The 57,671-nt window shown below is 36.6% G+C and carries 47 protein-coding genes and 1 pseudogene (1 of these 48 running past the window's edge); 25 read left to right on the forward strand and 23 right to left on the reverse strand.

All coding sequences use genetic code 11. The features are described 5' to 3' along the window. From KO509_RS18055 to KO509_RS10265, 15 genes and pseudogenes are all read left to right on the forward strand, one after another. Positions 1-1,341: pseudogene (locus KO509_RS18055) on the forward strand (hypothetical protein); the annotation flags it as partial. A gap of 138 nt (positions 1,342-1,479) precedes the next feature. Continuing rightward, positions 1,480-2,592: a hypothetical protein gene (locus KO509_RS10200; protein WP_215973174.1), complete on the forward strand. Its 1,113-nt coding sequence runs from the start codon at positions 1,480-1,482 to the stop codon at positions 2,590-2,592. A 3-nt stretch (positions 2,593-2,595) separates the two neighbouring features. Beyond that, the gene (locus KO509_RS10205) at positions 2,596-4,683 is read left to right on the forward strand and encodes a hypothetical protein (RefSeq protein ID WP_215973175.1); all 2,088 of its coding nucleotides are present in this window, start codon (positions 2,596-2,598) and stop codon (positions 4,681-4,683) included. 19 nt (positions 4,684-4,702) lie between these two features. Further along, entirely contained in the window at positions 4,703-5,716 is a 1,014-nt protein-coding gene (locus KO509_RS10210) for a KpsF/GutQ family sugar-phosphate isomerase (RefSeq protein WP_252727492.1), read from the forward strand. Next, entirely contained in the window at positions 5,713-6,498 is a 786-nt protein-coding gene (locus KO509_RS10215) for an ABC transporter permease (protein ID WP_215973176.1), read from the forward strand. The genes KO509_RS10210 and KO509_RS10215 overlap by 4 nt, the downstream gene beginning before the upstream one ends. Before the next feature lie 48 nt (positions 6,499-6,546). Beyond that, entirely contained in the window at positions 6,547-7,218 is a 672-nt protein-coding gene (locus tag KO509_RS10220; protein WP_215973177.1) for an ABC transporter ATP-binding protein, read from the forward strand. Next, the gene (locus tag KO509_RS10225) at positions 7,193-8,440 is read left to right on the forward strand and encodes a lipopolysaccharide biosynthesis protein (protein ID WP_252727494.1); all 1,248 of its coding nucleotides are present in this window, start codon (positions 7,193-7,195) and stop codon (positions 8,438-8,440) included. The genes KO509_RS10220 and KO509_RS10225 overlap by 26 nt, the downstream gene beginning before the upstream one ends. Next, the gene (locus KO509_RS10230) at positions 8,437-10,152 is read left to right on the forward strand and encodes a polysaccharide biosynthesis/export family protein (RefSeq protein WP_303495615.1); all 1,716 of its coding nucleotides are present in this window, start codon (positions 8,437-8,439) and stop codon (positions 10,150-10,152) included. The genes KO509_RS10225 and KO509_RS10230 overlap by 4 nt, the downstream gene beginning before the upstream one ends. A gap of 132 nt (positions 10,153-10,284) precedes the next feature. After that, on the forward strand, positions 10,285-11,583 hold the full coding sequence (locus tag KO509_RS10235; protein ID WP_215973178.1) for an FAD-dependent oxidoreductase: 1,299 nt from the start codon (positions 10,285-10,287) through the stop codon (positions 11,581-11,583). A gap of 9 nt (positions 11,584-11,592) precedes the next feature. Further along, positions 11,593-13,638 carry a glycosyltransferase family 29 protein gene (locus KO509_RS10240; RefSeq protein WP_215973179.1) on the forward strand — a complete coding sequence of 682 codons (2,046 nt, stop codon included), beginning with the start codon at positions 11,593-11,595 and terminating at the stop codon, positions 13,636-13,638. A 4-nt stretch (positions 13,639-13,642) separates the two neighbouring features. Continuing rightward, a complete protein-coding gene (locus KO509_RS10245) occupies positions 13,643-15,319 on the forward strand; it encodes a glycosyltransferase (protein ID WP_215973180.1) in 1,677 nt (558 codons plus the stop codon). Positions 15,320-15,340: 21 nt separating this feature from the next. After that, positions 15,341-17,431: a glycosyltransferase gene (locus tag KO509_RS10250; protein WP_215973181.1), complete on the forward strand. Its 2,091-nt coding sequence runs from the start codon at positions 15,341-15,343 to the stop codon at positions 17,429-17,431. 18 nt (positions 17,432-17,449) lie between these two features. Beyond that, a complete protein-coding gene (locus tag KO509_RS10255; RefSeq protein WP_215973182.1) occupies positions 17,450-18,079 on the forward strand; it encodes a hypothetical protein in 630 nt (209 codons plus the stop codon). Between the two features lie 81 nt (positions 18,080-18,160). Next, positions 18,161-18,928, forward strand: coding sequence for a 3-deoxy-manno-octulosonate cytidylyltransferase (gene kdsB / locus KO509_RS10260; RefSeq protein WP_215973183.1), 768 nt, complete (start codon positions 18,161-18,163; stop codon positions 18,926-18,928). Between the two features lie 15 nt (positions 18,929-18,943). Then, positions 18,944-20,962, forward strand: coding sequence for a capsular polysaccharide biosynthesis protein (locus tag KO509_RS10265; protein ID WP_215973184.1), 2,019 nt, complete (start codon positions 18,944-18,946; stop codon positions 20,960-20,962). A gap of 53 nt (positions 20,963-21,015) precedes the next feature. Here the strand turns inward: KO509_RS10265 and KO509_RS10270 are convergent, their stop codons facing one another. After that, positions 21,016-21,906: a LysR family transcriptional regulator gene (locus KO509_RS10270; RefSeq protein WP_215973185.1), complete on the reverse strand. Its 891-nt coding sequence runs from the start codon at positions 21,904-21,906 to the stop codon at positions 21,016-21,018. Positions 21,907-22,028: 122 nt separating this feature from the next. Here KO509_RS10270 and KO509_RS10275 point away from each other — a divergent pair, with 122 nt between their 5' ends. Continuing rightward, entirely contained in the window at positions 22,029-22,967 is a 939-nt protein-coding gene (locus KO509_RS10275; protein WP_215973186.1) for an MBL fold metallo-hydrolase, read from the forward strand. A 201-nt stretch (positions 22,968-23,168) separates the two neighbouring features. Here KO509_RS10275 and KO509_RS10280 read toward each other — a convergent pair whose 3' ends face one another. Both KO509_RS10280 and KO509_RS10285 read right to left on the reverse strand, forming a co-directional pair. Then, a complete protein-coding gene (locus KO509_RS10280; RefSeq protein ID WP_215973187.1) occupies positions 23,169-23,573 on the reverse strand; it encodes an MmcQ/YjbR family DNA-binding protein in 405 nt (134 codons plus the stop codon). A 160-nt stretch (positions 23,574-23,733) separates the two neighbouring features. After that, positions 23,734-25,941, reverse strand: a complete 2,208-nt coding sequence (locus tag KO509_RS10285) for a TonB-dependent receptor (protein ID WP_215973188.1) — start codon at positions 25,939-25,941, stop codon at positions 23,734-23,736. 398 nt (positions 25,942-26,339) lie between these two features. On the opposite strand from KO509_RS10285, the gene KO509_RS10290 reads away from it, so the two are divergent. Further along, positions 26,340-27,608, forward strand: a complete 1,269-nt coding sequence (locus KO509_RS10290; protein ID WP_215973189.1) for a serine protease — start codon at positions 26,340-26,342, stop codon at positions 27,606-27,608. Continuing rightward, positions 27,599-28,657 (forward strand): FHA domain-containing protein, encoded by a 1,059-nt coding sequence (locus KO509_RS10295; protein ID WP_215973190.1) that lies wholly within the window; start codon positions 27,599-27,601, stop codon positions 28,655-28,657. Before KO509_RS10290 ends, KO509_RS10295 begins: the two co-directional genes overlap by 10 nt. 172 nt (positions 28,658-28,829) lie before the next feature. On the opposite strand, the gene trpS is transcribed toward KO509_RS10295, so the two are convergent. Together trpS and rpe are read right to left on the reverse strand one after the other, a co-directional pair. After that, positions 28,830-29,834: a tryptophan--tRNA ligase gene (trpS, locus tag KO509_RS10300; protein WP_215973191.1), complete on the reverse strand. Its 1,005-nt coding sequence runs from the start codon at positions 29,832-29,834 to the stop codon at positions 28,830-28,832. A 69-nt stretch (positions 29,835-29,903) separates the two neighbouring features. Beyond that, positions 29,904-30,572: a ribulose-phosphate 3-epimerase gene (rpe, locus tag KO509_RS10305; protein ID WP_215973192.1), complete on the reverse strand. Its 669-nt coding sequence runs from the start codon at positions 30,570-30,572 to the stop codon at positions 29,904-29,906. A 302-nt stretch (positions 30,573-30,874) separates the two neighbouring features. On the opposite strand from rpe, the gene KO509_RS10310 reads away from it, so the two are divergent. Together KO509_RS10310 and KO509_RS10315 are read left to right on the forward strand one after the other, a co-directional pair. After that, on the forward strand, positions 30,875-31,546 hold the full coding sequence (locus KO509_RS10310; RefSeq protein ID WP_215973193.1) for a TorF family putative porin: 672 nt from the start codon (positions 30,875-30,877) through the stop codon (positions 31,544-31,546). Positions 31,547-31,751: 205 nt separating this feature from the next. Then, complete coding sequence (locus KO509_RS10315) at positions 31,752-31,952, forward strand: DUF2970 domain-containing protein (protein WP_252727495.1); 201 nt, start codon at positions 31,752-31,754, stop codon at positions 31,950-31,952. A gap of 83 nt (positions 31,953-32,035) precedes the next feature. Here the strand turns inward: KO509_RS10315 and KO509_RS10320 are convergent, their stop codons facing one another. The 9 genes from KO509_RS10320 to KO509_RS10360 all read right to left on the reverse strand — a co-directional run bounded on the left by KO509_RS10320 (position 32,036) and on the right by KO509_RS10360 (position 41,333). Further along, complete coding sequence (locus tag KO509_RS10320; RefSeq protein ID WP_215973226.1) at positions 32,036-32,845, reverse strand: Dam family site-specific DNA-(adenine-N6)-methyltransferase; 810 nt, start codon at positions 32,843-32,845, stop codon at positions 32,036-32,038. Between the two features lie 283 nt (positions 32,846-33,128). After that, entirely contained in the window at positions 33,129-34,526 is a 1,398-nt protein-coding gene (locus KO509_RS10325; protein WP_215973194.1) for a hypothetical protein, read from the reverse strand. 59 nt (positions 34,527-34,585) lie between these two features. Beyond that, entirely contained in the window at positions 34,586-35,650 is a 1,065-nt protein-coding gene (gene aroB / locus KO509_RS10330; protein ID WP_215973195.1) for a 3-dehydroquinate synthase, read from the reverse strand. A 76-nt stretch (positions 35,651-35,726) separates the two neighbouring features. Further along, on the reverse strand, positions 35,727-36,245 hold the full coding sequence (gene aroK, locus KO509_RS10335; RefSeq protein ID WP_215973196.1) for a shikimate kinase AroK: 519 nt from the start codon (positions 36,243-36,245) through the stop codon (positions 35,727-35,729). Positions 36,246-36,437: 192 nt separating this feature from the next. Further along, positions 36,438-38,546, reverse strand: a complete 2,109-nt coding sequence (locus tag KO509_RS10340; RefSeq protein WP_215973197.1) for a type IV pilus secretin PilQ family protein — start codon at positions 38,544-38,546, stop codon at positions 36,438-36,440. Positions 38,547-38,558: 12 nt separating this feature from the next. After that, positions 38,559-39,080 carry a pilus assembly protein PilP gene (locus KO509_RS10345; RefSeq protein WP_215973198.1) on the reverse strand — a complete coding sequence of 174 codons (522 nt, stop codon included), beginning with the start codon at positions 39,078-39,080 and terminating at the stop codon, positions 38,559-38,561. Next, positions 39,077-39,685 carry a type 4a pilus biogenesis protein PilO gene (locus tag KO509_RS10350; RefSeq protein WP_215973199.1) on the reverse strand — a complete coding sequence of 203 codons (609 nt, stop codon included), beginning with the start codon at positions 39,683-39,685 and terminating at the stop codon, positions 39,077-39,079. Before KO509_RS10350 ends, KO509_RS10345 begins: the two co-directional genes overlap by 4 nt. Next, positions 39,682-40,266, reverse strand: a complete 585-nt coding sequence (locus KO509_RS10355; protein WP_215973200.1) for a PilN domain-containing protein — start codon at positions 40,264-40,266, stop codon at positions 39,682-39,684. The genes KO509_RS10350 and KO509_RS10355 overlap by 4 nt, the downstream gene beginning before the upstream one ends. Continuing rightward, complete coding sequence (locus tag KO509_RS10360) at positions 40,254-41,333, reverse strand: pilus assembly protein PilM (protein WP_215973201.1); 1,080 nt, start codon at positions 41,331-41,333, stop codon at positions 40,254-40,256. Before KO509_RS10360 ends, KO509_RS10355 begins: the two co-directional genes overlap by 13 nt. A gap of 126 nt (positions 41,334-41,459) precedes the next feature. Between KO509_RS10360 and KO509_RS10365 the strand changes: the two genes are divergently transcribed. Continuing rightward, positions 41,460-44,096 (forward strand): penicillin-binding protein 1A, encoded by a 2,637-nt coding sequence (locus KO509_RS10365; RefSeq protein WP_215973202.1) that lies wholly within the window; start codon positions 41,460-41,462, stop codon positions 44,094-44,096. A 97-nt stretch (positions 44,097-44,193) separates the two neighbouring features. Here the strand turns inward: KO509_RS10365 and KO509_RS10370 are convergent, their stop codons facing one another. The 7 genes from KO509_RS10370 to argC all read right to left on the reverse strand — a co-directional run bounded on the left by KO509_RS10370 (position 44,194) and on the right by argC (position 52,337). After that, positions 44,194-44,514, reverse strand: a complete 321-nt coding sequence (locus KO509_RS10370) for a hypothetical protein (RefSeq protein ID WP_215973203.1) — start codon at positions 44,512-44,514, stop codon at positions 44,194-44,196. A gap of 123 nt (positions 44,515-44,637) precedes the next feature. Continuing rightward, positions 44,638-45,948 carry an amino-acid N-acetyltransferase gene (gene argA, locus KO509_RS10375; protein WP_215973204.1) on the reverse strand — a complete coding sequence of 437 codons (1,311 nt, stop codon included), beginning with the start codon at positions 45,946-45,948 and terminating at the stop codon, positions 44,638-44,640. Positions 45,949-46,102: 154 nt separating this feature from the next. Continuing rightward, positions 46,103-48,031 carry an argininosuccinate lyase gene (argH, locus tag KO509_RS10380; RefSeq protein ID WP_215973205.1) on the reverse strand — a complete coding sequence of 643 codons (1,929 nt, stop codon included), beginning with the start codon at positions 48,029-48,031 and terminating at the stop codon, positions 46,103-46,105. A gap of 2 nt (positions 48,032-48,033) precedes the next feature. Beyond that, positions 48,034-49,278: an argininosuccinate synthase gene (locus KO509_RS10385; RefSeq protein WP_215973206.1), complete on the reverse strand. Its 1,245-nt coding sequence runs from the start codon at positions 49,276-49,278 to the stop codon at positions 48,034-48,036. Positions 49,279-49,382: 104 nt separating this feature from the next. Continuing rightward, the gene (locus KO509_RS10390; RefSeq protein WP_215973227.1) at positions 49,383-50,312 is read right to left on the reverse strand and encodes an ornithine carbamoyltransferase; all 930 of its coding nucleotides are present in this window, start codon (positions 50,310-50,312) and stop codon (positions 49,383-49,385) included. 87 nt (positions 50,313-50,399) lie between these two features. Next, positions 50,400-51,179 carry an acetylglutamate kinase gene (argB, locus tag KO509_RS10395; RefSeq protein ID WP_215973207.1) on the reverse strand — a complete coding sequence of 260 codons (780 nt, stop codon included), beginning with the start codon at positions 51,177-51,179 and terminating at the stop codon, positions 50,400-50,402. A gap of 111 nt (positions 51,180-51,290) precedes the next feature. Continuing rightward, positions 51,291-52,337: an N-acetyl-gamma-glutamyl-phosphate reductase gene (gene argC / locus KO509_RS10400; protein WP_215973208.1), complete on the reverse strand. Its 1,047-nt coding sequence runs from the start codon at positions 52,335-52,337 to the stop codon at positions 51,291-51,293. Positions 52,338-52,606: 269 nt separating this feature from the next. Between argC and argE the strand changes: the two genes are divergently transcribed. The 4 genes from argE to sodX all read left to right on the forward strand — a co-directional run bounded on the left by argE (position 52,607) and on the right by sodX (position 55,432). Next, positions 52,607-53,770, forward strand: coding sequence for an acetylornithine deacetylase (gene argE / locus KO509_RS10405; RefSeq protein WP_215973209.1), 1,164 nt, complete (start codon positions 52,607-52,609; stop codon positions 53,768-53,770). Between the two features lie 469 nt (positions 53,771-54,239). Continuing rightward, positions 54,240-54,668 (forward strand): hypothetical protein, encoded by a 429-nt coding sequence (locus tag KO509_RS10410; protein WP_215973210.1) that lies wholly within the window; start codon positions 54,240-54,242, stop codon positions 54,666-54,668. A 46-nt stretch (positions 54,669-54,714) separates the two neighbouring features. Further along, positions 54,715-54,930, forward strand: a complete 216-nt coding sequence (locus tag KO509_RS10415; protein ID WP_215973211.1) for a hypothetical protein — start codon at positions 54,715-54,717, stop codon at positions 54,928-54,930. A 184-nt stretch (positions 54,931-55,114) separates the two neighbouring features. Further along, positions 55,115-55,432: a nickel-type superoxide dismutase maturation protease gene (sodX, locus tag KO509_RS10420; RefSeq protein WP_289847542.1), complete on the forward strand. Its 318-nt coding sequence runs from the start codon at positions 55,115-55,117 to the stop codon at positions 55,430-55,432. 39 nt (positions 55,433-55,471) lie between these two features. On the opposite strand, the gene KO509_RS10425 is transcribed toward sodX, so the two are convergent. Continuing rightward, positions 55,472-56,860 carry a hypothetical protein gene (locus tag KO509_RS10425; protein ID WP_215973213.1) on the reverse strand — a complete coding sequence of 463 codons (1,389 nt, stop codon included), beginning with the start codon at positions 56,858-56,860 and terminating at the stop codon, positions 55,472-55,474. A 236-nt stretch (positions 56,861-57,096) separates the two neighbouring features. Next, positions 57,097-57,671 carry the end of a bifunctional aspartate kinase/homoserine dehydrogenase II gene (metL, locus tag KO509_RS10430; RefSeq protein WP_215973214.1) on the reverse strand. The gene runs 1,900 nt beyond the window's last position, so the window shows 575 of its 2,475 coding nt (coding positions 1,901-2,475); its start codon lies beyond the right edge, outside the window; its stop codon occupies positions 57,097-57,099.

A 57,671-nucleotide genomic window follows, 5' to 3' on the forward strand; every position in this document is an offset into this window, starting at 1 on the left:
CCTGTTGACCCAACTGACCCAGTTGATCCTGTTGATCCAGTTGATCCAGTTGACCCAACTGACCCAACTGACCCTGAAGGTCCAGCTAACCCAGGTAACCCAAGCAATCCAAGTAACCCAAATACAGCAGATGCAGCTACGGCATCATCTGTTACAAGTAACTTCTTTGCTGCTGACGGATTATCTGTAGATGTAAATAAACAGATAATTAAAACAGCTGGTGATATTCGTTATGTTGTTCAAGATACATTAGCAAAAGCAAGTTTACACGGTGTAACAGATGGTGACTTCGTAGTTAATATACCTGCTACAAGTGCATCAAGTGAAGTTGAATATGCTGTTATATACAATACAGTAACTGCTAACGATGCGAGTGATTTAGGTAACTTAGTTAGCGGTAATGGCGCAGGTGCATCAACTTACTTATCAGGTACAATTATAAGCTTAGATTCACTACCAGCACAGGCAGGACCTTTTAGTGTCTTTGATTGTTCAACGGGTACAGACGGCTTCATTAACGAATGTTTTATGGAAAATAGTATAGATAGCACTATTACAGTTCTAGATACTGATACAACATTAGTTAAATTTAACGTTAGCTATAACTACAACAATGGTGTTAACGACGATGCGAAAGTATTAACTGGTTTAACATTTAAAGGTCAAGTTGCAACAGCTGATGCACTAGTTACATTTGGTGTTAACCCAACAACAAGTGAATATGCAAATGCATCAATTGCTTCTTATAACCCTAACGCAGCGCTTAATAACCTTGCTTTAACAATGGCTGATGCTGAAGTGAAGTTTGATCTTCCACAAGTAGCTGTTTATACAGGCGAAATGAATAAGAAGCTAAGTGGTTCAGCGGAAATGACTTTCCAATATAGCGGTGACTATAAGTCTTTTGCTAGTGCAAACGTACTGAAACAAGGTAATGTTACAATTAACCCTGACTTTATCTCTGGTACTTCTGTTTCAGACTACCAAATTGATGGCGAAGTTATCATTTACAAAGAAGGTAACAAGAAGAAAATCAGTAAAACAGCTAATGTTCGTCGCGCAAGTGAAAACTATGTGATGACATTGAAAAACCTTGCTGCAGACGTAAGTGATGAACTTACACAACCTGTATGGTGTGGTAGCTGGACTGGTGATATTTATGTAAACAATACTGACGTTGCTGACTTAATGAACACAACAAGTACTTGTAATTCATATGTATCAACTGGCGACTTCATCTTCAACATTAATGGTACTCCGATTGCTCCTGCAAACGTAGAAAAATTAATGGAAGGTTTAAGTGCATACTTTGACCAAGCTGATTTAGTAGCACAACCTTAATATTGTCATAATATTATCGTAAACTAAAACAAGGTCGCTTTTAAAGCGGCCTTTTTAGGTATAATGGTCTTGGAAATTGAATATACTCAATTTCATGCAATATCAACTGTAATCATTCTAAATAAAGTAGTAATAATCGTGAGAAAAAAAACAGTTAAAACAAGCATTATTGCTCTTACCCTATCTAACGTAACGTTAGCCTCGCTGCCAGTGAATGCCGAAAGTTATACATTGTTTGCTAATGGTTATAGTGATAACTATACGCCTTCAGTACCTGTTGTTGACTTTTTTGGCTCATGGAAGGGCGCAAAAGAATATAACGAAGGCAGCAAAGCAATTGCTAATAACTTCTTTCAAATAGGCGTTCAATACGAAGCATTGTCGTTTGCTATCTTTTATCGTTACGATTACTACTTAACCATGCACCCTGATGTAGCAGAATACCGATACACTTTTCATAACGATCGTGACAACCTTCAAGATCGTGACTACATATATGACTTTAAAGAACAAAGATTAACCACACAAGGCATGCGTGTTGGTTATAACTATCAATACAATAATAAATTAACCGTCACTAGCTACTTAAATGTATTGTACTCGTCTAAATTTCAAGATAGAGACATACAAAACGGCTATATTAACGGTAAAACTAGCTTAGGTGATGCTGACGCAGACTATCATTTTTCTGAAGACACACTTTACGGTTTTTTAACGGTAGATGATACTCCACAAGGCTATGGCGCAAGTTTAGACTTTGATATTAGTTACCAAGTTAATAGCACTACCAAAGTAGACTTAAACGTAAAAGATGCTTTTCATTTTGTTACCTGGGACGAATCACCTTACGCCCAAGGTAATTTTCAAGTTGACGACTTCTATTACGACGACCAAGACGTATTACAACAAAATCCATTAACCAATTTATATACACACGAAGGTTCAGAGCAACACTCTTTCACTCAACACTTGCCAGTACGTATTGATCTTGGTGTAGAAAAAATCATCGCTGAAAAGTTTGATTTATCAGTACAGTACCAATACAACGAAGTGATGGATTCAGTGAGTGTAAAAGGTGGCTACTCCCCTTTTGCTGATAGCAATGTTGCTATAAGTTATAACTTTCAAAGAAGCGCGTTAGGCTTACACAGCAAATATCGAACTTTCTATTTAGATATAATGTTCGACGATGTTGATTTTGGTTATGCTAATAGTCTCAGTCTTTTTCTTGGTTTTGAAGTGAGTTTATAACACATGAAAATTTTCATCGCTTTATTTACAGTAATTATTTTATCAAACCTAACGGCGTGTAATTCATCATCAACAGATAACGCCAGCACAGCCGATAATTTACCAGTAACAGAGGCACAAGCAAACCCGTCAAACACGGCAGAATTAACCTTATCAATAATGCCTAATTACTTGATAAGTGATGAAGAAGTCTTTGTTTATGATCTAACAGACAATAATGCGTTAGTTAAACAAACACGTGTATACCCCGACGAACAAGGGCTAACCACCGCCACATTAGCACTTGAACAAAACCACATTTATAAAATAGTGTTTAACCCAAACAATAACCGAAGCGCAATTCGTTGTTCGCTCCCTAACGGTTGTATTGAAACACTCTTTAGCAACAATGAATATGAATCCATTGCCTTTGGCCAACCAATCAATACGCGACTGCAATTAGCCGCAATTGTTGAATTAACGGGTGATCAAGCATTAACGGTCGATGTTACTACAGACCTTGTTGCACAACTTGTACAATCAAACTATGTTGACGAAGTAAACTCAAATACCCTAAAACAAACACAATCGGTATTAGCCAATACCTTAGGTTTTTTAGGATATAACCAAGCAGATCAACAATCAGACAAAAGCAGTTGGAATTATTGGAATATGCAAGCATTTAATGCTGCATTACTGTTTGAGAATAGGCTTATATATAACAATGTAAACGATCATCTAGGCAGCATTTTTAGACGCTTATATTTCACTTTAATCGATGAAGAAAATTTAATTGATGAATTCAATCAGTTTTATATAGCTGATGCAGATTTATTTTTACAAGATATCATTTTAAATAATAGCAACGATAACTGTTTAACGAATACCAATACCTTAGCCGAAGCATTACTCGCAGCGCAAACAAGCACAGCAACCAACTGTGTAGTAGTCACTGAAGAAGAGCAATACCAGATCTCAAGGTTACGCGCTTATCTTTTATCAAAAAATATTTACCCAGAAAAAGGTTACTTACCCTCACCTTATGTTCAAGAAACCGACCTAGTTAAAAGCAAATCATTTTTAAATGATTTTCGCAGCATTTTATATACCTTTGAAAACAATGACGATGCTTACGATCAAGTCAACACCACATTAAGCGATGGCTATGAACTCATTGATGGCTTTACCAATACAATATTAGTAGATGTTTTTCCGTTATTTAATGATGTACTCGATACAGTACCGTTAAACTCTAATGACGGCTCTTACCAATTGAATGACCTTAATATTGTTTATCAAGACAGTGAATTAGAATGGGTACTAACAGGGCAATACCAAGACCTAATACTTGATTTAACCATACGAATGAACACCATTCAGCTAAACGCCACCGAAGGTAATTTGTTTACCATTGCCGCGAATGGCACCATAACGTCAAACGAACTACATTCAACGCTAACCGATGCTGAATTTGAAATAAAACTAGACCCTGCTGATGATATTTTCTCAGGAACACCTGACGGCAGCGGCTTTATTGCTATCAACGCACAAAATATGGCAATAACGAAACAGACGCAAGAGTTTACAGGGGCGATGACGGCACGAATTGAGCTGCACTTGGTTGAAAATATAGGTGTTATTGAAACGCTTGAATCGGCTTCTATTTTTGGAACGCTTTTTGATGACGACACTGAACATCAACTATCAGTAAGTATGGTTCATCCAAATGTAAATCAAGAAACCAGTGAAAACCTAATTCCAAACGGCATGACCGCGACAGTAACCTACTCTGCTGCTATTTTAGGGTTAGGCGAGCCATTATTAACGGTATATATGGATCTAGACAATGCCCAAGAAGGATTATCAATAGATAACATTGATATGGCAGCCTATTTTGAAGGCCGACTCGCCCATTTTACCTTTGCTGGCAGAACCAATAACTTCACCTATCAAGGCCAAAACCAAGACGGTGTTGAATGGTTCATAACACTTGCAAGCAAAGAAACACAAGGATATGTGTCATTAGCGTCAAATGAATACGGTACACCACGCGTACTAAAAGATTTAGTTGGTATAATGTTTAATGACGGTAACTTTATTTCAATATTTTAATCCCGTTTAAGGAAATAAATTGACACCAACAAAAGTAATAAATATTAACTCTGATCAACAAGTGAATGGTATTGATGAAGAACGCTTGCGCCAGTCTATTGGTAAAAGTAAACAATCAATTATCGATCAGAGTGAACATATTAAAAAAATGGCTGATTATGTTGATGATGGATTAGCCAAGGCATTAAAAATAATTTTTTCCTGTAAAGGAAAACTGATTATTTTAGGCATGGGCAAGTCTGGTCACATAGGCCGAAAAATTGCCGCAACAATGGCTTCAACGGGTACACCTTCATTTTTTGTTCACCCGGCAGAAGCGTTCCATGGTGATTTAGGCATGATACAGCCGGAAGATACCGTCATTTTAATTTCAAACAGTGGTGAAACTGACGAAATACTAAAATTAATCCCGTCATTCAAAAATTTTGGCAACAAGATAATTGCCCTAACAGGCAACTCGACCAGCACGTTAGCAAAAAATTCAGATGCCATCTTGAATGTAAAAGTTGAACGCGAAATCTGCCCTAATAACTTAGCACCAACCTCTTCCACAACCGCCACCTTAGTGATGGGAGATGCATTAGCTGTGGGGTTAATTGATCTTAAAGATTTTCAACCACACCACTTCGCCCTTTATCATCCTGGCGGTAGCCTTGGCAAAAGGCTACTAACAAAAGTAAGCGATGTAATGCACACGAAAGGTTTACCTTTTGTGAACGAAGCAAATACCATGCATGAAGTTATTTTAACCATGACTCAATCAACGTTAGGTGTGGCGATAGTACTTAAAAATGACGAATTAGCTGGTGTTATAACAGATGGTGACTTAAGAAGAGCCTTAGCACAAGATATTGATATTAATACCCGCACAGCGGCAGATATGATGACCATTGTACCCATCACTATTTCACAAGATGAAATGTTAGCCAGTGCAGAAGAATTAATGCGAATAAACCATATAAAACATGTACTTGTCACTACCAGTAAAAATGAAAATTGCGTTGTTGGTGTATTGGAATACTTTCAGGCATGATAAAAGTACAAAAAAGAACAGCATTGCAAATTATGAGCGCCACTGTTCACGCACTGTTAATGCGAGAACTGAAAACCCGTTTTGGTGCAAACCGTTTAGGTTATTTTTGGGCTATTGCCGAGCCAGTAGCACAAGCATCGGTAATGGCACTAATATTCACCTTACTCGGACGAACTAGCGTATCTGGTATTCCTATTGCGTTATTTCTTTTTACCGGCATTTTACCGTTTAAATTTTTTAGTAAGCTAATACCTCAAATTGGCGCAGCCGTGAATGCCAACAAGGCGTTATTTACTTATCGACAAGTAACCGCCATCGATCCAATAATTACCCGAGTGTTAATTGAAACCGTTACCTTTATTGTTGTTTATGTATTAATACTTGGCACCATGGCTTGGCTAGGGTTTGAAGTATTGCCCGATGATTTATTAGCGCTCTTGGCTGCCTGTTTTATATTATTGACCATGGCTGTCGGTATTGGCTTACTGCTATGTTGCGCCATTACTTATTGGCCTGATGCTACCAAACTATTTGCCATGATTATGTCACCGATGTTTTTTATCTCCGGCATTTTATATTGCGCCACCATGATCCCTGAACAATATTGGTATTTATTTAGCTGGAACCCTATTTTTCATTTAATTGAACTAAGCCGAGATGCGTTTTTTGTTTCTTATACAACCCCTATTGGCGATTGGTACTTTGTTAGCTTCGTTGCCTTAACGAGCATTGCACTTGGCCTAATGGCGTTTAGAATTAACCGTCAACGATTTATTAATTAAAATGAAATTTCTTATATTAGACTTTCTTATCATAGGTTTTACGAGCTCATGATACATTTTGACAATGTCAGTAAATATTATGCAACAAAACAAGGACGGCATTACGTTCTGAAAAATGTTAACTTAGCATTACCAACTGATCGTAATATTGCGGTACTAGGCCCGAACGGTGTTGGTAAATCAACATTAATAAGAATGCTAGGTGGTGCCGATTTTCCCAGTAAAGGGGAGATAACATCAGAGCAAAAAATATCTTGGCCATTAGGTTTGCAAGGTGGCTTACAAGGCACGATGAGTGCTCGTGAAAATGTCCGTTTTGTTGCTCGCATACACGGTTATAAAAATACCAAACCAATCGAGCAATTAGTAGCAGACTTTGCTGAAATTGGTAAGTTTTTTAATGAGCCGGTAAAAACCTACTCTAGTGGCATGAAAGCCCGGGTGGCTTTTGGCTTAACCATGGCTTTTGATTTTGACTTTGACGTATTACTAATTGATGAGCTGGGCGCAGTGGGTGATGCTAATTTTCGCCATAAAAGTGAGGCGCTATTAAAAGAAAAATATGAAAAAACTAAGCTTATTATGGTGAGTCACTCTATGGGTGAGCTACGTAAAAACTGCCAAGCGGGGTTAGTTATTATTAACCAAAACCTAAAATATCATGCAGATATTGAGTCTGCAATAAAAGAATATAATGAACACTATGTCACAACCAATTAAACCATCAGACAAACAACAAGTTAATAAAAATAGTAAGCAGGAACTGGGCTCTGTTGCACGTAAAGCACGCAAGCTTAAGCGTGAGCCATTACAATTTATTGCTGACTCTAAAGCTTATATCAAAGCAAAGAAAACCGCCTACTACACCGCAGCAAAGCTCGGCTCGTTTATTATTGTAGTTGCTGCAGTAATCGCCATTATCGCTTACTACACCCTAATAGCGTCACCGCGTTATGTTAGCGAAAGTCAATTTGTAGTAAAAGAAATTGGCTCAAACGACATTCCACTGGCGGGTTTAATGTCTATTGCCAGTAGCTCACCAGGTGTGCGTGACGCTTTAATTTTGCAAAAATATATTCAGTCACGCTCGATGGCAGTCGCCCTTGAAGAAAGTGTCGGTTTAAAACAGCATTATCAAGCCACTGACTGGGACTGGTTTAGTCGGCTTACCGGCAATGGCAGTGTTGAGCAGTATCACGCCTATTATCAAGATCATATTCTGGTCCATTACGATGAAATGTCAGAAGTACTGATGGTTGAAGTACAAACCTTTGATGCTGAATTTTCGTTAACAGTGGCCAATGAAATTATCGCACTAAGTGAAACCTTAATTAACCAGCTTGGGCAAAAAATGGTAACTCAGCAATTAGATTATGCCCAGCAAGATGTTAACCGCGCTTATAACGAGCTAAAAAAATATCAAAATGAACTGATTAACTTTCAAGATAAATTCAAACTATACAGCCCTGAAGAACAAGGCAGTGCCATAGTATCAGCAATGAACGCCCTTGAAGGAAAAATAATAGAAGAAGAAACTAAACTTAAATCGTTATCGTCTTTTATGCGTGCCGATTCTGCCGATATAAAAGCCATAAATAGAAATATAGACGCATTAAAGACACAATTAGCGCAAGAAAAAAACCGTTTAACTAATCAAGAACAGCAATCGTTAAATAAAATAAATTTAGATTATCAAGAAATTAAGTTAAATAGCCAGCTAGCCGCAGACCTTTATAAATCGACCTTAGCAAGCTTAGAGCTGATTCGTAGTGATGCTTTTAGAACGCTAAAACATTTACTGGTAATAGAGCAGCCCATTTTAGCGCAAGAAAATAAATACCCACGTCGTTTATACAGTATTTTTACCTGGTTTATCGCCATGCTTCTAGTCTATGGCGTATTAAAAATGGTAGTGGCCGTTATTAAGGAACACAAAGAGTGAAAAATTTGTTTATAAAAAGCATCGCCAGCGCGCTAATGCTAGTGCTAACCAGTAATATTGCTTCCGCTGCAGTAACCATCACCAAAGATGAAAGCAATGAGGTTAAGCAAGCAATATCACTGACTAGTGATAACAGTAATGAAAATAACAATAACAAAAGCGAAAATGCTAACCACAATAGTAACAGTAACAACGCTAACCAAGCTTATGGCCAATGGTTATTTACCGGTGGCTTTAAAGAAAATTCATTTGTTGGCAGTAACCCAAATTATAAAATCACCCAAGGTGATAGTTTGCTTGTGCAATTATGGGGTGGCATCGATTATCAAGCAGAAGTAAAAGTTGACCCTCAAGGTAATATCTTTATTCCTAAAGTTGGCCCAATTAAAGTATTAGGGGTTAGTAACGCAGAAATTAATAACGTGGTATTAAAAGGCATAAAGCGCGTTTATAAATCAAATGTTGAAGCTTATGTTAATTTAATGTCTAGCCAAACAGTAAAGGTGTTCTTATCAGGGTTAGTAAATAAACCTGGCTTATATGAAGGACAAAGTGCTGATAGCATTTTACGTTTTATTGATCTTGCTGGTGGTATAAAAGCTGAACTTGGCAGTATGCGCCATATTGAAGTAAAGCGAAATAACCAAACAAAATATACCATCGACTTATACGACTTTATTCAACATGGCACTATGCCCGCTATTCAATTACAAGAAGGTGACGTAATTTTTGTTGCTGCTAAACATGGCGACGTCACCATTGAAGGCGATGTTGGTTTTAGTGGCACATACCAGCTAAAAGAAGATACCGCTAAATTAAGTAATATCTTAAATGCGGTTATTACCAAGAAAAAAGCCACCCATATTACGGTGATTGCACCAGAAAATAGTGATGGTGAAAATGAATTATCAGTACAACAATATGCCATGGGTGAGGCGTTGACCAATAACACCATTGAAGTCAAAGCCGGCTCACTTATTAAAGTATCTTCACAGCTACGCGCCAAAAAAATTAGTGTTGAACTCATTGGCGAGCATAACTCTCAATTTGAAATTGTATTACCTTGGGGAGCAAGCTTAGCGGACTTATTGGCTGATGTTGAATATACCAAGCTCTCTAATAAAGACGCTATTCAGTTATTTAGAGCCTCAGTAGCAACACGCCAAAAAGATATGCTACTCGCCTCTTTATCAGCATTAGAACAAAGTGTATTAACCGCGCGTTCACAAACCAATGAAGCCGCACAATTACGCTCAGCTGAAGCAAGCACTATATTACAGTGGATTGAAAAGGCAAAATTGGTAGAGCCTAAAGGGCAAGTATTATTATCCGACGGCTACAATGCTTCGCAAATTATTTTACAACAAGGTGACCGCATTGTGGTACCAACGAAACGTAACTTAGTCATGATCCATGGCGAAGTGCTCTTCCCTACTGCTATCGCTTACAACAACCAGATGAATATTAATGAGTATATCGCTAAGGCAGGCGGTGCTACTGATGATGTAGATAATATGAATATATTAATCATGAAGCCCAATGGCGACTTTGTTGATGTAAACGAACACTTAAACAGTAAAAAACAGATTAACCCTGGGGATGAAATATTTGTGTTAGCGAAACCTGATGCTAAATCATTCCAGTTAACCAAAGATATAACACAAGTAATGTATCAAATAGCAGTAAGTGCAGCTGTGATATTAGCATTGTAATTACAGCCCCATCATTGTTATTTTAATAAAACTTAACGTAAACCCAATTAAAACGATGTTCAGTCGGTATAACGGGTGTATTGACTAAACAATCTATAGTTAATATAGCCACATAAAATCTAAGGAGACAAAATGATATTAATAGTTGGAGCAGGGATTACTGGTTTAACATGTGCAGCATGTTTAACTGGTGAAGTTGTTGTGGTTGAAGCTCAGGAAGCAGTAGGTGGTTACTGTAGAACAACTAAGAGAAATGGTTTTGTCTGGGATAGAGCAGGACATTTTTTTCATTTTCAGAACCCTGATATTAAAAAATTTTTCCAAAAAGAAATTCCTGAAGATAGATTTGTAAAGGTCAAGAAGAAATCTGCAATACATATGGAAGATATTGGTAGTATAGATTTCCCTTTCCAAAAAAATATTCATCAATTACCTAAAGATCTTTATGTTAATTGTCTTCTTGATTTGTACAAAGCTGAAAAAAATAATAGTGAATATAGTTCATTCAAAGAGTTCGCTTATGCCACAGCAGGAAAAAGCATTGCTGAGTTGTTTTTAATCCCTTATAACGAAAAACTATACGCTTGTGATTTAGATGAATTAGACAAAGATGCTATGGGTCGATTTTTTCCTAAAGCATCTTTTGAAGACGTGCTATTAAATGCCGATCAGAAAGATAATGACTCTTATAATGCTGATTTTTCATATCCACGTGAAGGAGCAGAAGAATTTGTTAATGTGTTACATAATTATGCAAACAAAAGTGCAGATATTCGTTTAAATACGACGATTGAGTCTATTGATATCGAGAAGAAAGAAGCACGATTAAGTGATGGTACTTGCGTAAAATATACAGCTCTCATAAACACATCTCCATTTAATAAGTTTTGTGAATTAGCGTCTATAGATAGTACTAAAGCAAAATTAAGTGCAAACAAGGTAGCGGTTTTCAATCTAGGCTTTGATAAAAAGAGCCAACACGATATGCATTGGGTCTATTTTCCTGGGGATGAAATTTTTTATCGAGTTGGCAGTTACCATAATATTCATTCAACTGACCGAGCAAGTCTTTATGTAGAAATAGGCTTGAAATCAGGAGACATAATAGATGAAAAAAGTATGTTAGCTAATGTATTAAAAGATCTTGAACGAACCAAACTAATTAATACCGATATGAATTTAATAGATTATGAGTTTATTGTTATGGATCCTGCTTATGTACATATAAATTCACAAGGTGAACAGTTTAAAGAAGAACAAAAAAAATCTCTAGAAAAACACAATGTATACACAGCTGGTCGCTATGGTAATTGGACCTACTGTAGTATTGAAGACAATATGGTAGAAGCTCGAGATTTATCAAAAGCTATCGCATTAAAACTTCAAAACTGTGCCAATGATGAAAATCATTTTGTCAATATATTCGAATAGTAGAAATGTATGTTTAACAATTTAACCAATCAACCTAAACTTTCGGTCATACTCCCTTGCTATAATGTTGAGCAATATATTAAAGAAGCATTAGATAGTGTGTTAGCACAGACATTATCTGATATTGAAATAATTCCTGTCGATGACGGTTCGCCTGACAATTGTGGCGAAATAATAAAGCAATATAGCGAAAAATATAAAAATATAAAACCTATTTTCAAAAAAAACGGGGGCTATGGCTCGGCAGTAAATGCTGGTTTATCAGTAGCTACAGGTGAATATATAGCTATTTTAGAGCCTGATGACTATATTATGGAAGATTACTATAATATTTTATATCTTGAAGCTATTTCTGATGGATTAGATGTCTGTGGTGTAAACTCTTATTGTGAAATTAGGGATGGTGCCCATCCAAAGTTAATTCAATCTCATTGGGTAGATAATCCAGATTACTTATCATTTGAAGGCGTTAATGACTATTTTGCTTCTGGTAATGTAGGTATAACTCTAAAGATTTATAAAAGGTCATTTATTATTGAAAAGAATATAGCCTTACATGAAGACTTGAGGTCGTATCATGATGTCCCTTTTGTTGCTGAAGTTTTATCTAAATCGGAAAAGACTCGAATTATTATTGGCACAGGGTATTATTACCGTAAAGATGTTATTACCTCTACAACAAAGTCGAAGACTAATTTCATATCAATTGTTGAAGCAGTAGACAAAGTTAAAGACTTACTAAGTAATCCATTGTTACGAAATAAACGACGTGCTGCACTTGCGGGTTATTGTCTAAGACATTTAATACACTATTTCAAATTAGCTAATTCCCGTATTCACTCAAAAGCTACTGCAGAATATATTAAATCAAATATTATTGATATTCTTCAAGAAAATAAAGAAATATACATTCATACTGCCTCTAAGAATGTAATTAATAATATTAGTCCTAATTATAATAATCTAAAATTATTGAAGGCTAACGTAATAAAGTTTAATCAAAGCCCATTATTTACTATAGATACATACACGCAGGTTAAGTCTCTTTATTCTAATCTCAGTCAATTATACTTTTTTTCGTATTACGCTTATGCATTAGGTAAAGATGAATATCTGAAAGAGTTTAGAGAGCGTATAGCTGCTATAATTAATTATATTCCTGACTTGGTCAGTATGCCAATCACCCACTTTATCGAAAAGTATATTTCTGACGCTACTTACGATTTTCCAAAAAATTATAACCAAAGATGGTATATATCTTTTACATTATATTTATTTAAACACGTGAATAAAGACCGAATTTCACTGGCCTTTGATTCAATAAACGAAGCTAGAACAGATACAACTATTGCACGTTTTTTTCCTGAACTTACAAATAAATTTCCATGTGAATACTCATATTTAAGTGAGTCATTCAGAAAAACTCAAGTTATTCGCCAATCAGTTATTCATAAGCACGAAGAGTTCTTGGCATATATAAAAGGTAAGTCAATTGCTATTGTAGGAAATTCCCCATCTGAGCTGGGTAAAGGGCATGGTAAAGAAATTGATAGTTACGATGTGGTGATACGATTTAATAATTATTCAACTGAAGCTAAGTATGCAGATGATTATGGAAGAAAAGTGAATGTGTGGGCTATAACTCCTGGTATTGAATCTCTAAACTATCAAGAAGCATTCTACGAATATGATTTTGTGATGTCTCCAAAACTAGGGCTACAGCTTCATGAAGAACGATTATCTATTATTTATAATTATATTATTGCCGGTGGTAATTATTTTCAAATTGATACCATTGATTGTCGTCGATACTCTGACTTAATTATACCTAGTGTGGGGTTATACGTACTCCACTTTTTAATGAAGAATAAAGCGAGTATAGGAAATGTAGGGGTTTATGGCTTTTCACCAAAAACTGCAACGAAAGACAATAGGCATTATTTTACAGGTGATCCAGTTCCAACTAGTAAAGTTCGTTTTCATGATTGGGATAGAGAAGAGCTTTGTATAAATCATTTGAAAAATACTTTTAAAGAACATAACAGGAAATTTTAATATTATGCATTATATACATTGCCACCAAGGCATCGATATGAATAAAGGCGGAACAGTTGGCTATTTATCTAGTTTGCTTGATGGAATGGAGCGACTAGGTACATTTAAGAGTGCTGATGGCCTCCGCCATGCTTTTTTATTTCCTGATATTGGGCCTGATGATCGTTTACCTAACGATTTAATTGAACATTTAAAGTTTAACACACCATTTACTTCGGCTTATGAAGATACTCACCACAAGAAATTCTTTGATAAAAGTGAGTGGTTTCATTCTTCAATACCATTATCTGAAGCACTTAAAGTTAACTTAAGAAAAATCACGTCTGTTCATATTCATGGAGCTTATAACTTCTTACCTGTTTATAATTTTCTTAGGCTTTGCGGTATTGAAAATGATGTTGTGAAAATATTAACAACACATAATCCATGGAAACCAGAATTAGAAGATATTTTCCATTTTAATAAAGCTAAAACCCCTGAGCAATTACAGCGAGATCTGCCACAAGAAGCAGCTTATCGTCACTATCTCCAAATGAGAGACGAATTCGCTTTTAAAATGGCCGATGTCTTATTTTTTCCATCAGAACATAGTATGGATGGCTACCATGAAAGTTGGCCTGAATTTACAGAAATAGTAAAAGATAAACCAGTATATTTTGCTACTACAGGAACTGAAGCTAAAGAAGTTAATGTACCTAGAAATGCAATGCGAAAGTCCTTAGGAATTCCAGATGATGCAAGAGTATTCTTATATTTAGGACGCTTTATCCCTATGCGTGGCTTTGATTTATACACTGAAGTTGCTAACAAAATTTTAAAAACGCATAAAAATGCTTACTTTCTTGCTGTAGGTGAAACACGTAAAACCCCTGCAATTAATCACGAACGTTGGATTGAAGTGGGACATACTTCAAGCCCTGGTGATTTTATTAACATGGCTGATGCATGTGTGATGGCTAATCGTGGTTCATATTTTGACTTATCAATGGTTGAGGCTTTGGCGCAAGGTATTCATTTAATTGCAGCAAAAGTTGGTGGCTATAAGTACCTTGAAGGAAAAACTAGTGGTGTAACATTCTTTGAACGTGAATCGATGGAAGGGTTATTCCAGGCTTGTGAAGCATTTTGCCAAATGAGCAATAAAGATATTAATCAAGGTAAACAAGATAACTTAGCACTTTATACTAAAGAAATGACTCCTGAGAAATTTGCGCAAGGCTATCAAGCGACCATCGATAAAATGTATACTGACTTAGGAATTAAGTCTAAAGATCGAGATATTGTCCGTTCCAGTCAATTTTTTTCTCAACCATCAAATAGCAAACCGAATGCAGCTCCCTCTGCTCCTCTGGTTAAACAAACGATCTCAGATAAAGTGGCAAGTAAAAACCTGAACCAGTATAAAACAAAAGAGCATCAAGCGATGAGTTTGTTTAAACAAGGTCAATATCAAGATTCAATTGATTTATTTTATAAAGCAATTAACGAAAAACCTAAGAACGCAAGGTTAAAAAGACTATTAGCCGAAGTCCTACTTTCGGCAGGGCGACGTAGTGAAGCAATAAAGCAACTAGAAATAGCAAGAGAATTATTACCTAATAACAAAAATCTTCGTAAAAGATTTTATACAATGCGTTATGGTAAATTATTATTCGGACTAGCTGATAAACCATTCCAATAAACCCTATAGGATAAACAAATTTTGTTGGAAAAAAGCAAAGAAATAAGCGTTATTGTTCCTGTGCGAATACAAGATAGTCGTTCTGATATTATTGAACGGCTAGCTTTTTGCATTAGACCAGAAGCTAAGAATATTGAATACATTATTGTTGATGACGGCTCTTTGCCTGATGATGCGCTAATGTTGAAAAAACGATGTAAAGCATTAGGTATGATCTATGTATGTACCCATGCTAGTAACGCATCTTTATTCAATTTAGCAAGAGCAAGAAATTTAGGGGCTCAATCAGCTAAGGGAACTTATGTTCTATTTTTAGATGTAGACTTAATTCCCTATCCTGGCTTTTACGATGATCTTAAAATAGAAATAGAGCTTATTGCTCTTAACAATAATACAGATTTATTTATCATGTGCCCCGTTGTATATCTCAATGACGCGGGTTATGCAGAATATCAAAAACACCCTAAACACCTTAAAAAATATTTTGCATCTGAGCTATTAATTCAAGGTGATGTTAACAGGGTAGAAAAATATTCACATGGTACCTCATGCATATTAGTCAACCGTTGTTATTACTTATCTATTGGTGGCCAAAATGAGAAATTTTCAGGCTGGGGCTATGAAGATTATGAATTTACAACCCGACTGATGAATTTAGCAAGATTATTCCCTAAACCAACAAAATATGAAAGTATGGTTGGTAACTTTATGAATATTAGAGAATATAAAGGTTGGAAAGCTGAATACCGTCTTTATGGCGCAAGATTAGCCCTTAAAAGTATGTACCTAATCCATGTACCTCATAATGAAGATGGTGGCTTTAAAAGTAATGTAAAAAATAATCAAACACTACTAAACCAATCCTTAAAAATTGAATGGAAAAATCAAAAAATACAAGGAATTATACCTCAACAAGAATATTCGTTAGTTTTAAGTCGTAATCCTTTTTGTCTACATTACAAATTAAATACGATATTAGGTCAATGGGAGTATGTTGATTACACTGAAAGTAAAAGCCTCGATGACTTAATCTATATTTTTGAAAATAGCAACTTTACCCAAATCGTTTTTCCAAATCCATACGGAAATACCTTGCTACGTAGCCTTTATGAATACTGTAATCAAAAAGAAATTAAATATATAGTTTGTGAACGAGGCGCTTTACCTGGTTCAATATTCCATGACTCAAATGGTTTTCTTTTTGATAGTTCTTCATACCATCCACTACACTGGGATCGACAACTATCTGAACAAAATAATAATGATGTAGATGAGTATTTACAAACATTAAAACAAGGTGATTCTACCTTAGAACAGCAGCCTCAACGAATAACTAAAGATGATTTTTCAGTTAAATTAGATATTACTGAGAGCAGCTTTAAAGTAGGTTTAATCCTACAAACAGAAAATGATACTGTAATTAAATTTTTTGGTAGAAAATTCAAAAAATTAAACGATGTTAAGTTATTTATTGAAAAAATCATAAATAAACACTGTAATAATATTAGCTTTATATATAAAAATCATCCGCTCGAAACGAATCCAATCAATATAACAGGAGCCACTTGCGCTGATGAATTTCATATACACGATATAATAGATCATTGTGATGCAATCCTAACGGTTAACTCTGGCGCAGGTCTAATTGCTGCACTGTTAGGGAAACCTGTATTTTTACTTGGTGATTGCTGGTATGCGCAACCAGGGATTGCTTGCCAAATAAACTCTGAAGATGAATTTCTGAGTAACTTAAAGCGCTTTTCACCATCTAAAGAAAAAAGGTATAGATTTACATATTACTTGCGCTATCAATTTTATTCCTTCGGTTATCAACATACCGTATTACATCAAAAGAAAGCATCTAAAATCAATGCGACTTATCAGATTGATTATGAAGAAGTTCAAACTAAAAAATTTGGGCGATTAATGTTTTTAAAGAAAGATTACAGTATTGGCTTTAAGAGTATTTTATTTCAACAATATAGCCATAAATCTCTTTTACTTGCTTCTAAAAATAAAGATTTTAAAAAATCTCTTCGTAATAAAAAAATTAAAAAATTGAAAGAAACACCTATAAAGTTTTTCTTGGATGCAATTCGAAATATTTATTAATTATACAAGGCATAAAAGATGGCTATTATAGATAACGGTAATAATAATTCTGTTCATTTTAAATTTCATGAATATAAGGAAACTAGAGCTAACATAACCATTAATGGTGATAACAATAAAATAGACTGTTTAGGCCAATTATATGGAAATGGCAAATTAAATATTACGATAACTGCTTCTGGGTGCTCTATTATTTTAGAGTCTGGCATAATTATTAACCGAGGCCTAAATATATATATAGCTCCTTCAGGCGGAGGGACACCTTCAAAGGATTGTAATGTAACTATTGCAAAAGATGTGTTTTTTAATGGTGTCTCCACTCTAACTCTCAGCGAGTCAAATAACCGTATTGATATAGGTGAAGGGTGCTTGTTGGCAGGAGGAATAACTTTCTCTACATCAGATAGTCATCCTATTTATGATTTAGATAGTAACCTCCGAGTTAACCCAAGCGCTAGTATTTTTATAGACGCTAATGTCTGGATTGGCTCTAACGTACATTTTCTAAAAAAAGCATATATTCCTTCGGGGTCTGTAGTTGCAGCTCATAGTATTGTAACTAGAAAATTTGACACCCCTAATATAGCTGTAGCAGGAAATCCAGCCAAGGTTGTTAAACATAATATTAGATGGCAGAAAAAAGTATAACTAATTAGCCGTATTGACTGATAATAAAATCAACATCACCTTTAGCTTGGTTTTTCTTCTAAACAAATTGAAAGGACATATGTGAAATTTAAAATAGTAATTCCTGCCCGTTACGGTTCATCTCGTTTACCGGGCAAACCTTTATTAGATATTGCTGGTAAACCGATGATTTGGCATGTTTATAAGCAAGCGTGTAAAACAAATATTGATAATCAAGACATTGTTATTGCCACTGACAACCAAGAAATTTTTGATTGTGCTAGCGGCTTTGGCGCGCGTGTCGTAATGACAAAAGAAAGTCATGAATCGGGAACCGACCGATTAGCAGAAGTAGTCACTAAACTGGATTGGCATGATGATGATATTATCGTTAATTTACAAGGTGATGAACCATTAATTACACCTGATGTTATTAAGTTAACGGCGGCGACGTTAGCAAACAACGCTCAAGCAGGTATGGCGACCTTAGCCTGTAATTTAGATAACGAAGCTCAATTACATGATCCAAACTGTGTAAAATTAGTTTGCGATCAAGCAAATCGAGCAATGTATTTTTCTCGTGCAGCCATTCCTTTTGCCCGTGATGGGGTAAATTCAGCATTATTTGATTCAGTAGAAAGCCCATGGTTACGTCATATTGGTATGTATGCTTATCGTGTTAAAACACTAAAACAGCTAAGCCAGTTGCCAGTAATACTGCTAGAAGAGCTTGAAAAACTAGAGCAATTGCGCGCGCTGTGGCATGGTATTAGTATTCAAGTGGCCTGCGTAGCTAAAGCACCTGGACACGGTGTTGATACAGCCGACGACTTAAATCGCGTAAGAGAAATATTACTTAATGCTCAGTAGGAAGCTTATTATTCAATGACCATTTGGATCCAGTCAAAAGGGGTACTTGCCCGCAAACAGCAAATTGAAAGTTGTCTATCACAGTCATTGTCTTTATTTGTTAAAAATAAAATAGACTCAACTCACGATAGTTTTGCAGGCTGGGGACTTAAAGCGAATACCAATAAAATTAAGCAACAGGCTAGTGACTTTGGCGTGCCTTATTTACACCTAGAAGATGGTTTTATTGGTTATATTGGCCACCCTGCAAAGCAAGGTCATGCTGTTTCATTGATTTCAGACTCGCAAGGTATTTATTATGATGCCCGCCAGCCCTGTAATTTAGAATCACTAATAAAAGAACCGTTAAGTGAAGCACAGTTAGCCCGTACAAATGCCTTAATAAAGCTAATCACTAACAAAGGCATCACTAAATATAATGTTTATGATGCCGCTGAGTTGCCTGAGTTGCTAAAGGAAAAATTGTCGAACATTAAGCAACCAAAAATATTAATTGTTGACCAAGTTTCAGGGGATTTATCTATTACCGGTGCGATGGCTGATGAAAGTAGTTTTGTTGCCATGGTCGCGCAAGCGAAAGCAAATTACCCTAATGCTACCTTGTTAATTCGTACGCACCCAGATACTCGCCTTGGCAAGAAGAAAGGGGTATTAGCTAAACTTATTGCTAATGGGGAATTAACCAATGTTGAAATTATTAATGAGCATTGTCATCCTCATGCATTAATCAACGCTGTTGATGCGGTATATACGGTGTCGTCGCAAATGGGGTTTGAAGCATTATTACTTAATAAGCCAGTTTATTGTTTTGGGTTGCCATTTTATGCGGGTTGGGGATTAACGCACGACCAACTTCATTGTGAACGACGTGAAAAAATATCACTACAACAGCTGACGTATGCTGCTTTGGTTAAATACTGCCATTATTTTAACCCCGTATTGCAAGTAAAATGTGAACTTGAAGAGGTTATTAACCTTATTAGTTTGCAACAAAAAGGCAAACCGCCATACCGTCGCCTTTATTTAATTGGTTTTTCGTTATGGAAGCGCGCCTTTATGAAACATTTTTGTCGACATTTAGCCGATGAACTTGTCTTTACCAAGCAACCACCCGTGACAATTGCTGATAATGACATGCTGCTTGTTTGGGGCGCTAAATACCCTGAATTAACTCACTGTTTTCGTGTTGAAGATGGCTTTATTCGCTCAAATGGTTTGGGCGCTAATTTGTGCCGCCCTTCTTCGCTTTCTATTGATAAAGCAGGTATTTATTTTGATAATCGCACGCCAAGCGACCTTGAACACGCCTTAAATGAAAATGTATTAACGGTAAATGAGTTAAAACGAGGCCAAGCATTAATTAAGAAGATTAACGACACTGGTGTTAGTAAATATAATGTCGGCGAGCACAACGCTATTACGATTAATAATGAGCATAAAAAAATATTACTGGTTATCGGCCAAGTTGATGGTGATGCATCAATTGTTACCGGTAGTTTAAACATAAAAAGTAATGAAGCGTTACTTTATGCTGTCAAAAAACAACACCCTGATTGTTATATTATTTATAAACCGCATCCTGATGTAGTGTCGGGTAATCGAGAAGGTAATGTATCGTTAGAATGCCTATCACAGTGCGTTGATGAACAAATTACCCACCAGTCTTTAACGAGTTTGTATGCACATATTGATGAATTACATACCATGACCTCGTTAAGCGGTTTTGAAGCGTTATTAAACAATGTTGTGGTACATACTTGGGGACAACCGTTTTATGCTGGCTGGGGATTAACCACTGATTACTATCCGCCTAAAAGACGATTTAAAACCATCACCTTACCCGAGCTAGTATTCACCACCTTGGTGCAATATCCGCTTTATATTGATTGGGACACGGGCTTATGGGTAACACCCGAGTTGTTAATTGATAAAATTGCTGATGGTAAAAATCAAGACATTAAAAAACAGTCGTTTTGGAATAGAAAATTATTAAAGCTGCAGTATATTTTTGAAATATTTCGTTCAGCGCATTAATACTTGATTTGTAAATTATTAATAATTTACAAATCAAAATACTCCTAATTTTTTTAATGTGCCCAAATCTCGCTAAAATATGTTTTTAGTAACTCAGCCACTATCACTACTCTTTCAACGTGTTGATAGCGTTTATGGATAACGATATGTAACTCACCCGCAGTCAATTTACTTAGGTCAATATTTAACGCTGTAAGCCCTTTAATTAATGGACTTTCTAAAAAAATATTAGGTAAAGCTAATGCACCTAATCCGGCACAACAAGCTGCGATTTGCACGTTATAATCATTCGCGCTAAATACCGGCTTAAAATTCGGTATTTCTCTCTTTAAAATTTGATTAGTCAGTAAATGGTTATGATCTTCAGACCAACAGATCCAATTTAAGTCTTGCAGAGTCACCTCATCACTGAGCGTGTTAGCGACATCTTCCGCGACATACACGTTTATGCCACAATAAAAAGACGCCAAACAAATTAAATCGTTATCTTTTGGTTTTTCTGTACGAAGTGATATATCAGCCTCACCACGCGTTAAATTAAAGGTGTTGGTACCACTTAACACTTCGAGCTGAATACCGGGATAGCTTTCTTTTAGTTTTTGTCCCACTTGTGGGAGAAAAGCAAAACAAACGCCAGGAGGCGCAGTGATCCGAACTCTCCCTTCAACTTTATTGGGTGCTTGCGCTAACGTCATGGTTTCAACCGACCAAATAGCCATTTGTTTTGCAGCGGGTAACAGTTTTTGACCTAATGCAGTCAGTTGACAGCCCTGACTAAAGCGAGAAAATAAAGGCTGACCAAGCGCTTGCTCTAGCTCTGCAATACGCCGGCTTAAGGTTGGTTGACCAAGCTTTAAATTTCGTGCGGCTGCACTAAAACTGCCAGTTTCTGCTACGGCTAAAAAGAGTCTAATATCTTGCCAATTCAATTCATCGCTATTCATTTTTGGATATGCCAATGGTTATTTAGTAGATTTACATCTTTTATGGAATAGCTAAACTATGCCACATCTTCTTTTACTACTAAAGGAGAATACTTACATCACCCAATAACGAGGTAAATAACATGCATAAAGGTAAGCGAACTATAAAGATGGTAATTGGCGTTCTTAGCTTATTATTCGTATTTTTCATTATATGGATTAACCAAGCAACGCCAACTAATCACCCCGTTATTACCTCAGTATTAGGGCAAAAAAGTAATTACCAGTCTCTCGTTAATAGCCTGAGCACAGGTAAAAAAATATCGGTGAAAAAAATTAAATCTGCCAATTGGAAAGTGCCTCTTAGTGGCTTACTTAACCTTGATGCAGAAGCAGCACAACATGCAGGGTTGGAAGACCATGATGAAAACATTCAAATTTATACTTTCCATTTAACACATCCTATACATGGTGATTTTTTGATTGATACCGGTATTAGCCATCAGTTTTATAATGATCCGCAGTCGTTAGGAATTCCTAGTTGGTTGGGATCGTTATATGGATTAGAAAAAATGACAGCACTTACTACAACGGAAGATTATATCAACGAACAAAACGTGGCTTTAAAAGGTGTTTTTTTAACTCATTTACACCTTGATCATATCAGTGGTATGTCGGCAATAAATAAACAGGTGCCTTTGTATGTAGGGCAAGGTGAAACTCAAGAAAGGTATTTCTTATATGCGGCAACGCAAGGTATAACCGATATAATGCTTGAAGGTAGACCCGCATTACAAGAGTGGGCTGCAGACTATATTGATGTATTTGGTGACGGTAGTGTATTTGCCATTCATTCACCAGGCCACACCGCGGGCTCTACCGCCTATTTAGTCAATAGCATTGAAGGCCCGGTGCTTTTTACTGGTGATGCAAGTCATACGTCGTGGGGCTGGAATCATAGTGTTGAACCGGGCAGTTTTTCAACTGACCAAATTCGTAGTAGAGCAAGTTTAAATAAACTCATTAAGTTAGTTAAAAGTTATCCTGAAATTAGCGTACAGCCTGGACATCAGAGTTTGTAAATGATGTGCATTATTACGAATGAGAGATGCCATTACATAGGTTTTTGAGTGAGTGTCTTACTTATCTTTCTCAATTATCTTTCCCAAGTACCTTTCCTAAGTATCTTTACCAATAATCTTATCTCGTCAGACAATACTATGGGTGATAGTTTCAGGGCTAATTCACCGTGGCCAACGAATATTATAAACGCTATATGTACGTCATAAATGAACCAAGATAGATGCCTGATCTTTCTTGGTCATTTTACTCACCACAAGGTTAAATGAATTATCGATCATGCGCTCAATTTCTCCTTGCGGTATTGAGCCATCAAGAATAATGGTATTCCAAAGTCTTTTATTCATATGATAACCGGGGATTACTGCAGGAAATATATCACGTAACATAATAGCTTCATCAGGATCACATTTTAAATTAATGCAAAAACTCCCCTTCATTTTATCATTCGTGTTTTTTTCAGTACCCTTGCCTAAAGAAAGTGTGGCAAACATTTTATCTTTCACACGAAATACTTTTATATCATCACCAAAAGGGTAATACACAGAGGTGTCAGGCTTTGAAAGCAAGTAACCTTCTACCTGTTGAGCAATTAAGCTAGCTGTCATAATATTTTCCTGTTATCAAAACTGCCTGTTATCAAAGCTGTCTATATTAACCCATTAAAGTAGCTGAAAAAGCACCATAAAAAAAGCCCTGACATCTCAGGGCTTCTATTGGCTTTTTTAAATACTAGCTAACCTGAACTACATTACTATTAAAAAGCTATTAAAAACTATAGGTCGCTTCAGCCCATGCACTAACACCTTCTTGTGGTAGTCTCGACATTACAGCAATATCGGTGCCTTTTACGCGATTATAACCACCTAAATGCTTTTGATAGCTTTTATCTAACAAGTTATCCACACCAAAACGTAAAGTAAGGTCGTTATTGACATAATATTGAGCATCAACATTAAGTACGCCATAACCTGCAGTTTCTTGCTCATCGTTAGTTGATGAGACTTTCGTTTGTTTTGCTGCCATCACTAAACTTGTTTTTACCATCCAGTCTTGCCCTGTGTAGCTTAATTGAACTTGACCATTAAGCGGTGCAATACGATATAGGTTGTCATTAATGTCACGACGTTCACCTTGTACATAGTTAATAATGGTGAATAGCTGTACTTCGTTGGTAATGTTGTAATAACCGTTCAGATCAAAGCCGTAAAGCTTTGCATCAACATTAGAGAATTTCAGAGGATTCGTGTCGCCAGCCATCATAGTCGCCATTTGTTTAGCGGCCATATCATCCATGCCTATTGATGTACCTTGAATATAATCATCAATTGATTGATAGAAAATATGAGGCGCGATCATCAACGTATCATCTTGGTAAGTTAAACCTAAATCGAATTGATACGCCGTTTCTGACTTCAAGTTAATGTCGCCAATATAAGTATGGCCATCAGCTAAGCCGCCGGTTGATTCCATTGGCGTCCATAGGTACAGCTCTTGGTATGATGGCGCACGATTTTTTACACCAATGCCTGCAGAAATCGATAAATTATTAGAAAGGATTGTTTGTGTATTTAACGCAATATCAAGGTTGTTGTCGGATACTTGACGATTAGTCTCATTAAAACCATTTTGTAGCTCGCTTGCTAAACTTGCCATACTTGGCATTTCCATGTCTGAATCCATGCCATCGCTCATATCCATATCGTCACTCATGTCCATATCTGAGTCCATGTCCATCATTGCCATTGAAGTACTTACGTTTCCGGCGTTAGACTCAGCTCGTTTTAACCTAGCACCCAACTGCACTGTGGTTTGGTTAAACTGCTTTTGCCATTCTACGAATAAGCCATAACGATTGTCTTCAACGTTATTAAAATTAACAATTTCAAACATCATATTATTTGGATTAGTGATCACTGAATCATGGGTTGCAAAATATCCATCTATACCAAAAGATAGCTCACCAAAATCAAATTCTTTCGCTAATTCAAAGCTGAAGTCTGACGTTTCTGCTGTCGCGTTATTACGGCGGTAGGCGGAAGGATCATCGTTTGTACGCATTAAAAAGTTTGTCATGCCATGATCAGCATCGGTATAGCCTAGCTGCCATTCACCTTGCCATTCATGTAAACTAAAAACACCATCTAACGTCACTCGGTGACTTTCAATATATTCAATGTCCATCGGTAACGCTGGCGTACCTGAGTCATTAGTGTCGGTGTAATGGTAGCTTAGCCCGACTTCGTTATCGTTTTTGCTATAACGAATGTCACCACCGACTTGTACTTTGTCAAAATCGGTAGGTTGAATAACAACGTCGTTGCTGCTTTCCATACTATCGCCTACTTGGCTATTACCGTAGAGTAAAACGGCAATATTATCTTTAGCAATATTGGTCACCGCTGATAAAGTTTTAGCGCTGTTGTTATTACGGTAGCCAACTTGAATATCGCCATTTACGTTTGTGGTTGTGTTATTCATTGTTTCAGCTTTACGCATTTTCACTTCAATCGCACCACCAAGGGTATTAATGCCTGCTGATACCGGTGCAATGCCACGATATACGGTCATTGAATCAACAATTAATGGTGTTGAATAACTCAGTGGCGTATCCATAGCATTAGGCCCGGCACCAATAACAGGATGTCCATCAAGTGACGTGGCTAACCTGTCACCGTACAAGCCCCGATATTGTGCAATACCGGTAATTGGGCCATTGCTATTAATGTTTGCACCTGGAACTGAAATGAGCCAGTCAGCTAGATCAGGAACACTGGTTTTTCCTTGTGCATATCCCATACTACTTTCTAAACTGTGATGGCGTTGGTTAGTAATAGTAATGACTTCTAAATTGTCACTAATACCCTTTGCTTCATCGGCTAAAGCTGTATTTGACATGATAAGAGGCGAAGAAGTTATTGCTGATAGTAAAACAAGTTTTACGGCAAGAGATAAACGCGTAATAGAAGTGCGCATAAAATTTCACTCAATGTTAAAAGGTTGGTTAAATTGGTTTTTAACTTTTATTCAATGGTGTGTATTCTTACGGGATAGTTAAGAGAGAACAAAGGGAAATAGCCAATGTGCGACAAAATGTCACAGGCAACAACCTGTTTACTTGTACTAGATCAATAAAGCGACCTTTTCGTGCTAGTTTCAAGCGATATATTTACTTATACCAATCTCACTAACTATGTAATCATTTCTACTTGTTAAAATTACCAACTACATCGTTACTTAATTAATGAATCTGGTATTAGGTACTAGGGTGTTTTGTCAAAAAAAAACAAGTAGAATAATAATATAGAAAATACTAAGTGACTAATGCGCTGACAATGGCACAATGGTACGACAATTTTTTAACAGGAATCTGAATGAAAGTTTTTTTTAGCTTAGCGCTTTTTTTACTCGGTACAGTACTAAGCAAGACTAGTTTTGCCGAAGAGCAAGCAGAACAATTATTTAACCAACTTAAACCTTCGCTTTTTCAAATAAAATTAATAGACAAAGCCAGTGGTGAGAAATCGTCTATTGGCTCTGGTTTTCAAATAAGTAACGACGGTATTATTGCTACTAACTATCATGTTATTTCCAGCTATGCTTTGCATCCTCAAAAATACCGAATAGAGTACCTTGATGGTCAGGGAAATACCGGTGACTTAATATTAAAAAGCGTAGATGTGATCAATGACCTAGCATTAGTTAGACGTGATGTTGTGCAAGAAACGCCTTATTTCCAACTATCAAAAGCATCGCCACATAAAGGCGAGCAACTATTCTCGCTAGGCAACCCTCATGACTTAGGTATGATTGTTGTGCCCGGTACTTATAATGGCCTGAAAAGAGAGTCGTTTAATGATCGCATTCATTTTACGGGTTCAATTAATTCAGGGATGAGCGGTGGCCCTGTGGTAAATAAGGAAGCGGAAGTTGTTGGTATTAATGTCGCAACGTCGGGTAACTCTATCGGTTTTCTTGTACCTCATGACAAGTTAGTCGCATTATATGATAGCTTTTTAAAGGCTCCACCTAATAGCATTGAACAACAGATGACAGCACAATTAATGGCGAGTCAAAATAAATTAATAGAGACTATTTTAAACAGTACATGGCAAGAAAAACAGCTTGGTGAAGCCGCGATTATTCCTATTATTGACGTACCTTTTATTCGTTGCTGGGGCAATTCAAATGCAGATAAAGCAGATGCGTTGATTTTAACCGCTGTCGCTAATTGTTCTTTGGATGAAAATACTTATATTTCATCTAACTTCTTTACCGGCACCATGGAAATTGAATTTAGAACGATGCAAGCGAAAGATATTAGCACTAATAAGTTTTATCACTTATATCAGCAACAAATTGCTCATGCCAATGCAGGCAATAGAGCTGATAAAGAAAATGTAACTGAATTTCAATGTCACGATGATTTAGTAATGCCTGATAATCAAGCGATTAACAATAAAACAGTCTTTTGTACTCGTGCTTATAAAAAATTCCCTGATTTATACGATGTACTTTATTTAGCTGCTTCGGTAGATAAAGATCAGCAAGCTATTGTTAGCCACTTTACCATAGCAGGGGTTAGTCAGCCGAATGCGTTAGCCTTTACTCGTCAATTTATGGAGGCGGTATTATGGAAGTAACCACAACAGATATGCCTGAATCACTAATAGACAATGATGAAATAGCAGAAAATCAATCGCTGATAGAGAAAATAGCAGCAAGTGAAATCATCATTGAAGAAATTAGTCGCAATCATAAATTACTACACAGACATAGGTTATCAAAACCGCAAATACATATTGGCCGTGATTATCATAACGACATTATTTTAGATGATCCGCATATTTGCCCTAGCCATATCAGTATTGATGAAATAGATGGTCAATGGAAAATTACCGATAATCAAACATTGAATGGCTCTTATATTGAAAATAAAGCGCAAAAAAAGCGTCCAGCAAATGAGCACATAATCAATGACGGCGATATTATTACCTTAGGGAAAAGTCAGTTAAGAATATTATTTAATCATCACCCTGTTGAACCAACCTTGCCTTTTAGCCCTTTTGAAAGCTTTATTAATTTAATGCGCCACCCTGTTGTGCTGCTATCAAGTTTGATTTTATTTACCTTGATTGCTGGTAACGTGTTTTATCTTAATACCTCAAAAGAAGTTAATTTTAGCCAGCTGTTAGTGCCAACCATTGGTATGACTCTCGGTTTTGCTTTATGGCCTGCTGGAGTCGCTTTAGTTTCTTACTTAAGTAAAAATGAAACGCGAATAATGGCGCAAATAGGGATAAGTTTCGCTTTTTTCAATCTTATGTGGTTTAGCGATTTCTTAGAAGGGGTTGTTAAATTTAACAGTACCAGTGATTCACTAGCCGCTTTACTGATTGTTCTTATTTCTATTGCCTTAGCGTTTAGTTTATTTTGGCTTAATAGCTATATTGGCTTCCATATGTCAGCAAGACGACGCCTAGTTGTTGCGGCAAGCATGACCTTATTATTGTTTGGTGGTAGTTATTTAGTGCAATACAGCAATAAGCCTGATTTTGATCCAAGACCGCAATATAATGCGACGATTATGATGCCAAGCTTTCTCATTTCATCAAGCGCTAGTGTCGATGATTTTATTGAAGATAGCAGTAAGCTATTTGATAAAACGAAGCAGGAAGCAGTTAAAGAGTAGTACTGTTAAGATTTTTCAGTTAACTCTACAAAGTACAAGCCTAAAATTATAAGCCTACAATTACAGGCTTAAGCAGTAAAAGCTTTAGAATAGACTAGCCACTTTTTATATTACTAAAAGTGGCTAGTAAAAGTGGCTAGCGTTAACAATTAACGCCATATTATATCCCACATTATGGGCGAGGAATAAAACCTACCGCATCATACACTGACGTTAATATTTTATCAGCGCGAAGCGATGCTTTTTCAGCGCCACTTTTCATTACTTGATCTAGAAAAGCTTGGTCTGCACGATATTGATGAAATTTAGTTTGAATTGGCTCTAACATAGCAACAACAGCATCAGCCACATCACCTTTTAAATGGCCATACATTTTATCTTCATAGTCAGGTACTAAGCTATCAATCGACTTACCTGTAGCACATGAAAGTAAAGATAATAAGTTTGAAACACCTGGTTTCTCTTCTAAATTGTAGTAAATATTGGCTTGCTCGTCAGAGTCTGTTACCGCACGTTTAATTTTCTTAGCAATTTTTTTCGGGTCTTCTAATAAACCAATAAAGTTGCCTGGGTTGTCATCAGACTTAGACATTTTCTTAGTTGGTTCAAGCAAACTCATCACGCGTGCACCATGTTGAGGAATGAACGGATCTGGTACAGTGAATATATCACCATAAATATTGTTAAAACGTGTCGCAATATCACGCGCTAATTCTAAATGTTGTTTTTGATCATCACCAACAGGTACGCTATCAGCGCCATATAATAAAATGTCTGCTGCCATTAATACCGGATAAGTAAATAAACCTGAGTTCATATTTGCTTCAGATTTTTGTGACTTATCTTTGTACTGCGTCATACGGTTTAATTCACCCATTTGGGTATAACAATTTAACACCCAGCTTAATTGCGCATGTGCAGGTACATGTGACTGGATAAAAATAGTGCTTTGCTCTGGGTCTACTCCACAAGCTAAGTACAACGCTAGGCCGTCTAAGGTCGCTTTACGTAAGTCTTCCGCCTTAGGTCGAACAGTAATTGCGTGTTGGTTGACCAACATATAATAACATTCGTTGCTAGATTGCATATCGACCCATTGTTTTAATGCGCCTAAATAATTACCAATAGTTAATTCGCCAGATGGCTGACAGCCACTTAGTACAATAGGTTTACTCATGATGTTCCTTAAATAAAGCCAGAGTTGCGCCCCTAGCCATTTTGTTATGTATGATTTTTTGTTTTCGATCTACACTTTTGCTAGTTCAGCACGCATAGCATCAATAGCTACTTTGTAATCGGGTTGTGAGAATATGGCACTGCCCGCAACAAACATATCTGCACCAGCTTTAGCAATATCAGCGATATTATCAGCTTTCACGCCACCGTCGACTTGTAAACGAATATCTCTACCGCTTGCGTTAATTTTTTCTTTCACTAAACGTAATTTGTCTAATGTTGTTGGGATAAAAGATTGTCCACCAAACCCTGGATTAACTGACATCAATAAAATTACATCAAGTTTATCCATAACAAAATCTAAACATTGTAAAGGCGTTGCCGGATTCAACACTAAACCCGCTTTACAACCGTTATCTTTTATCAGCTGTAAGGTACGATCAATATGATCACTTCCTTCAGGGTGGAAAGTAATGATATCAGCACCCGCTTTGGCAAACTGAGGAACTAATGCATCAACTGGCTTTACCATTAAATGTACATCAATTGGCGCGGTGATACCGTAATCACGCAATGACTGACAAATCATTGGCCCGAACGTTAAATTAGGCACAAAGTGATTATCCATAACATCAAAGTGCACTACATCAGCACCCGCAGATAAAACTTTAGCAACATCATCACCCAAGCGAGCAAAATCAGCAGATAAAATAGAAGGTGCAATTAGAAAAGAAGACATAATATATGCTCAATCAGAAAAATTATCAGTATTATACCCAAGCCACTTAAAAATACGAGTCTCAACCATAACGTGAGCCAAATGAAATGATGCACATCATTAGTACAAACGAACTTATAGCGCACCATTATAGTGCAATTATTGAAAGTTAATATCGAGAGTAAAATAAAAGACTAAAATGTAACCAACGGATAAATAAGAATTTTAATAATAAAAACGTACTATTTTCCATACGGGCATCATCTTTGCAAAATCATTAGCAGTTTAAACTTAATAATAATATAAAATATAAAGGGATAAATATGAAAAAATCAATTTTAAATATCGCACTCACAACAATTTTAGCTACATCAGCTATGGTTTCTACTTCAGCTTCAGCGGTTGAAGGCTTAAGCGCTAATGTTGCTGCAACCTCGAATTATTTATGGCGTGGTTTAGAGCAAACAAATGGTGACTCAGCTATTTCAGGTGGTATTGATTATGCTGCTGATTCAGGTTTCTATGTTGGTACATGGGCTTCAAATGCTAGCTGGGCTGAAGGCATGACTTATGAACTAGATTTCTACGCTGGTTTTGGCGGCGCAATTTCTGAAGATGTTTCATACGATGTTGGCTTTATCTATTACGCTTACCCTGATGAAACTTCTGGTGATGCTGATTTTTCTGAAGTATACGGTAGCATTTCATTTCAAGCATTAACCCTTGGTGTATCTGTATTAACGTCTGGTGAAGGTGCAGATGCTGGCGATACTATTTATGCTAGTGCCGATTATGCAATTGCACTACAAAATGACGCTGAAGTTAATTTACACATTGGTTCATATAGCGGTGATTGGTTAGCTGAAGATTCAATTGACTATGGTGTAAGTATCTCAAAATCAGGTTTCACTTTTGGTGCATCTGCAACTGATTTAGACGGTGCTGCAGGCGATGTAAAAGTATACGTTGCTTACGCGATTGATATTGATTTATAAGCCTAAAGCTTAAAAAACATTAATAAAAACAAAAAACACTAAGAAACAAGAAAGCGCTAATTGCCGATATAAGCAATTAGCGCTTTTTAGTTATAGCATTGTTAGTTATCAAGCTGAGCATTGTCGCATTTACGGAATTTGCTAGATTTTGTTGATTTATTGCACTATAGTTTTCATTACTCATTCATTTAACTTCGAGTAATCGATGTCAGATAAAACATCATCAATGAAAAACACCTTTAAAAGTGTAGCGGCTGCGTTCTTTGGGGTGCAAAGTAATAAAAATAGAGAAAATGATTTTTCTCAGGGAAAAATAAGCCATTTTATTATTGTCGGTATTATTAGTGTTGCTATTTTCATTACCGCTTTACTGATAATTGTAAATTTGGTTATGCCTGCTAACTAACTTTTCTGATCTAATACCATTATAATTAACCTTGTATCTTGATGTGATGCGTAGCTTTGTTAGCAATAGATCACCACACTCAGTTATTTATATAACGCTAAAATCTCTTGTACCTTAACTCTACTTTTACCCTTTTGACTTATTGAACGCTGTACTTGAAACAACTTCTTTTTGGTTGCTCCTTTATAAAGTTCACGCGTAAAGTCAACATAATGATTTGATATCAATGTAGGGATATTTCTTTTCTTGGCTATTTCAGCATAGTCTACTAATCGCTTTTGATCTTCATCGGTAAACGAATTACCAGCATAGGCAGTAAAGTTCGACGTTGGGTTAATTGGTGAATAAGGTGGATCACAATACACCACGTCACTCACATTTAACTGAGTGAATGCCGTTTCAAAGTCGCCTTGAATAAATGTTGCTCTTTGGGCTTTTTCAGAAAAGTACTCTAGCTCGGCATTTGGAAAATATGGATGCTTATATCTACCAAAAGGAACATTATAGCCGCCGCTTTTATTATAACGACATAGTCCGTTATACCCGTGTCTATTTAGGTATAAGAACAAGAGTGAACGTTCGTATGGATCAGTCGATTGATTAAACTGGGTTCGTAATTGGTAATATTTTTCTGAATCATTATTACCGCCTGTAAAGAAGCGCTGTGCATCAGCGATAAATGCTGTCGGCTGATTTTTAATGATATTAAACAGGTTGATCAGATCTTTATTCATATCTATTAAAAGATATTCATCAAAATCTAAATTAAGGAATACAGAACCACCGCCCACGAAAGGTTCAACTAGTCTTGTTTTACCTCTTTTAGGTAATAAGCTAGCAATTTCATGTACAACTTTTTTTTTCCCACCAGCCCATTTTAAGGCAGATCGCATTCCAGCTAGTGATTGAGCTTTAGTCACAAAAGAGACCTATAAGTTAATAGTAGCTAGAGCTAACATAGATATTTACCGAGAAGTAGATTGTATATCAGTTTTCAAAGTTTTTTTAAAATAGAACTATCGAGGCTACTTTAAAAATGCACAATGTTTGTTGCTCATGCTCGCCTGAATCATATTATTTTGAATAGGCAACCAATAAAAATGAAAGGTAATTGTATCTTGATTTACCCTTTAGCGATATTCATTTTTATTTATAATATTGTGATTAAAGTAAAGCCTAACGATTATTAATTTCTGCTTTAACAAGTGCGAGATCTTTAATCCATACCCCTCTATCAATAATTTCTTTAGGTAAAGCACTGATAGCCTCATTAGCTTGGGCTTTATTTTCGAATATCTTTGTTGTTAATACAATAAACGTTTGATCATTTAATTTTTTCTGATAACTAAAGTATTGCAAATTAGCATTGGCTTTCATAAACCTTTTTAACAAGGTTAAGTCGGTGAATCCTACAATTTGGACAACATAACCTTTAGGCGCATTTAAATAGTAATTCGGCGTTAATGCCAAAGGCAGAGTAACTTCTGTAGGCTTACTTACAGCTTCTTTTGTTGCTAATTCGGGTTTTGCTTTAGCCGCAGCCTTTGGTGCGGTAACCGGTATCAATTTTTCTGTGGTTACGGCTGGCTCTTTAACTTCAGCTAAGTCTAATGCTTGTAAAATGTCCTCAGTTTGAGCTGAACGATTCTCAGTGCTAGCAACCGTTTGTTGCTCGCCCATTAAAGCTGCCTGAATATCTACTGTGGTCGCGAATTCATCGGCTTCAGGTAGCGCAATAGCATTATTACCTTGTGCTAATGGCTGTTCATTTGACTGCTGCGCGTTTGCAATTATAACGCTGTCGTTAATATTTGATTCTGGTAATTGAGATAAACTAAAGTTGTTGTAATTAATAAGTACAAACCAAGATAGGCCAATAAGTCCAAAAATTACTAATGCGGCCGTTGCTACCTTCAACCACAGTTTATTGCTAAACATTACCTTGTCACTAGTAAACTTGGCGTGATCTAGCGGGAATAATTGTCCTGATTTTGCATCAATTATCGCCAATTTATTTTTAAAAATACTTTTATTCTTTGCAACATTTTGTGCCGCTTGCTCATTACCAAACAATGCAACGTTGATTTTACTTTGGGTTTTATTTGCTACGTCAACTAACTGACAAAGTTCGTATTTCATTTGTAATGATAAAGCGTGTGCATGCTCAACAACAATGGTGATACTTTCTTTGCTTTTTTTACTTAGGGTTAAAAGGCTAACGGCGAGTGATTTTTCTGGATCAAATAAGGTATTAGCAAAAAGCTGTTCAATAAAACGACAGCGCATTTGAATATCATTTAATTTTGATGAAGCAGAAACAAAAGCGACATTGGTTTCTTGTGCTGAATTGTTTGCTTTTGATGGTTTATCTTTGGCAAGGCTAATTAAAAATTGACGCGCAGCTTGCGTGTAAACACCGCTATCGTTATCAACAATCAAAACAGCTTGTTTCGAAAAACGTTGAATATATTCAATACGTGCACTAACACTTATTGATGTGACTGCTGGCTCAGTATTTAATGGCATGGAGGCTATACTAGCTTCATCTATGTTAGTGTGTGCTGCTGCCGACATATTCAACCCTTGCTACAATTACTATGCCTAAAACTATACGGCTTTAGGCATAACTAAAATTATAGAATTTGTTGAAGTGTCTCTTGCGTTATGTCATCACGAATTTCTGACTTTCCTATCGCAGTAGGAACAATAAAACGTAATTTACCGCCAATATTTTTTTTATCTCGGCGCATATGACGAGTAAAGTCATCACAGCCCATTGTTTCTGGCGCTTGTAACGGTAAATCAAACGCTTCAATAAGCGATTCGATTCGACAAAGTTCTGACACTTCAAGCAAATTCATTGCTACTGCTAACTTACCAGCAAGTACCATGCCAGTAGCAACTGCTTCACCGTGAAGCCAGTTACCATAACCTTGTTCTGCTTCTATAGCATGACCAAAAGTATGACCTAAGTTGAGTAAAGCACGAACACCTGCTTCCGTTTCATCATTAGCGACAATGTCTGCTTTACACTGACAACATCTTTCGATCATTTCAGCTAACAATGTTTTATCACCAGCTTTGATTGACGAAATATTGTTTTCTAGCCAAACAAAGAAATCATAATCACCTAATATACCGTATTTAATCACTTCTGCCATGCCAGCATTAAACTCGCGCACAGGTAAGGTAACTAAACTGTCGATATCAATAATAACGGCTTTAGGTTGATAAAAAGCGCCAATCATATTTTTACCCAACGGGTGATTAACCGCGGTTTTGCCACCAACAGATGAATCTACTTGAGATAATACCGTTGTTGGTACTTGGATAAAATCGACACCACGTTGATAAGATGCTGCTGCAAACCCGGTAATATCACCGATAACACCTCCACCTAAAGCGATCAAGGTAGTATCACGACCATGTTCATTTTTTAATAGGTGAGACATGATACGTTCGAAATTTGCTAAACTTTTTTCAGCTTCACCATCAGGTAAAATAATTTCGTCAACATCAAAGTTAGTCAGTTTACTTTTGATTTTTTCAAGATATAAAGGGGCAACAATCGTATTGGTAACAATACAAACTCGTTTTCCTCTAATATGATCTGAAAATAACTTTTCATTTTCAAATAAACCAGAGTCAATATAGATAGGATAGCTTCGGGCACCTAGATCAAGATTAAGAGTGGGCATATTAGAGTTACCTGGTGTTTGGCTGGGATAAAGCCACTTATGTATTAGTGGCTTTGAAACAAAAAAGTAGTATTAACTAAAAGTCTAAACGCTCAATAATTTTATGAGCAACAACTTTAGCACTTTGATCATCGGTTTTAATGACAACATCAGCTATTTCTTCATATAACGGATTACGCTCAATAGCCAAGTTTTCTAGCACTGTACGTGGCTCTTCCGATGTTTGTAATAAAGGACGACGACGATCTCTTTGTGTTCGAGCAACTTGTTTATCAATAGTAGTCTCTAGATATACAACAATACCACGAGCCGAAAGACGGTTTCGTACTTGCATACTGATAACTGAACCACCACCTGTCGCTAAAACAATACCTTGTTTTTCGCTTAAGTCCTCAATAACACCTTCTTCTCTTTTGCGAAACCCTTCTTCGCCTTCGAGATCAAAGACCCAAGCAATATCTGCCCCGGTACGACGTTCAATCTCTTGATCAGAGTCGAAAAATTCAAGATGTAGCCTGTCTGCAAGCTCTCTTCCTATAGTGCTTTTACCTGCACCCATAGGGCCAATAAGGAAAATGTTACGTTTTTCTGCCATTAGATTTACTTAATACTCGTTTGTTACAGGTATACCAAAAGGACAATATAGCAACAGCTATATACCTTTCGATGTCATAGAGGTCTCCCTCGGAAATTTCAAGGGCGTAATTATCGCAATTGTTCGGGTAGGATTGCAAGTAACATTATTAGTAAGTCAGACAAAAAGTCTAACTTACTAATATTAATATACCTAAAAGTGTTCTGTCACAATGCGTGGCGTCACAAAAATGAGTAATTCTTTTTTCTCATTAAATTGACTAGTATTTCGAAATAACCAGCCAAAATAAGGAATATCACCTAATACAGGTACCTTAGAGACTGAACTTATAATCGATTGTTGGTATATTCCGCCTAATACAATAGTTTCACCGTTATTAACTAATACTTGCGTACCAATACGCTGTGTATCAATTGCAGGTGCGGTACCACTTTGTACCGTAGAGATTGTGTCTTGCGTAACAACTAAATCTAGAATAATTTTATTGTCTGGTGTGATATGTGGCGTAACGGTTAAACTTAACACCGCTTTTTTAAATTGTGTTGATGTAGCACCACTTGAGGCCGCTTCTTGGTAAGGTATTTCAACACCTTGTTCAATATACGCTTCTTTTTGATTAGCCGTTGTTATACGTGGACTAGCAATAATTTCACCTTTGCTTTCTTGCTCCATAGCACTAAGCTCAAGATCGAGTATTGTGCCGTCAGCTAAACGCGCTACTTGAAACGCTAAAGCACCTGCTGGGCTCGCTACAGGTAGGTTTACATTTAACCTATCGGTTAAATTAGGTACATTGCCAACCCCTGTATTAGTGGCGATATTATTAGAGACTGATGTGCCTTCTAATGAGCCTGATGTACCAAACTCACCATCGGTATTCGTTACACCCCAACGTATGCCTAGCTCTTCATTGATATTATCTTTAACGGTAACCATACGTGCTTCGATGATAACTTGACGTACTGGTATATCTAAAATGTTTACCATACGTTTAATATCTTCAATGCTTTTGGTGGTATCTCGAATAAGTAAGGTATTCGTTCGTTCATCAACTGACACACTACCTCGTTCTGATAATATGCTGGTATCTTCATTTTTAATTAGCTCTGCAAACTCTACTGCTTTTGCATAATTAATTTGTACATACTCAGAATACAGTGGTGCCAACTCTTCTACTTGTTGCTGCGCGAGTAGGTTTTTAGCTTCTCGTTCTGCTAATTCATCATTAGGCGCTACCATTAAGATATTACCTTGCATACGTTTGTCTAAGCCTTTCACTTTTAAGATGATATCTAAAGCTTGATCCCAAGGTACTCCATCTAAACGTAGGGTAATATTTCCTGCGACTGTATCACTGGTAATCAAGTTGAAATCATTATAATCAGCAATAATTTGTAATACGGTTCTTACCGGAATATCTTGAAAGTTAAGGGAAATAGAGCGTCCGGTAAATTCATCTTCATCAGATAAATAACCTAATGGCTTCTTTTCTTTTTCTTTAATCGATAAAACAAACAAGTTACCTTGTTGTTTATGGGTAAAGGTAAAGTGCGTGTCTACATCGATAACTAAACGGGCATTACGACCGTCTTTAAAGGTTTCTATATTGGAAACAATTGTGCCAAAGTCGGTCACGTCCAGCTTGTAAAGTAAGTCTTCAATGATACGAGTATTATGGAACTCTACATGTACTTTGCCTAACTTATCATGAACATCAACAGCGACAATGCTGTCTTTTAGGTAAATTAATACTTCAGCGGTTTTGTCTTCACCTAAACGAAAATCAAGTGATTCAATTTGATTAATAAATTGTTCACCAGCAGGGTTAAGGGTTTCAACAATATTTGCTGACTGACCGTAATTAAGTGTTATAGAAAACTCGTTACCATTTAAAGCAACATCAAATACTGCGAGTTTTTCAAGGTTGATAGTTGCAACAATATTTTCAGCGGTTTTATCTAGGGTAATATTTGTTACACCAGCATGATTAACCAGTGTTTCTTGCAAGCTAGGGTCAAAATTATCAGCCGAAAATTTAACTTTTACAAAAGCCGGTGTCATTGATGTGTCAACAACAGGTAGTGCCGATATTGCGGTTGTAAATTCAAAAACTAACTCAATTTGATCACTTTGAATAGTATTGTAAGAAATACCTTTTAATTGACTGCTCTTAGTTTCTTCAGCACTGGTATTGAAGGAGATAATGACCAATGTTACTAAGGTTAACAAGGACAACCAGCTACGACTTAAGTTAACTAATTCTGAGAAGATTTTATAATTTTTCATTTTATTCGATAGCATTATTATTCCCTACTATTTCGATTCAGGTTGAGCAATCTTAATTATTGTTTCGCGCTCGACCCAACAACCAGCACCGTCTGGTGTTAATTCTAATAATTTTACACTGTGCGGAGTCACTTCTGTAATACGGCCGTCATACAAGCCTAAATAATTACCTACAGAGACTCTATGTAAAGTAAGGTCGGAAGCTTCCATCAAGGCCCAAGTTACCCCGTTATCACCCAAGGTACCGCGCATTTTAAGTACACCTAGTGCAAAATTTTCTAACGGCTGTTTACGACGTCTAGGATCAGGACTTAAACAACCTGTCATTTGTTGAACTTTCTGTTGAAGTGCTTCAGGTTCAGGTAATGAAAATGGGCTTCTTAACTCATATGCCGAATAGTCATAATGATTAAATGGCTTAACTTCTGGCATTGGTTCTATATGACTGGTTGTCGCCGCCCTAACCTCTGCCATGTGAGCACTAAGATCACTCGTGTCATCATAACAACCAGCAAGAGTGACTAAAACAATTAAAATTAATATTTTCATTGTTCGTTAACCTCTTGTTCTTGATAACGATAGGTTTTAGCTTCCATGGTTAAATTCAGCATATCCGCATTCTTACTATCTTTAATAATTTCAATTTTAAAATTATGTAGAGTCACAATTCTAGGTAATCCTGCTATCTTACTAACAAAGCTCCCCAGTGAGTGGTACGGACCATTAACTTCTATATCAATTGGCAATTCGATATAAATCTCTTTACTGATTTCTGGTTGCCATTCTAATTTAACAAATTCTAAACCGCTGGTTGTTCCTATAAAGGTAATATCGTCCAATAGCCCTGGTATTTCATAACTATTAGGCAAGCTTCTTAATTGATTAGCAAAAATACCTTCTGCTTCAATCATTTGTGCTCTGAATAATTCTAAGTTTGCGGCAACATGATATTTAGCTTGATATGACTCTTTTAACGTCATTTCTTCGGCTTCAACCCGTTTAAGTTGATCTATTTTACCACTTACTAAACCAATATAGCCTAAAAAAATCACCATGGCGGCTAAAAATATAACCAACACAAGTTTTGGTGCAAAAGGCCATTGACCAATATTTTCTAGATCAAGGTTTTCAAATTGTTCTCTATCAAAATTCACTGATTACCTCCCGCCTGATTAGCAAGAGTAGCATCATTAACTAAACCTTGAATTTTTACCCTCATTTTAAAACTACTTAAGAGTTTTGATGAGTCATCATCTGAGGTAATAGATTCTGGTGTTGCATCCGTAAATAAATCCGATAATTCGATCGCTCTAATCATATTGGCCAAGTGATTATTCGACTCACTTTTCCCTATAATTTCTATACTATTACCTTGTTTGTCTAACTGAGTAATATAAATACCATTAGGGATTATTTTAGCTATTTCATCAAGAATTTGCGTACCGACATTTCTGCTGCGCTGTAACTGTTCAATCACTTCAATACGTTTTTTTAATGCAGCTTTTTTATCGTTTAGTGTTCTAATTTCGGCAATTTGTATCTCAAGTTGTTGGATCTCATTCTTTAAAAACTGATTACGCGTTAATTGTCCATCAACACGGGCTTGAAAATATAAATTAACGACAAAAATTAATGCGAATGCCAATAAAGCGACGGCAATTAACAAGGTGAAGAATTCTTTTTGTTTTACTTTAAGTGCTTCCTCTCGCCAAGGAAGGAGGTTTATATATGCCATGGTGTAAAACTCCTTAGCGCTAAGCCAGTAGCTACCGTTAATTGTGGTGCTACTTTAGCAAGTTTTTCTTTATCTATCGATTGCCCTAATGCCATTTCATGGAAAGGATTTGCGATGATAGTATGCACCCCAAGCTCTTCAGTTAGCAGGCTTTCTATGCCCTCAATAGATGCTGTTCCACCAGAAACAAGTAGATAATCCACTTTTTTGATGCCACTAGACGTTAAAAACATTTGAATTGCCCGACGTATTTGTTGCATAAGTATAGTCTGAAAAGGCGCTAGTACTTCAAAAGTGTAACTTGTAGGTAAATTATTGGTTATTTTTGCTTCTTCGGCTTCTTCAAAGGTTTTGTTGTAATAAGAAACAATTGAACGAGTGTATTGTTCACCGCCAAATTTTTGATCGCGACTGTATAAATGCTTGCCCGCTTTAGTCACTGAAAATAGCGTCATGGTAGCGCCTATATCAACGATGGCAACTGTTTTTTCCATGGCATCTTCTGGTAACTGTGATAAACATAAGTCTTGTGAACGGCTTATTGCGTATGACTCTACATCAATCACTTTAGCAGTAAAGCCGCCAGCTTCTAATGCTTCGACTCTTGCTTCAATAGACTCAGTACGTGCAGCACTAAGTAGTACATTTACTTTACTTGGATCGGATTCATTTACTTCTAACGTTTCAAAATCTAAACTAACTTCATCTAAAGGATAAGGGATCAAGCTATCTGCTTCTATTTCAATTTGGCTAGCAAGCTCTTCTTCATTAAGTGATACGTCCATATAAATAATTTTAGTAATCACTGTTTGACCTGAAACAGCAGCAGCGGCTTCTTTGGCTTTCATTGGTATGTTTTGTCGTATTTTCGCAATAACATTACCAACGGCTTCAATATCTTGTATTTCACGATCAACTACTGAGCCACGCGACATTGGCTCTATCGCAAAATCTTCTAAAACGTAACCGTCACTAGCTTGGCTGAGTAAAACAGCTTTAACAGCATGAGATCCAATATCGATCCCTACCAGCATCGTTGTTTTCTTTTTCCACAAATTATCTAGCATAACAACCCGTTAAATTGTTTATTGAAATTATTTTAGACATATTTTCACATAAATACATTTATTACATGGTTTTACAAGATATACTAGTATTATCTGACAATTTTTCCCATAAATAGAGTGATTGTAGTGTTTTCAATATCTAAAATTATTAAATCAGTTCTAGCTTTGTTATTTATCGGTATTTTAAGTATCGTTATATTGTATTTAACTTTACGCAGTGAGTTGCCTGAAATCAATTCTTTAGAAGATGTGCAATGGCAAACTCCAATGCAGATTTATAGTAGTGAGGGATTATTGATTTCACAATTTGGTGAAAAGAAACGCATACCTTTAACATTCGATGAAATTCCTCAACAACTAATAGATGCACTACTCGCCACCGAAGATGATAGATTTTACTTTCATTTTGGTGTTGATCCCATTGGTATGGGCCGTGCGGTATTAGGAAAGCTAACTGGTAATGATAAAGGCGGCGCGAGCACAATAACAATGCAAGTAGCTCGTAACTTTTTCCTTACCAGAGAAGTCACTTACACACGTAAAATTAGAGAAATATTTTTATCTTTCCATATTGAACACCTGTTAACCAAAAATGAGATATTAACCTTATACGTTAACAAGATACCTTTAGGTCATCGTTCTTTTGGCTTTGGTGCCGCTGCTCAGGTTTATTATGGTAAAGCGTTAAATCAACTTACCTTAGCACAAATAGCTGTGCTAGCTGGTTTACCTAAAGCTCCTTCGACATATAACCCTATCAGCCGACCAGATCGTGCCAAAATTCGTCGTACAACAGTTTTACAGCGGATGTTAGTAAGTGGCTATATAACAGATGAGGAATATCAACAAGCCAAGTCTGCGCCAATAACAGGTAAACCTCATGGTGCAGAAATAGAACTAAATGCGCCTTATATTGCTGAAATGGCACATCAAGAAATGATAGAGCGTTATGGTAAAGAACAAGCATATACCAGTGGCTTTAAAGTTTTCACTACAGTAACTAATAAATTACAAACAGCCGCTCATAAGGCAGTAACAGGTAATTTATTACGTTATGACCAACGTCATGGTTACCGTGGTGCTATTAGCTCACTTAGACCTGAGCTAGCTAACAATAAAGCGAATGATAAGTTTGATGCAACGCCAGCACTAAACCCACTAACTGATGAAGAAATTTCAACAGCACTTGCCAGTGTCCATTCTTATCAAGCACTTGTTCCTGCTGTGGTCACCAAGGTGGATGAACTAGAAGTTAGTATTACTTTACGTAATAACAAGAAAGCGACTATTCCTTGGCGTGGTATGGCTTGGGCACGTCCGTTTATTAATGATCAAAAACAAGGCATTCCTCCTAAAAATGCCCATGAAATATTTCACTATGGTGATGTGATCTTAGTAAGTGCGCTTGCAGACAACGAATACAGATTAAGTCAATTACCTGTCGCAAGTGCTGCTATGATTTCAATATCTCCAGATGACGGGGCAATAAAAGCAGCAGTAGGTGGTTTCAGTTATAAACAAAGCCAATTCAACCGTGTAACTCAAGCGAAACGCCAAGTTGGTTCGAATATTAAACCTTTTATATATTCTGCCGCTTTAGAACAAGGTTTTACCCTTGCTTCACTTATTAACGATGCCCCAATTAATCAGTGGGATAGAAGCACAGGTGTTGTTTGGCGTCCGAAAAACTCACCTGAAACTTATGTTGGTCCAATAAGAATGCGTTTGGCTTTAGCGCAATCTAAAAACGTGATTGCGGTAAGGTTATTAAAAAGTATTGGCTTAGATGATGCTATCAATCATCTGTCTTCTTTCGGTTTTGCCCCTGATGATTTACCTCGCAATGAGTCATTAGCGTTAGGCTCGGCTTCATTAACTCCGATAGAAGTGGTTACTGGTTTTGCGGCCTTTGCCAATGGCGGCTATTTAGTTGAACCTTATTTAATTGACCGTATTGAAACCGCTGAAGGCGAAGTTATTTTTCAAGCTAACCCTGCTTTAGCCTGTGACCCTTGCGAGTTAGACAATCCCCTTGCTGAATTGAATCAAAATAATTTAGAAAATGCTGAGCTAGTAGAGGAAACCATCGAGAATACTGCTGAGTTGATGTCTTTAAATTCAAGCGATACTTTTGCAGAAGATGCTATAGAGAACAGTACGATAGCACCACAATTAATATCAGCACCTCGCGCTATTTCAGAACAAAATGCCTTTTTGATTACTGAAGCACTTAATAGCGGGATTTGGGGAGCAGATTGGTCAGCAGAGAATCCTTGGCAAGGAACTGGTTGGCGCGCAAGAGCACTGAAACGTAAAGATATTGCCGGTAAAACGGGTACCACTAACGAAGGCAAAGATGCTTGGTTTTCTGGTTTTTCTCGACGCTTAGTAACAACCTCTTGGATAGGTTTTGATGACCCAAGCCGTAATTTAGGTAAATCAGTATACAATAGCAACTTAGGGAAGAATCAAATAACCGGTACTGAAGCAGGTGCTAAATCAGCACAACCGGCATGGATAGACTTTATGAAAGTAGCGTTAGAAGATATTGAGTTTGAACCTTTTGAACCACCTGCTGGTATTGTTTCTGTACGCATAGATAAAGCAACAGGTAAGCTGAGCACTAAAACGAATAAAAGCAGTTTATTTGAATACTTTCAGGTAGGTACTGTACCAACTGAATATGTTAGTGAAGACAATAGTATTGATATTTTTCAGCATAACGACGTCATAAAACAAGAAGAAGCTGAAGAATTATTTTAAATAGTGATTAACAACAAGGTACAGCTTGTTGTTAATCTATTGCAGCTGAACTAAGCCGCTGGCCAATAGCCTCTGCGGCTTAGCTTAGAAAGAGTACTTATCTTCGCTTACCAGTATTTTTAGTATTAATTAACGTTCGTGCAATACTCAATAACTCAGGTGAAATATCGTCAGCTCCCTCTTTTATCAGCTTGGTTACATCCCCAGATGAAAACAAAGAGCCTCGCTCTGATTTTACTCCTAACGATCGAACAAAGTCTTTTGTTTTACCAGTACTTCCCGTTTCAATATATTTAAAAATCACTTGTTCATTAAAGTTTTCAGGCTCTTTTTTTAGGGTCGCTACTTGTTCCGTTAATGATGCTATTTCCATCTCTAAGGTATTTATTAATTCAGATAGGTTTGAATGAGGTGTCATTGGTTATTTAACTCTTATAAGGGTTAGCTGAGTAACCTGAGGTCAGGTTCAGTAGATAGCAGTATTGTACAATGAATAGAAGTAGGTATATAGCTTATACCTACTTTTCAGGACGAGGTGAAATTAAATTTCTTTAATGAAGACTTTAGACTTACGCTGAAAGTTATACAATTTTTGTTTACCTTCGGGTAGTTTATCCATAGGTTGCTCAATAAAACCTTGTTCTTGAAACCAATGACCACTTACCGTTGTTAACACAAAAATTGCAGAAAGTTCCTGTTGTTTAGCTTCTTCTTCTAAAGCCGAGATTAAACGCCCGCCACGATTACCCTTGCGATAATCTGGATGTATCGCAACACAAGCCACCTCACCCATTTTTGCATCAGGATATGGGTATAGTGCTGCACAAGCAATAATCATGTCTTCTTTTTTAAGTACAATAAATTGGTCTATTTCAACTTCAAGTAATTCACGAGAGCGTTTAACCAAAACGCCTTCAGCTTCAAGTGGAGCCAATAAATCTAAAATTCCAGCAACATCATCAATAGTCGCTGTAGATAATTCTTCTTTGTGATCTTTCGCAATAAGGGTTCCGGCACCATCACGCGTAAATAACTCTTGTAATAATGCGGTATCGCTTTGGTAACTTACGCAATGACAACGTTCAACGCCATTTTCTCCACTTTGAATAATGGCACGAAGTAATAACTGACGTACATGGCAGTCTTTGTCATCAAGTAAGGTTTTAACACGACGTACACTACAACTTTTGATCAAGCTACCAAATTCATCGAGCAAGCCTTCATCTTCGGTTAATGTGATCAGTTTATCAGCATTTAAGTTAATTGCCGTTTGTGCAGCGACATCTTCTAAGGCTAAATTAAAGACTTCACCTGTGGGTGAATAACCGATAGGAGATAACAGTACAATAGACCCATAATTTAACTGCATATTTATGCCGTCAGAATCTATTCTACGAACCGAACCAGTGTATTTATAGTCAACACCATCACGAACACCCATAGGCTTAGCAATAACAAAATTACCGGTACTTACTCTAATTTGTGAGCCATGCATTGGTGAATTCGCAAGCCCTGTGGTGAGTAAGGCTTCAATATGTAAACGTAACGAGCCTGTAGCATCTTTTACTGCGCTAAGTGTATCAGCATCAGTAACACGAATATTATTTTCCATAATTCGTTCGATATTACGTTGAGCCATGCGCTCTTCAATTTGTGGCCGCGCTCCATGCACAACAACAAGTTTGACACCTAAGCTTCTTAATAGTGAAATATCATGAATAATATTTGCGAAGTTAGGATGTAAAACAGCTTCACCACCAAACATTAATACAACAGTTTTACCACGATGAGCATTTATATAAGGTGCCGCATTTCTAAACCATTTAACGTAATTTTGATCGCTATTATTCATGTTTTCATTCTTTAAGTTTATATGTAATACCAATTCCAATAAGTTTCTTCTCACTCAGTGAGAGTTAAAAGGTTTAGAGGCACAAGTTATACGTTCCAAACATAACTTAAGTACCGACATCCATGTCGGTAAGGCATTGATTGAAGAGAATCAGCTATTTTCCCTGACCAACAATATATTCCATAGCGATCTCATCAGCAGGATCTTTATCTGGTGTTGGTTCACTATCTTCAATAATATTCTCAGCTAACGAGCTTTTATCAATGGCACTAAAACCTAATTTCGCAAAATAGTCAGGAATATAAGTTAAAACAATAATTTGTTTTAACTCCATTTGATAAGCAAACTCAAGTAAGTATTGAACTAATGCGCCACCTTGTCCTTGATTTTTAGCTGATTCATCAACCACAACAGAGCGAATTTCAGCAAGCCCTGTTTGATAGATATAAAGAGAAGCACAGCCAACAACAACGCCATCAAGCTCTGCTACGACAAAGTTTTGAACATCATGAATGATATTATCAAGCGTTCGTGGCAATATTTCACCTTTATCCGCTTGTACATTCACTAATTGATGTATTTTATCTACATCTGACATTCGTGCTCTACGCACAGACATAGCAGCAGCTCGTTGAGCATTTAAACGCTGTTTTACTTGTTTAAGTGCTACTTTAATTTGCTGTTTACCTGGCGCGCCAACCACTTGCTCATTCAAGATTTTTTCGTTACCTGTCGCTAACGCTTTTTCCACTTGTGAGCGTGAGGTACCACCAAGGGCTTCACGTTTATCTAATGTTGATTCTATTGATAAGTGTTGATAAACATCTTGTTCAATTTTATCACTGAATTCTTGTAATCGTGAGATAGTTAAGTCTTCTAGTGGACAACCTTGTTCAATTGCAGCTAAGACAACTTCACCAACAATATGATGCGCTTCACGGAATGGAATGTCTTTACCCACTAAATAATCAGCAAGTTCAGTGGCATTAGCGTAACCTTGTTGAGCAGCAGCTAACGTACGACTTCTGTTTACTTTTAAGCCATCAGCAACTAATACAGCCATTTCCATACATTCTTGCCAAGTATCAAGTGCGTCAAAAAGACCTTCTTTGTCTTCTTGCATATCTTTATTGTATGCAAGAGCCAACGCTTTCATGGTCGTTAACATACCTGTTAATGAACCAAACACACGTCCGGCTTTACCACGAATTAATTCACATGCATCAGGGTTTTTCTTTTGCGGCATTAATGATGAGCCAGAGCTAACTAAATCGCTCATTTCTACAAAGCCCGCTTCGCCTGAGTTATAGAAAACTAAATCTTCAGCAAAACGCGATAAGTGCATCATTGAAATACTAGCAGTAGCTAACAGCTCAATAACATGATCACGATCTGAAACAGCATCTAAGCTATTCATGGTTGCTGTTCTAAAGCCTAAACGGCTAGCCAATGCATTACGATCAATTGGATAAGCAGTGCCCGCTAATGCGCCTGAGCCTAGTGGTGAAACATCTAAACGATATAACGCGTCTTTTAAACGGCCGATATCACGATTAAACATTTCAACGTAAGCTAAACACCAATGACCAAAAGTTACCGGCTGAGCGCGCTGTAAGTGGGTATAACCAGGTAATACCGTATCTTTTTCACGTTCAGCTAAATTCATCATTGCTTGTTGTAAATTAACGAGTGCAAATAATAATTCGCCGCCAGTTTCTTTACACCACAGTTTTAAATCGGTAGCAACTTGGTCATTACGACTACGACCTGTATGGAGCTTTTTACCTAAATCACCTGTTTTTTCAATTAACTGAATTTCAACCCAGCTATGAATATCTTCAGCATCTGAAAGTAGAATCTGCTTCGGATTTTCTTCCACAGATTCTTTTAGTTCATTTAACGCCGCCACTAAACGGGTTAACTCACCATCATTTAACACGCCTACTTCATGAATAGCCTGTGCCCAAGCAATTGAACCGACAATATCTTGTATTGCCATACGGTAATCAACAGGTAACGAGTCATTAAACTTTTTAAATTGTACACTCGCTTTTTCTTTAAAGCGTCCACCCCATAAGGCCATTACTACTTCTCCTGATTTTTTTTGCTTAACGCAGTAATTCTGCTTGATAAACTAAATAAACGAATAAAACCTTCTGCATGTTTTTGGTCATAAACGTCATCAGCACCAAATGTTGCAAATTCTTCAGAATATAAAGAGTTAGGAGAACGACGTTGCGTAACTTGCGCCATCCCTTTATACATTTTAACAACAACATCACCTGTTACTTGCTCAGCAAAAGAAGCTGCTGACGCTAATTGCGCTTTAGCAAGTGGTGTAAACCAACGGCCATCATAAATTACATGAGAGAATTCAAGACCAACCGATTCACGATATTTTAGAGATTCTTTATCTAAAATAAGTGTTTCTAAGCCTTTGTAAGCTGCCATTAATACTGTACCGCCCGGAGTTTCATAACAACCACGAGACTTCATACCCACTAAACGGTTTTCTACGATATCAATACGACCAACACCATGTGCCGCTGCTTTCTCATTTAAGTAAACTAATGCTTCATAAGCACCAGCGCCTGTTGGCGAGAAATCTTTACCGTCTACAGCAACTAATTCACCTTTATCAAAACTTAAGGTTACACGGCCTGGTTCATCTGGTGCATCCATAGGATCAACAGTCATGGTCCAAACTTCTTTTGATGGCTCACACCATGGGTCTTCTAATTCTCCACCTTCGTGAGAAATGTGCCATGCGTTGGCATCTCGACTATAAATTTTAGTTAATGATGCAGCACAAGGAATATTACGTTCTGCTAAGTAATCAAGTAAGTCTTCACGAGAAACCATGTCCCACTCACGCCATGGCGCAATAACAGTAAGTTCTGGTGCTAAGGCAGCAAAACAAGCTTCAAAACGTACTTGGTCATTACCTTTACCAGTACAACCGTGACATACCGCATCAGCACCTACTTTTAAAGCGACTTCAATATGCGCTTTAGCAATAATAGGACGTGCCATTGACGTTCCTAATAGGTATTGACCTTCGTATACCGCACCTGTTTTAAGAATTGGGTAGATATAGTCTTTAACATATTCTTCTTTAAGATCGGCGACATAACATTCTGAAGCACCTGAAGCGATTGCTTTTTCTTTAATACCTTCTAATTCTTCTGCACCTTGGCCAACATCAGCACAAAAAGCAACAACTTCACAGTTATCATAGTTTTCTTTTAACCATGGAATGATTGCTGATGTGTCTAAGCCGCCTGAATAAGCTAATACTACTTTTTTGATTTTTTTCTTTTGAATACTCATTTAATTTTCTCTAAATTTGGTTAAATAGTTCATAAATTATTGTTAAGCGTAATATCTCACACTTAAATTATCGGGTTTCAGCCCAACACAAACAGTGTTACTAATTACTTAGTAAATAGGTTTACTAAAACAGCATTTTGCGCCCACATTCTATTTTCAGCTTGCTGAAAAACTACCGACATTTCGCTATCGAATAACGCTGTCGTAATCTCTTCTTCTAAATGTGCTGGCTGGCAATGCATCACAATGTTTGCATCGCAATTTTTCATTAACGCATGATTGACTTGATAAGGAGCAAAATGCGCTAATAATTGCGCTTTTTTACTGTCATCTTCATCGCCCATAGAAATCCATGTATCGGTATAAATAACGTCTTGTGGACCCACTTTAGTAATGTCTGTCGTGATAGTAACTTTCGCGCCAGATTCATTTGCTAGCACTCGCGTTTTTTCAATCATATCCGCTTCGGCTTCATAGCCAACAGGCGTAACTAAAGTAAAATCTACACCTAATATAGCAGCCATAATCATTAATGAATTAGAAACATTATTACCATCACCCACATAGGCTAATTTAACCTTGCTCAAATCAGCAGCGTTCCCTTCGGTAAAAAGCTCTGTTAGGGTAACAAAATCAGCTAACGCTTGGCATGGATGATATAAATCACACAACGCATTAATAACAGGCACAGTTGCATGTTCAGCCAAGCCTTGAATAGAGTCATGACTAAAAACTCGCGCCACAATGGCATCGGCAAAACAAGATAAGTTTTTCGCGTAATCACTTACTCGCTCACGTTCACCTAATTTACCATTTTGTTGACCTAAATAAAGGGCATGACCACCTAATTTGTTAATGCCCATATCAAAACTTACATGGGTTCTTAATGACGGTTTTTCAAAAATCATCGCAACAGATTTACCCGCCAATACTTGACTATAATCAGCAGGATTATTTTTGATATGAATTGCTAGCTCAATTAAGGCTAACAATTGCTTCTTATTTAGCTGATCGTCAGCTAAAAAATTAGAAATTTGTAGTGACTTGCTTTGTTGTAACATAAGTTTTTCTCGATTCAATTAATCTAACACTTTCTCTAATAAAGAGTTAATACGACTGCACTAATCTGACAATATTTGTGTACCCATACCTTGCCCATTTAGCAGGCTAGGAATTTTCTCTGGCGATTGCCAACTAGCAACCGTAATACTTCGTCGTAATTGATTAGCGGCTTGTAGTGCGGCATTCACTTTTGCTGTCATACCACCAGCAATAACACCTTGTTCAATAAGATCTTTGGCTTGCGTACTATTAAGTGATGATAAATATTCACCATCAGCACCTTTTACGCCATTTACATCTGTTAATAACAGCAGTTCAGCATTCAGTAGCTGACAAATAGCAACAGCAGCATCATCGGCATTTACGTTGACTAGATCACCATTAGCTAAACACCCAATTGATGATACAACAGGTAAAAAATGACTATTAAGCAGCGCATCTAGTAATAAACTAGATTTAGGCAGTGGTAAACCAACCTCGCCTAGATCTAATTCAGATTTTGTACAAGCAATCATATCGCCATCTGCTAACGATAACCCTACTGCCGATAAGTTCATGCTACTTGCTGTGGCAACAATTGATTTATTTACCGTACCCGCTAAAGCACCACTAATTAATCCAATTTGCTCTTTCGGAGTAACACGTAAGCCATGTTTTTTAACTGTGGTAAAACCTGCTTGCGCTAACATGTCATCAACGACACAACCACCACCGTGAACTAATACCACTTTAGCCTCAGTTTTAAGGTTAACAATCACCGCTAACAATGCATCTAACGCACCGGATTTCTCCAGAATAGCTCCGCCAATTTTTATAACTAAAGGGTTGTGGTTGCTCATTTATCTTTTCTCTTATCTTTTTACTTATTGGATGCTAGGTTCAATACTAAAACATTCAAAATCAACAATTTCAATATGTTGGCTGGGTTATTATTAACAAGTGATTATGACCTAGCAATTACGAGCTAGCAAACTATATTCGCTTGGTAATCCAAGCTGAATATTAAAGCATTGAACAGCCTGTGAAGAAGCACCTTTAAGTAAGTTATCAATAGCACAACTCACCACAACTACGTGCTTTTCTTGATCAACTTGCCAATGAATATCTGCAAAAGGAGTGTGCGCTACATTATCTATTTGAGGCCAAGCATCAACGATTCTAACCAATGGCTTGTCGTTATAAGCTTGCTTAAATGCTATATCAACTTGTTCTGCGGTAACATCCGCTTTTAGCTGCATAGTCACAGTAGCTAGCAAGCCTCTTTTATAAGGCGCTAAATGTGGATTAAAAATAACATCAGCATGTGCTTCTTGAGAGATTTCTGGCTGATGTCTATGCTGTAAAATATTATAAGGTTTTAAACTGACTTCATTAAAGTTGGTCGCTAATGACGCATTTCTTCCTGCCCCACTCACACCACTGATACCATTGACGACAATTAATGAATTTTCTACATGAAAATTATTACTCGTAATAGGTTTTAAAGAAAGTAAACTTGCCGTTGGATAACAGCCCGGTACAGCAACTAAGTCGGTATTAACAATAGCTTCATGTTCCCATTCAGCTAAACCGTATTTGGCTTGTGCTAATGCATCAATATTAGCATGCTCAAAGCCGTAGAATTTTGGATAGTCTTCAGCATTTTTTAATCTAAAGCCACCAGAAAGATCAAACACCTTAACACCTGCATCAACAAATGCTTGGGCCCAATCGGCACTAAACTCATGTGGAGTGGCAAAGAAAACCGCATCTAAATCTGTAGCAGCATTTACGATATTATCGTCAAACCATTGCTGAGAAAAAGATTCCAGGGGTACATCACATATCCCCTGCCAGCGACCATGTAATTCGCTGAAAAGTTTTCCACAGGAAGAAGAGTTTTCTGATACAACAAGATGTTGTATTGAAACTTTATCGTGTTGGCCTAATAAACCAACTAATTCAGCACCGGCATAACCACTAGCGCCAATTACAGCAACCTTTTGAACTTCTGACACAATCTAAACCTTTTTATTCAGAAAACTATTAACGATACGGATTTAATAAAATAACCATTCTCTTATAACTAAAGTATCCAAGAGATATTAAAAAAATTCTCTATCGTCGTCGTATTTCTTGAACAATTAGCATTTTAAGTGGCCTTATTACAGCAGGTTATTTACACTATAAAAAGCAATTTAACAGCTCATGGGTAGTTATGCAACTATTAAGCATAACTATTTGGGCTTTTATTCAAATTATTCTTTTATAGTGCGGATCTTTTTATATGTCACAATTACCTAACTTCACCCAATCTTTGACTCAATTGATTGCTTGCTCTTCAATTAGTTCAACTCAACCAAGTTGGGACCAAGGAAATATAGAGGTAATTCAATTACTTGCGACATGGTTCGAACAGTTAGGTTTTGATATAAATATTCAAAAAGTTCCTAACACAACAAATAAATATAATTTACTGGCTAAACTTGGCAGCGGTGAAGGTGGCTTATTATTAGCAGGTCACAGTGATACAGTTCCGTTTGATGAAAGTCGTTGGCAGAGCGATCCTATGAATGTTATAGACAAAGATGAAAAGTTCTATGGTTTAGGCACCTGTGACATGAAAGGTTTCTTTGCTTTTATTTTACAAGTTTGTAAAAGCATTGATGTTAAAAAATTAAAAAAACCACTATACGTGTTAGCAACTGCAGATGAAGAAACTACCATGGCCGGTGCGCGCTTTTTTGGACAAACCCAAGACATAAAACCTGATGTTGCCATTATAGGTGAGCCGACTAATTTAGTGCCTGTAATTATGCACAAAGGTCATATGTCACATCGTATTAGTGTTCAAGGCCAGTCAGGTCATTCAAGTAAACCAGCACTTGGGGTTAACGCCATTGAGATCATGTATGAAGTGATCGGTGCATTAATTGATTTAAAAGAAAAGTTTAACCTTAACTTTAAAAATGAAGCATTTGATGTACCAGCCCCAACGTTAAACATGGGAGCAATTAGAGGAGGTGATAATTCAAACCGTATTTGTGGGCACTGTGATTTAGATATTGATTTACGCTCTTTACCGGGTATGAGTGATGATGAATTACTGCAATGGTTAAGCGACGCGTTAAAACCGTTAGCTGAAAAATACCCTGCGCGTATCACTTTTGATGAATTACATCCTAGCTCACCAAGCTTTGAACAGAATAAATCACCAACTGATGACAATTGTATTGTATCTATTGCTGAGGAAATCAGTGGTCACACGTGCTGTGCGGTAAATTACGCTACTGAAGCGCCTTATATACAACAACTTGGCTGTCAAACCATTGTCTTAGGCCCAGGCTCGATAAATCAAGCACATCAACCTAATGAGTTTTTAGCCCATAGTGAAATAGACAAAACAGATAAATTATTAATGTCAATGATCCAGCATTACTGCCTGCGTTAGACTTTTATTTAACGATAATTTCCGTTCACAAATAACAACCGGTATACCACTATTGATGATTAAGCGTTAACAATAAGCTTAATCATCACCTTGTATTCATTAGCTTACTTATTTTTCACAGCACTTAATCACGGCTTAACACTCGAGATATTAAGGTATAAATAAGCTCACACCTAAATAGCTCTGTTCTTACTATCCCTATTTCATTTTACCAGCCTGCTAGCTAGTGAAATAGTTATACCAATCTCACTAACTAGGTGATCATTTCTACTTGCTAAAATAACCAACTACACCGTTATTTATTTAGTAATTAGAACAACTCGTTATTAGAATAAGTGCTTTGTATTTGGCTATTTTTTCTATGTATAAAATTGTTATCTTAATTAATAAAACTTGCAAACACAAACGAGAATGATTATTATTTGATTGATTCAATTTTACTATTACCCATATGTTCAGAGGAGTAGCTATGCCTCAATGGCAAGACCTATTACACCAAGGTAACGATAATTTTCATAATAAACAATGGAAGCAAGCTGAGTACTGTTATAAAGAAGCAGCTTTCCATCTAGACTCTTTATGGTCTGCTAATCGAAAAAATGTTGAATTATTAATGGCATGGATTTGTGCTATTCATAATTTATCGAGTTTATTTGAAGTACAAGATAAAGCTGAATTATCACTGCAATATTTAAAAATTCCTCACGAGAGGATGCTATCTATTTATCAGTGTAATGAATATTGTGAAGACACTAAACTTATCGCACAAAACGCCCTTAAAATAACGTTTATGCCTATTTTAATGTTTTCTAAAAGACACCCTGTTTGCAATACCTGCACCCAATCGTTAGCGGCATTCCAATCAGAAATGGCATTAAATCAGCAAATTATTCATTAACTAGCTGATCACAATTAAATTTAACAATAACGTAAAGGACCATTGAATGACAGCACACGCTTTAGGGATATTTTGTATTAGCTTATTCATATCTGTTCCTGTTTTTGCTCATGTTGGTCATGATCATTCATCCATATTTGCCAATATTATTCATTTACTATGGTTAGCACCAATTTTTGTGACGTTAGCGATTTTATACACTAAATTTTTAACCAAAAATTACCAAATGAAGCCATCGAAGAAACAATTAAAGGAGGAATAAAAATATGTATTACCAACTACTTAATAAGCTAGACAAAAGATTTAATTTTGCCAGAGTTTCAGCCCTATGCGCTATTCCTTTGAAAAATGATGCACCTATCAACGGTAAGCAAAGGTCGCATTTAAAAGTGAACCATGTGCCGCTAACAGCTGAAGTGAACAGTTATGTGTTTAGTGCTAAGTAGATGACTTTCTTTGGCTTAAAATTTTGGAAAGTAACGGGGCACAGTATGTTCCCTCGTATCCCACAAAACAGTTATGTGCTTGTCGGTGAATGGCGTATTTTTAAAAGAATAAAGCACAATCAAGCTATTCTTATTAACCATCCTAAATATGGCTTAATAATAAAAACTGTCGCAGTTATTGATAAAAACAATTTAATTTGGTGTAAAGGCGAGAATGCCACTAGTATGACAATTGAAAAGCTAGGTCCTGTCAGTCAACAACAGATAATTGGTCGAGTTATTAAGGTTTTTACTAAGCCGCATACTGATATGAACTAGTATGTCACGCTAACAAACAAATGATGTACCAAAGCAGAATTAAGACAAACTGAACGATCGACTATCTTCTTTATTCCATAGTTTTTGATTGGTTTTAACAGAAAAATATTCATTCGCATGCCAGCATCGTGGTAATAGATCGAGCTGTTGCCTTTCATGGTAATTTGAAGCTAATAATTCAAGAATTTCATTAAGGCGTTCTTTGCTCAACGTCGCTATTTTTTTAGCTATCTGTGGAAAATATAAATTATTACTTTTTTTAACCGTTATATTGTGCCCATAACCAATAAACGTTAAATGTCGTGTTGCAATACGGCATAGAGGGTTTTCGGGGGTTTCAGGATAAAGTCGATTAACAATAGCATACTCATAGCAATCTCCTAAATGACCCATTTCATCTTCTGGCATATAAACAATACCATAGCCTTGAGGGAACATACCGGTGATTTTATAAAGCGCATCAACCGCTTTTTGGGAGCAACTACCTAATTCAGCATTTTTATTTAATACCTGAAAAACTTGAGGTAATACCTTATAGTTGTAGGCTTCTTTCGTGGATAAAACAATAGAGACATAAATTTGAGGTACTTTTAGTAAGTTGCCAATCCCCTGCTCAGGCTTAAAACTGCTTTTAATTAACTTTTTGATAAATTGATGCTTAAGTTGTTCCTCAATCACAAATTGATCGCGTAGTTCTTTCGAATTTCCCGTATATTTCAAAACACCAATAGCATTAGATATATAAGAAAGTGTTTCTTTGTAGTTAATTTTTAGCAGCTTTTTTCTATCAGTAATATCTAAAATACGAAAACGATCTTTTTTACCATCTTCTCCACTAAAAATGACGCGCGCCTCAGGATGATGATGACCAATATTTTGTAATAACGCGGCCATCAAAAGAGGTATTCTAACAAGCTCAGTAAAACGCTCCCGCTCAGCTTCATCCAACTCAACAAAAGACTTTCCGTTAAATTCAGTTAAAACTTTCACAATATAAGGATCGTTTAATTCATTATCGAGTAGTAATCTATCAAGTAATCGTAGAGATAAAATGGCTTTATAAAGCACTTTATTTTGTTCGTTACAAACAGCAACTTTACTGCCTTCTGTTGGGCTAATCAATTGAATAGTCCCCAATAGTCGTGCTGTTTTTCGGTTACTTTCTTGTAGCGTATCACCTTCTGCCAACTCAATAATTTCACAACAAATGGATTGCAAATGATTATGACGTTCTATTTTTTCTAGCTTATGTAACGTGTCACTTTCAGTGCTAGTTGTCGAATGTGATTCTACAAATTCATTGTTATCAAAGTAATGTATTGCTCGTTCAAGCAAAGAATCATTTAATATACTGCGCCCATAAATCTTCCCAACTAAGAGCTGCACTTGATTAGTATAATGTGTTTGATTATTAGGAGCTTTAGGCATTACTTTATTATTTAATTATTGAATCAATAAATGATAGTTAATAATGCTAGAAAATACATAACTAAGCAACCAGAACAAAAGCAAAGAAACAAGTTCAAAGACTAACTCTTATAACGATTATTACATACCACTTAGCTTGTTTTTTTAAGCAATATTTAACATATAACTTAAACAGTATAGCATAGTTAATTTTACTTGATTTAGAGGGTAAACCTGTCTTAGCGCACGATAAGCTATTAGTTTAGCCCTTTTATTTTTACTTGATGTTGCTTATGCGCTAATTGCTGACAAATATTCACAAGATCTGAATGTAAACCACCTGCAGTAACATCTCGCCCTGCACCTGGCCCACGGATAATTAATGGATTTTCTTGATACCAATGACTACTAATTTGAAAAATATTGTCGCACGGTGTCAAATTAGCAAAAGCATCTGTTTGTGGTAATACTTCTAAGCTTACTTTCGCTTGAATATTGCCAGACTCATCTACATTTAAGCGCGCCACATAACGAATACAGCTTGCTTTTTTGTTAGCATCAGCTAACGCATCAGCAAAATAATCATCTAACTCATTCGCCCTTGCTAAAAATTCTTCTCGACCGATACGTTGTAAATTTTCAGGGACTAGGTTGGTACAATCAATATCATCAAGTGACAGCTCAAAACCAGCCATACGAGCTAGAATTAATAACTTACGTTGTACATCACGGCCTGATAAATCTTCACGTGGGTCGGGCTCTGTTATCCCTTGCTCAAGTGCATTAATAAGTAACGTTGAAAATGCGGTAGAACCGTCATAGGTTTCAAACA

The organism is Colwellia sp. C2M11, from assembly GCF_018860915.1.
Lineage (GTDB): Bacteria > Pseudomonadota > Gammaproteobacteria > Enterobacterales > Alteromonadaceae > Colwellia.

Coding starts and splice junctions, on each gene's coding strand:
- KO509_RS10270 (WP_215973185.1), bottom strand. CDS start 21,906: ATGAATAGCGATGAATTGAATTGGCAAGATATTAGACTCTTTTTAGCC.
- aroB (WP_215973195.1), bottom strand. CDS start 35,650: ATGCCCACTCTTAATCTTGATCTAGGTGCCCGAAGCTATCCTATCTAT.
- KO509_RS10205 (WP_215973175.1), top strand. CDS start 2,596: ATGAAAATTTTCATCGCTTTATTTACAGTAATTATTTTATCAAACCTA.
- KO509_RS10385 (WP_215973206.1), bottom strand. CDS start 49,278: ATGAGTATTCAAAAGAAAAAAATCAAAAAAGTAGTATTAGCTTATTCA.
- KO509_RS10285 (WP_215973188.1), bottom strand. CDS start 25,941: ATGCGCACTTCTATTACGCGTTTATCTCTTGCCGTAAAACTTGTTTTA.
- KO509_RS10410 (WP_215973210.1), top strand. CDS start 54,240: ATGCCTCAATGGCAAGACCTATTACACCAAGGTAACGATAATTTTCAT.
- argE (WP_215973209.1), top strand. CDS start 52,607: ATGTCACAATTACCTAACTTCACCCAATCTTTGACTCAATTGATTGCT.
- KO509_RS10265 (WP_215973184.1), top strand. CDS start 18,944: ATGACCATTTGGATCCAGTCAAAAGGGGTACTTGCCCGCAAACAGCAA.
- KO509_RS10290 (WP_215973189.1), top strand. CDS start 26,340: ATGAAAGTTTTTTTTAGCTTAGCGCTTTTTTTACTCGGTACAGTACTA.
- KO509_RS10320 (WP_215973226.1), bottom strand. CDS start 32,845: ATGCGATCTGCCTTAAAATGGGCTGGTGGGAAAAAAAAAGTTGTACAT.
- KO509_RS10240 (WP_215973179.1), top strand. CDS start 11,593: ATGTTTAACAATTTAACCAATCAACCTAAACTTTCGGTCATACTCCCT.
- KO509_RS10215 (WP_215973176.1), top strand. CDS start 5,713: ATGATAAAAGTACAAAAAAGAACAGCATTGCAAATTATGAGCGCCACT.
- KO509_RS10345 (WP_215973198.1), bottom strand. CDS start 39,080: ATGAAAATATTAATTTTAATTGTTTTAGTCACTCTTGCTGGTTGTTAT.
- aroK (WP_215973196.1), bottom strand. CDS start 36,245: ATGGCAGAAAAACGTAACATTTTCCTTATTGGCCCTATGGGTGCAGGT.
- KO509_RS10310 (WP_215973193.1), top strand. CDS start 30,875: ATGAAAAAATCAATTTTAAATATCGCACTCACAACAATTTTAGCTACA.
- KO509_RS10295 (WP_215973190.1), top strand. CDS start 27,599: ATGGAAGTAACCACAACAGATATGCCTGAATCACTAATAGACAATGAT.
- KO509_RS10220 (WP_215973177.1), top strand. CDS start 6,547: ATGATACATTTTGACAATGTCAGTAAATATTATGCAACAAAACAAGGA.
- KO509_RS10370 (WP_215973203.1), bottom strand. CDS start 44,514: ATGACACCTCATTCAAACCTATCTGAATTAATAAATACCTTAGAGATG.
- argB (WP_215973207.1), bottom strand. CDS start 51,179: ATGAGCAACCACAACCCTTTAGTTATAAAAATTGGCGGAGCTATTCTG.
- argH (WP_215973205.1), bottom strand. CDS start 48,031: ATGGCCTTATGGGGTGGACGCTTTAAAGAAAAAGCGAGTGTACAATTT.
- KO509_RS10340 (WP_215973197.1), bottom strand. CDS start 38,546: ATGCTATCGAATAAAATGAAAAATTATAAAATCTTCTCAGAATTAGTT.
- rpe (WP_215973192.1), bottom strand. CDS start 30,572: ATGTCTTCTTTTCTAATTGCACCTTCTATTTTATCTGCTGATTTTGCT.
- trpS (WP_215973191.1), bottom strand. CDS start 29,834: ATGAGTAAACCTATTGTACTAAGTGGCTGTCAGCCATCTGGCGAATTA.
- KO509_RS10415 (WP_215973211.1), top strand. CDS start 54,715: ATGACAGCACACGCTTTAGGGATATTTTGTATTAGCTTATTCATATCT.
- KO509_RS10360 (WP_215973201.1), bottom strand. CDS start 41,333: ATGCTAGATAATTTGTGGAAAAAGAAAACAACGATGCTGGTAGGGATC.
- KO509_RS10280 (WP_215973187.1), bottom strand. CDS start 23,573: ATGACAGCTAGCTTAATTGCTCAACAGGTAGAAGGTTACTTGCTTTCA.
- KO509_RS10255 (WP_215973182.1), top strand. CDS start 17,450: ATGGCTATTATAGATAACGGTAATAATAATTCTGTTCATTTTAAATTT.
- KO509_RS10245 (WP_215973180.1), top strand. CDS start 13,643: ATGCATTATATACATTGCCACCAAGGCATCGATATGAATAAAGGCGGA.
- KO509_RS10225 (WP_252727494.1), top strand. CDS start 7,193: ATGAACACTATGTCACAACCAATTAAACCATCAGACAAACAACAAGTT.
- KO509_RS10355 (WP_215973200.1), bottom strand. CDS start 40,266: ATGGCATATATAAACCTCCTTCCTTGGCGAGAGGAAGCACTTAAAGTA.
- argA (WP_215973204.1), bottom strand. CDS start 45,948: ATGAATAATAGCGATCAAAATTACGTTAAATGGTTTAGAAATGCGGCA.
- KO509_RS10425 (WP_215973213.1), bottom strand. CDS start 56,860: ATGCCTAAAGCTCCTAATAATCAAACACATTATACTAATCAAGTGCAG.
- KO509_RS10315 (WP_252727495.1), top strand. CDS start 31,752: ATGTCAGATAAAACATCATCAATGAAAAACACCTTTAAAAGTGTAGCG.
- sodX (WP_289847542.1), top strand. CDS start 55,115: ATGACTTTCTTTGGCTTAAAATTTTGGAAAGTAACGGGGCACAGTATG.
- KO509_RS10235 (WP_215973178.1), top strand. CDS start 10,285: ATGATATTAATAGTTGGAGCAGGGATTACTGGTTTAACATGTGCAGCA.
- KO509_RS10325 (WP_215973194.1), bottom strand. CDS start 34,526: ATGTCGGCAGCAGCACACACTAACATAGATGAAGCTAGTATAGCCTCC.
- KO509_RS10275 (WP_215973186.1), top strand. CDS start 22,029: ATGCATAAAGGTAAGCGAACTATAAAGATGGTAATTGGCGTTCTTAGC.